The organism is Aquabacterium sp. T101 (assembly GCF_057219775.1).
On record NZ_JBXVVZ010000009.1, the window covers coordinates 1 to 55,071 of the forward strand.

Consider the following 55,071-nt stretch of genomic DNA (forward strand, 5'->3'; position numbering starts at 1 on the left):
CTCACCGTGGCCGCCGGCGGCCTGTACCCGACCACCCTCGTCATCGTCGGCGGCATCAGCTTCGAGCCCTGAGCACGGCCCGCGCGGGCCGGGCGCGGGTGGGGGCGGACAATGCCGCACCCCACCCGCCGCGAGGACCCGCATGAAGACCTACGACATCGAGGTGCAGCGCCTGAAGTCGCTGCGCCACGACCGGGGCGCGATCGACATCGGCATCGACGCCCTGGTGCTGGCCCGGCCGGCACGCGACGACGGCGCGTCCGCCAGCAGCCTGCGCCTGTCGGTGGACCAGGCCCGCGCGCTGATGCTGCTGCTCAAGCAGCAGTTCGCCGAGCTGGACAAGCTCCAGCCCCGCAGCCGCCGCTCCGGCCGCGCCTGACCGGCCAGGGCGCGACGCCCACCGGTATCCCCAGCACTCCTGGGGTCTTGACCGGGCCGCTAAAGTCCCGCATCCCTCAAGGGGAGTAGCGAGCCCGGCAGCGCATCCCGATGCGCCGCAAGGCAGCCAGGATCGTCAGTACACGGCATGCCGCAGCGTGCCGTCGGTCCCGGCCCGGTGTGCAGTGCCTGCCCGCCGCTCGCCAGACCTTGCAGGTGTTCGCAACACCTTTCTTGCAAGGCTGGTCATGGAAACCATTGCGCCCCTGTGGCTGTGGATCGTCTTTGTCGCGTTCGTGCTCGCGGCGCTCTTCGTCGACTTCGTCGTGCTCAAGAAGCAGGGCGCGCATGAGGTCACCGTCAAGGAAGCGCTGAACTGGTCGCTGGTCTGGATCGCCCTGAGCTTCGTGTTCAACGGCCTGTTCTGGTGGGCCGTGCGGGACACCACCGGCTCGGTGGAAGTGGCCAACGAGAAGTCGCTCGAATTCCTCACCGGCTACCTGATCGAGAAGAGCCTCGCGGTCGACAACATCTTCGTCTTCCTGATGATCTTCACCTACTTCGCGGTGCCGGCGGCGTACCAGAAGCGGGTGCTGATGATCGGCATCATCGGCGCGATCGTGCTGCGCACGGTGATGATCCTGATCGGCGGCTGGCTGCTGGCGCAGTTCCACTGGGTGCTGTACGTGTTCGGCGCCTTCCTGGTGCTCACCGGCATCAAGATGTGGTGGGCCGCGGGCAAGGAGCCCAAGCTCGATGAGAACCCGGCGCTGCGCCTGCTGCGGAAGGTGATGCCCGTGAGCAACTCGTTCGACGGTGAGAAGTTCTTCACCATGGAGAACGGCAAGCGCATCGCCACGCCGCTGCTGATGGTGATCTGCATGGTGGGCCTGACCGACGTGATCTTCGCGGTGGACTCGATCCCGGCCATCTTCGCGATCACGAGCGACCCGTTCATCGTGCTCACCAGCAACGTGTTCGCCATCCTCGGCCTGCGCGCGATGTTCTTCCTGCTGCAGGCGGTGGCCACCAAGTTCCACCTGCTGAACTACGGTCTGGCGGTGATCCTGGTCTTCATCGGCACCAAGATGGTCCTGATCGACGTCTACAAGATTCCGGTGGCGGTGTCGCTGGGCGTGGTGGTGGCGATCCTCGCGATCACGATGGTGATCAGCGTGCGCACGGCGCCCAAGATCCGGAACCAGACGCCGGCCTGAGGCCGGCCCCGGGGCCGCTCCGTTCCCGCAGCCCGCGACCCGGTGGCCCAGGCCGCCGGGCGCGGGCATGTGCGTAAGATGCGGCCGGCATGAACATCCTGATCCTCGGTGCCGGCCGCGTGGGCGAGAGCGTGGCCGAGAGCCTGGCCTCGGAGCAGAACGACATCACCGTCGTCGACACCGACCCCGCCCGCCTGGCCGTGCTGCAGGACCGGCTCGACATCAAGGGCGTGGCGGGCAACGGCATCCAGCCCTCGGTGCTGCGCGACGCCGGTATCGAGGACGCCGACCTGTTCATCGCCTGCGCGCCCCTGGACGAGACCAACCTCGTTGCCTGCAAGGTGGCGCGGCAGCTGTTCAACGTGCCCACCACCATCGCACGGATCCGCAGTCCCGAGTTCCAGGGCGACTCCGAGCTCACCCTCGACCGCAACGGTTTCGCGGTCGACGAGGTGATCTGCCCGGAGGAGTCGGTCACGCGCACGATCCGCAAGCTGATCGAGTACCCCGAGGCGCTGCAGGTGCTGGAGTTCGCCGACGGCCTGCTCAGCCTGGTGGCCGTGCGGGCCGTGGCCGGCGGGCCGCTGGTGCAGCACAGCCTGGCCGAGATCCCCCAGCTGGTGCCGGGCGCGCAGATGCGTATCGTGGCCATCTACCGCCAGGAGGCGGTGCTGCAGGACCTGACCGGCACCACCCGTATCGAGCCCGGCGACGAGGTCTTCGTGCTGGCGGCCACCGACCAGCTGCGCCAGGTGCTGGGCGCGCTGCGCAGGATGGACCGCCCGGTGCGCCGCATCATGATCGCCGGCGGCGGCAAGGTGGGCCTGCGCCTGGCGCGCCAGCTGCAGGGCGAGGTGCAGATCAAGATCCTGGAGACCAACCGCGCCCGCTGCGACTACCTGGCCACGCAGCTGCCGTCGGACATGCTCATCCTGCACGGCGACAGCACCGACGAGGAGCTGATGGGCGACGAGAACGTGCAGGACATGGACCTGTTCCTCGCGCTCACCAGCGACGACGAGGACAACATCATGGCCTGCCTGCTGGCCAAGCGCATGGGTGCGCGGCGCGTGCTGGCGCTGATCAACCGCAAGGCCTATGCGGACCTGGTGCAGGGCACCACGATCGACATCGCGATGTCGCCCGCGCACGCGGTGATCGGCGAGCTGCTGGCCTACGTGCGGCGCGGCGATGTGGAGGCGGTGCACTCACTGCGGCGCGGCGCCGCCGAGGCGCTGGAGGCGGTGGTGCGCGGCGACCGCGGCTCCTGCCGCATGGCCGGCCGCCGCATCGAGGAGGTGGGGCTGCCGCGCGGTGCGCAGATCGGCGCCATCGTGCGCGGCCTGGCCCCGCGCGACGACGACGGCCTGGCCTTGGGCGACAAGCGCGGCGATGCCGCGCCCGAGGTGATCATCGCCCACCACGACACCGTGATCCAGCCCGGCGACCGCGTGATCGTCTTCATGCCCAACCGCAAGCAGGTGCGCGAGGTCGAGAAGCTGTTCCAGGTGGCGGCCACGTTCTTCTGACGCCGCGCGCATGACCAGCCTGCTGCCGCTGCTGCCCATCCTGGGCTTCGTGATCGCCCTGTTCGGGCTGACGATGCTGGTGCCACTGGGCTTCGCGCTGGTCGGCCGCGACGCGGCCCTGGCCGCGCATGGCGTTTCCATCCTCACCACCCTGGCCTTCGGCCTGGCGCTGTGGTGGCTGACCCGGCGCCACAAGCGGGAGCTGCAGCCCCGCGACGGCTTCCTGCTGGTGGCCCTGATCTGGACCGTGCTGCCGGCGTTCGCGATGCTGCCGCTGCTGCTGGCGCTGCCCGACGTGTCCGTGACCGACGCCTACTTCGAGGCCATGTCCGGGCTCACCGCGTCCGGCGGCACGGCCTTCGAGGGTCTGGACCGGCTGCCGCTGTCGATCAACGTCTGGCGCTGCTTCCTGCAGCTCATCGGCGGGCTCGGCGTCGTCGTGATGGCGGTGGCGGTGCTGCCGCTGCTGGGCGTGGGCGGCGCGCAGCTCTACAAGGCCGAGATCCCCGGCCCGATGAAGGACGCCAAGCTCACGCCGCGCATCGCCGAGACGGCGCGCGGCCTGTGGACGGTGTATGGCGTGCTGTCGCTGGCCTGCATGCTGGCCTATCGCGCGGCCGGCATGGGCTGGGCCGACGCCTTCATGCACATGTGCACCACCATGGGCCTGGGCGGGTTCTCGGCCTACGACGCCAGCATCGGCCACTGGAACTCGCCGGCCATCGAGGCCGTGGCCGTGGTGTTCATGCTGATCGCCGGCGTGAACTTCGCGCGCTACTTCGTGGTCTGGCGCGAGCGCTCGCCGCGGGCCCTGCTGCGCTGCCGCGAGACCCGCGCCTACCTGCTGGTGCTGGTGGGTACCACGGTGCTGATCACGCTGTACCTGGTGGCCCACGAGACCTACACCGACGTCGGTCAGGCGCTGCGCCACACGGCCTTCCACGTGGTGTCGCTGGCCACCACCACCGGCTATGCCTCCACCGACTACGCGCAGTGGCCGGTGTTCGCGCCGATGCTGATGATCCTGCTGGGCTGCTTTGCCGGCTGTGCCGGCTCGGCCAGCGGCGGCGTCAAGATGATCCGCATGCTGCTGCTGATCAAGCAGGCCCGCCACGAACTGGTGCGCATCGTGCACCCGCGCGCCGTGCTGCCCGTCACCTTCGGCGGGTCGAGAGTGCCGCAGGAGGTGCTGGCGTCGGTGATCGCCTTCATGGTCATCTACGGCATGACCCTGGCCGGCCTGACGCTGGCGATGCTGTTCACGGGGCTCGAGCCCATCACCGCCGCCACCGCCGTGATCGCCAGCGTCAACAACATCGGGCCCGGTCTCGGCGACGTCGGGCCGTCGGTCAACTTCAAGGGCCTCACCGACCTGCAGACCTGGATCTGCACGCTGGGCATGCTGCTGGGCCGGCTCGAGCTGCTGTCGGTGCTGGTGCTGCTGACGCCGCAGTTCTGGCGCAAGTGAGGCGGTCGCAGTATCGTGCGCCCATGAGACCTCCGATCGACTTCTGGTTCGACTTCTCGTCGCCCTATTCGTACATCGCCAGCGAGTGGGTGGAGGCCGTGGCGGCGCGCCATGGCCGCGCCGTTCGCTGGCACGCCATCCTGCTGGGCGCCACGTTCCAGGCCGCCGAGCTGAAGAGCCCGGTGGCGCACCCGCTCAAGCGCGAATACTCCATCCGCGACTTCGGCCGCTCGGCGCGCTTCGCCGGCCTGCCCTACGTGATGCCGGCGCGCTTCCCGATCCCGACGCAGAACGCGGCGCGCGTGTTCTGGTGGCTGCACGACACCGTGTCGCCCGAGCGCGCCGTGGCCTGGGCGCATGCCGGGCTGCGCGCCTACTTCACCCAGGGCCTGGACTTGTCCGACGCGCTCGTGCTGCGCGACGTGCTGCTTGGCGCCGGCCTCGTCGCCAGCGACGCCGAGGCGGCCTACACCGACCCGGTCTGGAAGGACCGGCTGCGGCGCGAGAACGACGCCGCCATCGCCGCCGGCGTGTTCGGCGCGCCCTTCTTCATGGTCGACGGCGAGCCCTACTGGGGCAACGACCGCCGGGCCCAGATCGAGGCCTGGCTCGGCGGCCAGGCCGACTTCGAGCACACCGTGCTCTAGCCCCGGGAGGCGCCACGCATGAGAAAGACGGTCAAGTCGATGGTCGACGACGCGATGTCGGTCATCCGCACCTACAGCGTCGAGGAAGCGCAGGAACTGCACGGCCGCGACGACGTGCAGTTCGTCGACATCCGCGACGTGCGCGAGCTCGAACGCGACGGCATCGTGCCCGGCGCCTTCCATGCGCCGCGCGGCATGCTGGAGTTCTGGGTCGACCCGGAGAGCCCGTACCACAAGCCGGTGTTCGGCCAGGACAAGCAGTTCGTGCTGTTCTGCGCCGCCGGCTGGCGCAGTGCGCTGGCCACCAAGACGCTGCAGGACATGGGCCTGCCGAAGGTGGCGCACATCGACGGCGGCTACACCGCCTGGAAGGCCAAGGGCGCGCCGACGGCGGCAAAGCCCGCCAAGGGCTGAGCGGGCCGGTGGCAGCGGCCGGGCCGGGTCAGTAGGTCGCGCGGCCGCCCGACAGGTCGAACACCGCGCCGGTGTTGAAGCTGCAGTCGTCGCTGGCCAGCCAGCACACCAGGGCGGCGGCCTCCTCGAGGCGGCCCAGCCGGTTCATCGGGATCTTGGCGCGCACGAAGTCCAGCTGCGACGCCGGCATCTGCTTGATCAACTCGCCCTCGATGGCCGCCGGTGCCACGGCGTTGACCAGGATCTTCTGCTCGACGAGGTCCTTGCCCATCGACTTGGTCAGGCCGATCACGCCCGCCTTGGACGCCGAGTAGGCGGCCTGGTGCCGGTTGCCTTCCTTGCCGGCGATCGAGGCGAGGTTGACGATGTGCCCGCCGCCGCTGGCCACGAGGCGCGGCACCGCGGCGCGCGACACGAAGAACACCGCGTCGAGGTTGAGGTCGAGCACGCGGCGCCAGGAGGCTGTGGTGTGCTGCCAGAAGGGCTCTGTCGGCCCGGTGATGCCCGCGCTGTTGACGACGATGTCGAGCCGCCCGAGCCGGGCGAACGCGTCGGCCAGGGCCGACTCGACCTCGTCCTCCCGCGTCACGTCGACGCGCTGGCACAGCGCAGCGTCGCCGAATTCCGCCCTCGCGCGTTCGAGCGCGGCAGCGTCGATGTCCCACAGCACCACGCGGGCGCCTTCGGCCACCATGCGGCGGGCGGACGCCAGCCCGATGCCCGAGGCGCCACCGGTCAGCAGGGCCACGCGGCCCCCGAAGCGCCCGGCGTCAGCCACCGCGGGGTCCGCCCAGGCGCGCGGCCATCCAGTCCAGCGCCAGCCCGGGCGACCGCGCCCGGGCCTCGCAGCGCGAGCGCAGGTCCGCCAGCGTCTCGGCGCCGTACAGGTGCGGTTCGCGCGTGCCCAGCCGGTTCAGGTTGGGGCCGTTGAGGACGAAGATCCTGGGTGTCACGTCAGGCGGTTGGCGAAGTCGGCGGGCCCGTCGTTTGTAGCCGAAATCGGACGGACGGGCGCCTGCCCGCCGCGCCGCCGCCCGGCCGGGGCCTGCCCGTATGATCGCGATTGACGTTTACGTCAACGTCAATCGACGCCGGCCGGCGAGCCGGCGCGACGCAAAGGAGATGGCATGCCGGCCCTGGCCACGAAGATCAATCCGCGCTCCGAGGACTTCAAGGCGCACGCGGCGGCGATGCGGGCCCTGGTCGACGATCTGAACGCGAGGCTGGCGCGCATCGCCCAGGGCGGCGGCGACGGTCCGCGCGCCAAGCACCTGGCGCGCGGCAAGCTGCTGCCGCGCGACCGCGTCGAGATGCTGCTCGACCCGGACACGCCCTTCCTGGAAGTGGCGCCGCTGGCCGCCCTGGACATGTACGCCAACGACGCCCCCGGCGCCGGCCTGATCGCCGGCATCGGCCGCGTCTGCGGCGTCGAGTGCATGGTGGTGTGCAACGACGCCACCGTGAAGGGCGGCACCTACTACCCGATGACGGTCAAGAAGCACCTGCGCGCGCAGGAGATCGCGCAGCAGAACCGCCTGCCCTGCATCTACCTCGTGGACTCGGGCGGCGCCAACCTGCCGAACCAGGACGAGGTGTTCCCCGACCGCGACCACTTCGGCCGCATCTTCTTCAACCAGGCGCAGATGAGCGCGCAGGGCATCCCGCAGATCGCGGTGGTGATGGGCTCGTGCACCGCCGGCGGCGCCTACATGCCCGCGATGAGCGACGAGTCGATCATCGTCAAGGAGCAGGGCACGATCTTCCTCGGCGGCCCGCCGCTGGTGAAGGCCGCCACTGGCGAGGTGGTCAGCGCCGAGGACCTCGGCGGCGGCGACGTGCACACCCGCCTGTCCGGCGTGGCCGACCACCTGGCGCAGGACGACACCCATGCACTGGCGCTCGCGCGGGCCGCGGTCGCGCGCCTGAACTGGACCAAGCAGCACGGCCAGCGCCTCGTGCCGCCGCGCGCGCCGCTGTACGCCGCCGACGAGCTGCACGGCATCATCCCCACCGACACGCGCAAGCCCTTCGACGTGCGCGAGATCATCGCCCGCATCGTCGACGCCAGCGAGTTCGACGAGTTCAAGGCCCGCTACGGCACCACGCTCGTCACCGGCTTCGCCCACATCGAGGGCATGCCGGTGGGCATCGTGGCCAACAACGGCATCCTGTTCGGCGAGAGCGCCCTCAAGGGCGCGCACTTCATCGAGCTGTGCGGCCAGCGCAAGGTGCCGCTGGTGTTCCTGCAGAACATCACCGGCTTCATGGTCGGCCGCAAGTACGAGAACGAGGGCATCGCCAAGCACGGAGCCAAGATGGTCACCGCGGTGTCCACCGTGGCCGTGCCCAAGTTCACCGTGATCATCGGCGGCAGCTTCGGTGCCGGCAACTACGGCATGTGCGGCCGCGCCTATTCGCCGCGCCTGCTGTGGATGTGGCCCAACGCGCGCATCAGCGTCATGGGCGGCGAGCAGGCCGCCAGCGTGCTGGCCACCGTGCGCCGCGACGGCATCGAGGCCAAGGGCGGCACGTGGAGCGCCGACGAGGAGGCCGCCTTCAAGCGCCCGATCCTGGAGCAGTTCGAGCACCAGGCGCACCCGTACTACGCCAGCGCGCGCCTGTGGGACGACGGCGTGATCGACCCGGCCGACACCCGCCGCGTGCTCGCGCTGGCACTGTCGGCCAGCCTCAACGCGCCGATCCCGGACACGAGGTTCGGCGTGTTCCGCATGTGATGGCGCCGCGTCTGCGTCCCCTGGCGCCGGACGACTCGCTCGAGGCGCTCACGGCCCTGCTGCACCGCGCCTACGCGCGGCTGGGTGCCATGGGCCTGAACTTCACCGCGGTGGACCAGTCCGTGGACACCACGCGCCAGCGCTTCGCCAGCGGGCAGGGCTTCGTGCTCGACGATGGCGGTGCACTGGTGGGCTGCGTCGTCGTGGCCGGGCCGTTCGACCCGCAGCGCACGCCCGGGGCGCTGATGAGCCCGTGGTACCGGCGGCGCGACCTGGCGCACCTGCACCAGCTCGCGGTGGACCCGGCCTGCCAGGGCCGCGGCCTGGGTGACCGGCTCGTCGCCGCCTGCGAGGACTGGGCCCGCGTGCGGGGCTACCGGGCCATCGCGCTGGACACCGCCGAGCCGGCCCACCACCTGCGCGCGCGCTACGCCCGCCTCGGCTACACCGAGGTCGACACCGCGCAGTGGGCGGGCAAGCGCTACCGCAGCCTGATCCTCGTCAAGCCGCTGTCCGGCGCCATGCCGCGCGCGGACGACGCCGCGCACCTCGAAGTCCTGGCCGACGGTCTGGCGGCCGCGGCACCGGAGACCTTGCCGTGAGCGCGTCGCGCCGCATCGTCGCAGCGGTGGTGTTGAGCCTGTGGGTCGCCGGCACGGCGTGGGCGCGCCTGGTCGAGCAGCAGTTCGACCTGCCGGTGCGGGTGACGGATGCGTACGGCAAGGTGTTCGACCAACCCATCAAGGTGACCGTGTTTCTCGATGACGCGAGGCCGGCGCCGCGCCCGTTGCTGCTGCTCAATCACGGTCGGGCCGCCGAAGCGGCCGATCGGGCCCGGATGGGCCGCGCGCGCTATGGCGAGGCGTCGCGGTGGCTGGCATCGCAGGGCTTCGTCGTTGCCGTGCCCACCCGCATCGGCTATGGCGTCACCGGTGGCGAGGACCTGGAGTTCACCGGTGCCTGCCAGGCCAAGCGTTACGAGCCGGGCTATGCGGTGGCCGTCGAGCAGTCGCTGGCCGTGCTGCAGGCCATGCGGGCGCGCCCGGACGTGCTGCCCGATCGCACCGTGGTGATGGGGCAGTCCTTCGGCGGTGTGGTGGCCGTCGCGCTGGCGGCCCAGTCGCCGCCCGGCGTGGTGGCCGCGATCAACTTCGCCGGCGGCGGCGGGGGCAACCCCAAGACCCAGCCGCAGCAGCCCTGTGGCACGCCCCAGCTGGAGCGGCTGTTCGCCGGGTACGGCCAGACGGCGCGCATGCCGATGCTGTGGGTCTACACCGAGAACGACATGTTCTTCGGGCCCGAGCTGCCGCGCCAATGGTTCGCGGCCTACAAGGCGGCGGGCGGCGTGGGCGAGTTCCGCCAGCTGCCGCCGCATGGCGACGACGGCCATGCGTTGTTCACGCGCTTTCCCGAGGCCTGGCAGCCGGTGGTGGCCGAGTTCCTGCGCCGCCAGGGCTTCGGCGTGAAGGAGTGAGGCCATGACCACGCTCGACATCCGACGTCCCTCGCCGCACGTGGCGCAGGTGTGGCTGAACCGCCCCGAGGTGCGCAACGCCTTCAACGACGGCGTGATCGCCGAGCTGACGCAGGCCTTCCGCACGCTCGGCGCCGACCCCACGCTGCGCGTCATCGTGCTCGGCGGCCACGGCAAGGCCTTCTGCGCCGGCGCCGACCTGGGCTGGATGCGTGCGATGGCCGACTACACCTGGGAGCAGAACCGCGCCGACGCGCAGGCGCTGGCCGACATGCTGTGGACCGTGTATTCGTGCCCGCTGCCGGTGGTGGGCCGTGTGCAGGGCGACTGCTATGCCGGCGGCGTGGGCCTGGCCGCCGTGTGCGACGTGCTGCTGGCCGCCGACGGCGTGCAGTTCTGCCTGTCCGAGGCGCGCCTCGGGCTGCTGCCCGCCACCATCGGCCCCTACGTGGTGCGTGCGATGGGCGAGCAGGCGGCGCGGCGCTACTTCGTCACCGCCGAGCGCTTCAGCGCGGCGCAGGCGCAGGCGATGGGCTTCGTGCACGAGGTGGTGGCTGCCGACGCACTCGACGCCCGCGTGGCCGAGGTGGTGACCGCGCTGGTGGCCAACGGCCCGGCGGCGGTCAAGGCCTGCAAGCAGCTCGTCAAGGACGTGGCGGGCCGGCCGATCGACGCGGCCCTGCGCGCCGACACCGCGCGCCGCATCGCCGACATCCGCGCCAGCGACGAGGGCCGCGAGGGCGTGCAGAGCTTCCTCGGCAAGCGCACGCCGGCCTGGCTGCCGCGCGCGGACTGAACCATGCCGCCGCTGCCCGCCGCCATCGACACCACGCACCTGATCGCGCTGGCCGCCGCGCTCGGCTGGGCCAGCGGGCTGCGCCTGTACGCGGTGGTGTTCCTCACCGGCCTGGCCGGTCACCTGGGCTGGGTGCCACTGCCCCAGGGACTGCAGGTGCTGCAGCAGCCCGCCATGCTGTGGGCCAGTGGCGCGCTGCTGCTGGTGGAGTTCGCCGCCGACAAGGTGCCCTGGGTCGACTCCCTGTGGGACACGGTGCACACCTTCATCCGCATCCCGGCCGGCGCCGCGCTGGCGTGGGGCGTGTTCGGCGGCGACCAGGCCACCTGGGCCGCCGTGGCCGCGCTGCTGGGTGGCACGCTGGCGGCCACTGCGCACACCGCCAAGACCACCACGCGCGCGGCGGTGAACACCTCGCCCGAGCCGTTCTCGAACTGGCTGCTGTCGCTGGCCGGCGACGCGCTGGTGCCGGGCATGCTGTGGCTGGCCTGGGAGCACCCGGCGTGGTTCTTCGTCGCCCTGGCGCTGATGCTGGTGGTGATGGTGGCGGCCATCGCGCTGCTGTTCCGTTTCCTGCGCGGGCTCGGACGCCGCCTGCGCGGTCACTTCGCGCCTGCGCAGCCCGACAACGCCCCGATGGGGAGGACCTGACGTGTTCAAGAAGATCCTGATCGCCAACCGTGGCGAGATCGCCTGCCGCGTCGCGGCCACCGCGCGCCGCCTGGGCGTGCGCACCGTGGCCGTGTACTCCGACGCCGACGCCGACGCGCGCCATGTGCAGGCCTGCGACGAGGCGGTGCACATCGGCGGCAGTGCGCCGGCCGACAGCTACCTGCGCTGGGAGCGCATCCTCGAGGCCGCGCGCGCCACGGGCGCGCAGGCGGTGCATCCGGGCTACGGCTTCCTGTCCGAGAACGAGGCCTTCGCCGAGGCCTGCGCGAAGGCGGGCGTGGTGTTCATCGGCCCGCCGCCGGCGGCCATCGCGGCCATGGGCAGCAAGGCCGCGGCCAAGTCGCTGATGGAAAAGGCCGGCGTGCCGCTGGTGCCCGGCTACCACGGCCAGGACAACGACCCGGCGCTGCTGGCGCGGGAGGCGCAACGCATCGGCTACCCGGTGCTGATCAAGGCCAGCGCCGGCGGCGGCGGCAAGGGCATGCGCCGCGTCGACCGCGCCGAGGACTTTGCCGCCGCGCTGGCGTCGTGCCAGCGCGAGGCGCGCGCCAGCTTCGGCGACGACCACGTGCTGGTCGAGCGCTACGTCACCCGGCCGCGGCACATCGAGATCCAGGTCTTCGCCGACACCCACGGCCAGTGCGTCTACCTGTTCGAGCGCGACTGCTCGGTGCAGCGGCGCCACCAGAAGGTGCTGGAGGAGGCGCCCGCGCCCGGCATGAGCGACGCGCGGCGGCGCCAGATGGGCGAGGCCGCGGTGGCGGCGGCGCGCGCCGTGGGCTATGTGGGTGCCGGCACGGTGGAGTTCGTCGCCGAGGAGCTGGACGACGGCGACATCCGCGCCTACTTCATGGAGATGAACACGCGGCTGCAGGTGGAGCATCCCGTCACCGAGGCGATCACCGGGCACGACCTCGTGGAGTGGCAGCTGCGCGTGGCCGCCGGCCAGCCGCTGCCGGTGAGTCAGGCCCAGCTGGCGATGCGCGGCCACGCGATCGAGGCGCGCCTGTGCGCCGAGAACCCCGACGCCGGCTTCCTGCCGGCCACCGGCACGCTGCACGTGGCGCGCTGGCCGCAGCACGTGAGCTTCGAGCGTCACGACTCGCTGCCGCGCATCGACCGCGGCTTCGACGAGGGCGACGCGATCAGCCCGCACTACGACTCGATGATCGCCAAGCTGATCGTCTGGGGCGAGACCCGGGCCCAGGCCCTGGCCCGGCTCGACGCCGCGCTGGCGCGCACGCACATCGTCGGGCTGGCCACCAACGTGGCGTTCCTGCGCCGCGTGCTGGGCACGGCCTCGTTTGCCACCGCCGACCTCGACACCGCGCTGATCGAGCGCGAGCGCGCCGCGCTGTTCGAGGCCGCGGCGCTGCCGCTGGAATGCGCGGCCGCCGGCGTGGTGGCGCGCGAGCTGGCGCTCGAGGCGGCGCAGCAGGACGCCGACCCCTGGTCGCGGCGCGACGGCTGGCGCCTGCATGGTGCCGCCACGCGGCGCTTCGACCTCGACGTGGCCGGCACGCGCCACGCCGTGTCCTTGCAGCGGCTGCACGACGGCGCGCTGACGCTGATCGCGGGCGACGCGCGCTGGCCGCTGTCGGTGCGCGCGCTCGGCGCCGACCGCCACGACGTGCAGCTGGGCGACCGGCGCTGGACGCTGGCCGTCTATGCCGAGGGCGAGCGCATCACGGTGTTCGCGCCCGAGGGCACGCTGTCGCTGCAGGAGGTGGACGCCCTGGCCCATGCCGGCGAGGGCGCCGCGGAAGGGCGCCTGACCGCGCCGATGCCGGGCAAGGTGGTCTCGTTCCTGGCCCGGCCGGGCGACACGGTCAAGGCTGGCCAGGCGCTGGCCGTGATGGAGGCGATGAAGATGGAACACACCATCGCCGCGCCGCGCGACGGCACGGTGGCCGAGCTGCTCTACGGCGTGGGCGACCAGGTGGCCGAGGGCGCCGAGCTGCTGCGCCTGGCCGCGCGCGACTGAACCCGCGCGGTGCTCAGTGGCCGAGCCAGCGGCTGGGCGAGAACCACGACGGCTTCGCGTCGCGTTCGTCGTCGGCGCGGCGCGCTGCCGCGCCCGTCGCCGGCAGCGGCCGGCTGACGCCGAAGCCCGACGTGTCGCCGGCCCAGTCCTGCGCCGGGCCGGGGTGCTGCCCGGTGGCCTGCAGGCGCGCGGCCTGCTGTTCCTTCGCATACAGCTTGCCGGCGGCGCGGAACTGGCGCGCCAGCAGCGGCAGGTCGGTGTCGACCATCGCGTCGCACACCAGCAGCACGTCGCGAGCGTATCGTTCGTCGTCGAGCGTGCGCCGGGCGTCCACGCCCGTGCCGAGCATGTGCCTGAGTTTCAGGTCGATGCGCTGGGCGATGACGGTGCGTGGGTCCATGGGAACTCCCTGAGTGAGACGGAGTGTTGGGGCCCGCGTCCGCGCCCGCCATCCCCCGCTTGCGGGCACCGGAGCTCCGTTACATTGGCCTTCTGAAACAAGCGAGGATTCCGTCACGATGAGCACGCTGCCTTCCCGCGTCACGATCGTCGACGTCGGCCCGCGCGACGGCCTGCAGAACGAGAAGGGCACCGTGGCCACCGCCGACAAGGTGGCCCTGGTGCACCGCCTGCAGGCCGCCGGGCTGCGCGAGATCGAGGTCACCAGCTTCGTGTCGCCCAAGTGGGTGCCGCAGATGGCCGACAACGCTGCGGTGATGGCGGCCGTGCAGCGCGCGCCGGGCGTGCGCTACAGCGTGCTGGTGCCCAACCTCAAGGGCCTGGAGGCGGCGCTGCCGACGCGGCCCGACGAGGTGGTGGTGTTCGGCGCCGCCAGCGAGGCGTTCAGCCGCCGCAACATCAACTGCGGCATCGACGAGAGCATCGAGCGCTTCCGCCCCGTGGTCGAGGGGGCGCTCGCGGCCGGCCTCAGGGTGCGTGGCGCGGTCAGCTGCGCCCTCGGCTGCCCCTACCAGGGCGAGGTGGCACTGGACGACGTCGAGCGCGTGGTGCGCCTGATGAAGGGCATCGGGGTGCAGCACGTGGGCATTGCCGACACCATCGGCGTGGGCACGCCGGGCCGCGTGCAGGCCGCGCTGGAGCGGGCGCTGAAGCACTACCCGCTGCACGAGGTCAGCGGCCACTTCCACGACACCTACGGCCAGGCGCTGGCCAACATCTACGCCAGCCTCGAACTGGGCATCCACGTCTTCGACACCAGCATCGCCGGGCTCGGCGGCTGCCCGTATGCCAAGGGCGCCACCGGCAACGTGGCCACCGAGGACGTGGTGTTCATGCTGCAGGGCCTGGGCATCGACACCGGGCTCGACCTGGAAGCGCTGGTCGACGCCGGGGCGTTCATCTCCGGCGTGCTCGGCCGCCCGCCGGTGTCGCGCGCCGGCAAGGCGCTGCTGGCGCGGCGCGAGAAGGCCGCGACCGCCGCCGCATGACGGCGCCGCTGCCCGGGGACGAGCGCCCGGAAGGCTTTCGCCGCGTGCAGGCGGCCCTGGCCGCGCGCGGCCATCCGCACGCGCCGCGCTGGCTCGACGTCAGCGCGCGCACCTCGCAGGAGGCGGCCGACGCGCTCGGCGTGGCGCTGGGCCAGATCGCCAAGAGCGTGATCTTCCGGCGCAAGGCCGACGACCGCGCGGTACTGGTCGTCACGTCCGGCGACCGCCGCGTCGACGAGAAGAAGGTGGTGGCGCTGGCCTGCCGCGACAGCGGCGGCACGCTCGGCCGCGCCGACGCCGACTTCGTCAAGGCGCGCACCGGCTTTTCCATCGGCGGCGTGGCGCCGCTGGCGCATGCCGAGCCGCCGGTCACGCTGATCGACCGCGAACTGTTCCGCTTCGACACCGTGTGGGCGGCGGCCGGGCACCCCAACGGCGTGTTCGCGCTGGCGCCGGCCGACCTCGAGGCCCTGACCGGCGGCGCCCCGGTGGCCGACGTGACGCAGCCGCCGGGCTGAGGCGATGCCCGCTGGGGCCCCAGGGCGGGCGGACTGTGGGACCATCCGGCATCCCGTCCCCGAGCCCCGTGCGTGACCGTCGCCAGCCCCTGCCGCAACATCTGCCGGATGCACGAGCCCAGCGGCCTGTGCGTCGGCTGCGGCCGCACGCTCGACGAGATCGCACTGTGGTCGGTGCTCGACGACGACGACAAGCGCACCGTCTGGGCCCTGCTGCCCGAACGCCTGGCTGGGTTGGGTTCCCTAGCCGAGGGGCCGCCCGACCCGCGTCCGCCGGCCTGATCATCGCGGCATGACCGACACCGCCGACGCTTCCCGCGCGATGCTGCAGGCCGCCCTGGCGGCGCAGCGCCAGGCCTACCGGGCCGACCCCGTGCCCGCGCTGGCCGAGCGCCGGCGCCACCTGCGCGCGCTGCAGGCCTTCGTGCGCGACCACCGCGAGGCGCTGTGCGACGCGATCAGCGCCGACTACGGCCACCGCTCGCGCCACGAGACGCTGCTGGCCGAGGTGTTCCCGGTGCTCGACGGCATCGACCATGCGCTGCGTCACCTCGACGCGTGGTCGCGGCCGCAGCGCCGGCCGGTGGACTGGCGCAACTTCTTCGGCGCCCGCAACCGCGTGGTGCCGCAGCCGCTGGGCGTGGTGGGCGTCATCGTGCCGTGGAACTTCCCGCTCAACCTGAGCCTGCTGCCGCTGGCCTACGTGCTGGCCGCGGGCAACCGGGCGATGGTGAAGATGAGCGAAAACTCGCGCCGCCTGGCCGCGCTGATGATCGAGAAGCTGCCGGCGTACCTGCCGGCCGACCGGCTGGCGGTGTTCGACGAGACCGGCGGCGTGGGCGTCGAGTTCTCGAAGCTGCCGTTCGACCACCTGCTGTTCACCGGCTCGGGCGCCACCGGGCGCGCGGTGATGGCCGCCGCGGCGCAGAACCTGTGCCCGGTGACGCTGGAACTCGGCGGCAAGGCGCCGGCCCTGGTCTGCGAGGACTTCGCCCCGCTGCGCACGGCCGCCGAGCGCATCCTGTTCGTCAAGTGCCTCAACGCCGGCCAGATCTGCACCACGGTGGACCATGTCTTCCTGCCGCGGGCGCAGGTGCCGGCCTTCGTGCAGCTGGCGCAGCAGATCGTGCCGGCGAGCCTGCAGCGGCTGGACTCGCCCGACTACACCTCGATCATCGACGCGCGCGCGTTCGACCGCCTCGTGCGCGCGATGGACGAGGCGCGCGCGCGCGGCGCCACGCTGGTGAACCTGCTGCCGGACGGCCCGCCGCACGACGCGGCCACGCGCAAGATCGCGCCGCACCTGCTGCTCGACGCGCCGGACGACTGCGAGCTGATGCAGCGCGAGATCTTCGGCCCGGTGCTGCCGGTGCTGCCCTACGACCGGCTCGACGCGGTGGTCGACCGCATCAACGACGGGCCGCGGCCGCTCGCCTTCTACCCCTTCACGCACGACCGCGCCACGCTGTCGAGCCTGCTCGACCGGGTGATGAGCGGTGGCGTGTCGGTCAACGACGCGCTGTTCCATGTCGGCCAGCACGACCTGCCCTTCGGCGGCGTCGGGCCGTCGGGCATGGGCCACTACCACGGCCGCGAGGGCTTCGAGACCTTCTCCAAGATGCGGCCGGTGTTCCACCAGGCGCGCTGGTCGAGCCTGTCGCTGATGCGCCCGCCCTACGGCAAGCTGGCCGACCGCGTGCTGGCGTTCCTGACGCGCTGAGCGCGGCCCGGCCTCACGGCCGCAACCGCACTGCGGCCTCTACCATCCGCGTCTGACGGCACCGGCTGCGGCCGGATCGCGAGGCGACCGATGGACGACCTGCAGATCACCACGCACGACACGCTGCCACCCGAGGCGGGCGCGGTGGACGACGGCATCGGCCGCTACAACGACGGCGCCGCGCCGCTGCACGAGGTCAGGCCGCTGGCGTGCATCGCGCGCCGGCCCGACGGCGGCGTGGCCGGCGGCGCCGTCGGCCGGCGCTGGGGCACCTGCTGCGAGCTGCAGCAGCTGTGGGTCGACGACGGCGCGCGCCGGCTCGGCCTGGGTACGCGGCTGCTGCAGGCTTTCGAGGCCCTGGCCGCCGAGCGCGGCTGCACGGCCGTGTATCTGGAGACCTTCGACTTCCAGGCGCCGGGCTTCTACGAGCGCCTGGGCTACCGCACCGAGCACCTGCGTGACGGCTATCCGCACGGCATCGTGCGGCACCACATGGTGCGCCACCTGGGGCCGGCCGTGCTGCCGCCCATCGTCGAAGGCCCGGTGCCGGGCGGCATCGGCGGCATCACGCAGCTGCACGCCCACTACTACGCGCGCCAGGCCGGCTTCGGCACCGCGTTCGAGGCCACCGTGGCCCGCGAGCTGGCCGCGTTCTGCGACGCCTACGTGCCCGGCCGCGACGGCCTGTGGACGGTGGGCACGCCGCAGGTCGAGGCCGCGGTGGCGATCGACGGGTCGCAGGCGGCGGACCACGGCGCGCACCTGCGCTGGTTCATCGTGTCGGACGCGCTGCGCGGCCGCGGCGTGGGACGCGCGCTGCTGGCACGCGCCCTGGCGTTCGCCGACGCGTGCGGCTACGCCAGCACCTTCCTGTGGACCTTCGCCGGCCTGGCGGCCGCGCGTCACCTGTACGAGGACGCCGGCTTCCGGCTCGACCGCGAGGGCCCGGGCGACCGCTGGGGCCGCACGGTGACGGAGCAGCGCTTCGTGCGCCCGGCCGGCGCGGCCTTGGGGGGCGGCCGATGACGAGCACGCTGGTCACGATCGCGCTGCTGCACTGGGCCGTGCTGCTGGTGCCGGGCTTCAACTTCCTGCTGATCGGCCAGCTTGCCGCGGGCGACCGGCGCGCTGCCGCGCTGGCCGCGGTGGCCGGCATGACGACGGCCACGCTGGTCTGGGCCGGCCTTGCGGTGGCCGGGGTGGGGCTGGTGTTCCAGGCCCATCCGGTGCTGCGCCTGGCGATGCAGATCGCCGGCGGCCTGTACCTGGCCTGGATCGCGCTCGGGCTGTGGCGCAGCGGGCGGCCCGCGGCGGCACCGTCGGCCGGCGGGATGTCCGGCGCGTCGGCGTTTCGCGTCGGCTTCCTGACCAGCGCGCTCAATCCGAAGATCGCCCTGTTCTATGGCAGTGTGTTCGCCACCGCGCTGCCCGCGTCGCCGCCGGCCGGGCTGGTGGTGGCCGCGGTGGCCCTGGTGTATGCCAACTCGGTGCTGTGGCACGGCTTCCTGGCCTGGGCCCTGTCGCGGCCCGGCGTTCAGCAGGCCTGGCTGCGCCACCATGCGCGCTGGACGCGCGTGGCCGCGGCGCTGGTGGGCGTGTTCGCGGCGCGACTGCTGGCGGCGGGCTGGCAGGAACTGCGCGGCCGCGCCGGCTGAGCCAGCGGCGTCAGCCGATCGCGCGCCCGATCAGGATCTTCTGCACCTCGCTCGTGCCCTCGTAGATCTGGCACACGCGCACGTCGCGGTAGATGCGCTCGACCGGGAAGTCGCTCACGTAGCCGTAGCCGCCGAAGACCTGGATCGCGGCCGAGCACACGCGCTCGGCCATCTCGCTGGCATTGAGCTTGGCCATCGCGGCCTCCTTCAGGCAGGGCCGCCCGGCGTCCTTCAGGCTGGCCGCGTGGTGGATCAACTGGCGCGCGGCCTCGATCTGCGTGGCCATGTCGGCCAGCTTGAACTGCACCGCCTGGTGCTCGAAGATCGGCGCGCCGAAGGCCTGCCGCTCCTTGCTGTAGGCCAGCGCCGCCTCGAACGCGGCGCGCGCCATGCCCACCGCCTGGCTGGCGATGCCGATGCGCCCGCCCTCCAGGCCCGACAGCGCGATCTTCAGCCCCATGCCTTCGTCGCCGAGCCGGTTGGCGGCCGGCACGCGGCAGTTCTCGAACACGATCTGCGCCGTGTCGCTGGCGCGCTGACCCATCTTGTCCTCCAGCCGCGCCACCACGTAGCCGGGCGTGGACGTCGGCACCAGGAAGGCGCTGATGCCCTTCTTGCCGGCCGCCTTGTCGGTGACGGCCATCACGATGGCCACGTCGCCATGCTTGCCGCTGGTGATGAACTGCTTGACGCCGTTGAGCACGTAGTGGTCGCCGTCGCGCACCGCGGTGGTCCGCAGGCCGCCGGCCTCGCTGCCCACGTGCGGCTCGGTCAGGCAGAAGGCGCCCAGCATGTCGCCGCGCGCCAACGGGCGCAGGAAGCGCTGCTTCTGGTCCTCGTTGCCGAAGGCCATCAGGATCGAGCACACCGGGCAGTTGTTGACGCTGACCACCGTGCTGGTGGCGCCGTCGCCGGCCGCGATCTCCTCCAGGATGATCGCCAGCGACAGGTAGTCCAGGCCGGCGCCGTCGTAGTCGGCGGGCACGGCCACGCCATAGCAGCCGAGCTCGGCCAGGCCGCGCAGTTCCTCGCGCGGGAAATGGTGCTCCTTGTCCCAGCGCGCGGCCTGCGGCGCGATGCGGTCGCGCACGTAGGCGCGCACCGTGTCCTGCACGGCGATGTGGTCGTCGGAAAGCAGCATGTCGGAAGGCTCCGTGCGTCAGGTCGATCGATCGGTGGCGGCGCGCAGCATGTCACCGCCGCGCCCGGTTGGCCAGCACCACGCCGGCCAGCGCGAGTGTGCCGCCGGTCAGCAGCGACACATCCAGCGGCTCGCCCAGCATCAGCACCGACGAGGCCACGCCGAGCACCGGCACCAGGCTGATGTAGCTCGACGCGACGCCGGCGCCGAGCACCGCGATGCCGCGGTTGAACCAGGCGTAGGCCAGCACCGTGGCGCCCAGGGCCATGAACAGCAGCGCGACCCAGCCGCGCGGCGACAGGGCCACGAGGGCCTGCGTGGCCACGGCGGGGCCCTCGATGGCCAGCGCGGCCACCCACATCAGCAGGCATCCGATGGTGGCCGTGATGGCCGTGGCGGCGAGCGCGTCGATGCCCACCATCAGCCGCTTGCCCATCAGCGAATACGTGGTCCAGCTGGCGATGCAGCCCAGCAGCAGCCATTCGCCGGTGCCGACGTCGGCGGCCAGCAGCTTCCAGGGCGCGCCATGCGTCATGACCGTGGCGGCGCCGACGACGGCCAGCGCCAACCCCAGGGCGACCCATGCGTTGAAGCGCTCCTTGAACCACCAGGCCGCCAGCAGCGTGGTGAACACCGGGTTGGTCGTCACCACCACGGCGGCGCGGCTGGCCTCGACGCGCTGCAGCGACAGCATGAAGAACGCCGAATAGGCGAACACGCCCACCGCGCCCGCGGCCGCCAGGCCGGCCCATTGCCGCGTCGACAGGCGCGGCCAGGCACCGGCGGACAGGCGCAGCCACGCCAGCATCACGACGCAGGCGATCGAGAAGCGCCAGGCCGACCCGCTGAAGGCCGGCATCGACTGCGCCAGCACGCGCCCGGCCGGCCAGGACACGCCCCACAGCACCACCATGCCCACGAGCTGCAGGTGCACCGCGGCGCGGCTCATCGCGCGCCCCCTCGGGGCCGGGTCGGCGCCCGCCGCGTCAGCGCGCGACTTCGCGGGCCTTGACCAGCAGCGTGCCGCGACCGACCACGCAGACCCGGCCGTGCGACACCGCACGTCCGTCGGCATGGGCCAGCCAGCCTTCCAGGCGCGGCTGCCACTCGACGGCCGAGACGGTCCACGACAGGGCCACCGGGTCGTCGGCGAACACCGGCGCCTTGAAGGCGAAGTTGAAGTTCAGGCACAGCACCTCGCGCACGTAGTGGTCGCACTGGCGCGCGAAGTGCGTGGCGGCCAGGCCGATCAGGTTCGACGTGGTGTGCTGGCCGCTGGCGATGATGCGGCCGTGGTGCGCCCGGGCTGCCGCCTCCGGGTCGTAGTGCAGCGGGTTGGCGTCGCCCGTGAGGTGCGCGAACTCGGCGATGGCCGCGCGCGAGAACGACACGATGCGCTGGCAGGACTCCGCCACCGCCACCGGGGCGGGCGCTTCGGCCTTCAACAAGGTGGTGCTGGACATCCAACGAGCATACGGCGCGCAGCCGACAAGACACACCCGCGTGCTCAGGGGGGGAAACGTTGGGCGACGACAACGGTCTAGGGACGCGCGGTCCAGGCCAGACGCACGGCGAGCGTGGCGAACAGGCCCGCACCGGCCAGGTGCAGCGCGCGCACGACGATCGGGCGTGCCGGCGCCCGCCGCAGCGGCGCGACCAGCAGGACGAACAGCGCGAGGAACAGCAGGCCCTGCAGCACCGACCACAGGCCCAGGAACAGGAAGGCCAGCGTCTTGTCAGGCGCGTCGGCGTCGATGAACTGCGGCAGCAGCGCCAGCGAGAACAGCGCCACCTTCGGGTTGAGCACGTTGGTCAGGAAGCCCTGGCGGAACAGCGCCCAGGGGGCCGGCGTCGTCGCGCCCGGCATGCCTGCGGCGGCGGGCGCGTCGCCCCGGGCGAGCGCCGAGCGCAGCATGCCCGCGGCCAGCCACAGCAGGTAGGCCGCGCCCGCCCACTTGACGACGCCGAACGCCGCCGCCGACGCGGCCATCAGCGCGGCCAGGCCGAAGGTGGCCGCCAGGGCGTGCACCACGCAGCCCGCGCCGATGCCGGCCGCGGCCGCCAGCCCGGCGCGCACGCCGCCGCGCAGCGTGGACACGAGCGTGAACGCCATGTCCACGCCCGGCGTGGCGTTGAGCACGAGCACCGTCAGCGCGAACAGCCCGAGGTCGTGGGTGCCGAACAACGTTGCCTGCCCGTCAGAGCATCTCGACGGCCAGCGCCGTGGCCTCGCCGCCGCCGATGCACAGCGACGCCATGCCGCGCCGGGCCCCGCGCTGGCGCAGCGCCCCCAGCAGCGTGACGACGATGCGCGCGCCCGATGCGCCGATCGGGTGGCCCAGCGCGACCGCGCCGCCATGCACGTTGACGATGTCGTGCGGCAGCTTGAACTCCGCCATCGCGGCCATCGTCACCGCGGCGAAGGCCTCGTTCACCTCCCACAGGTCCACGCTCTTCGCGTCCCAGCCGGCGCGCGCCAGGGCCTTGGCGATGGCGCCGGCCGGCGCGGTGGAGAACCATTCCGGCGCCTGCGCGTGCACCGCGTGCGAGACGATCCGCGCGATCGGCGTGGCGCCGCGCTGCCGCGCGGTGGACTCGCGCATCAGCACCAGCGCCGCGGCGCCGTCGGAGATGCTCGACGACGACGCGGCGGTGATCGTGCCGTCCTTCCTGAACGCCGGCTTGAGCGAGGGGATCTTGTCCAGCCGCGCCTTGAACGGCTGCTCGTCCTTGTCGACCACGGTGTCGCCCTTGGCCGAGGCCAGGGTCACCGGGGCGATCTCCCAGGCGAAGCGGCCGTCCTGGTTGGCCGCCTGCGCGCGCTGGGTGGACGCGATCGAGTACTGGTCCATCGCCTCGCGGGTGAAGCCGTACTTGGCGGCGCACGACTCCGCGAACACGCCCATCGCCTTGCCGCGCTCGTAGGCGTCCTCCAGCCCGTCCATCGCCATGTGGTCGTACATCGACGCCATGCCGTACTTGACGCCCTTGCGCGCGAACATCAGGTGCGGCGCGTTGGTCATGCTTTCCATGCCGCCGGCCACCATCACGTCGGCCGAGCCGGCGGCGAGCATGTCGTGCGCGAACATCATCGCGCGCATGCCGCTGCCGCACATCTTGGACAGCGTCACGGCGCCGGCGCCGTCGGGCAGGCCGGCCTTGCGCAGCGCCTGGCGCGCGGGGGCCTGGCCCTGGCCGGCCATCAGGCAGTTGCCCATCAGCACCTCGTCGACCGCGTCGCCCGGCACGCCCGCGCGCTCGACCGCCGCGCGGATCGCCACCGCGCCCAGCTCCCAGGCGGCGAGGCCGGCGAAGTCGCCGAGCAGTCCGCCGATGGGCGTGCGCGCGGCGGAGACGATGACGACGGGATCGGTGCTGGCCATGGCAGGCTCCTTTCGGTTCGGGATGTCAGGGGACGAGCAGGGGCGTGCCGCGCTCTTCCTGCGCGACCCGCTTCATGTAGGCCTGGAAGCCGGGGTCCTCGCCGCGCAGCAGCAGCGGCAGGGCGTTGAAGAAGTCGTCGCGCCGGCACCACTCGCGCATGTAGTCGTCCCACGAGTTCCAGCGCCGCCGCTCCGCGGCGTCCATGTCGTCGCGGTAGGCCACGAGGTAGGCGCGCTCGAACAGCGAGATCAGCATGTCGAAGATGACCAGCATGCGCTCGCGCTGCTCGGCCGTCGGGTTGGCCAGCGGCTCGTGGGTGCGCAGCTGCAGGTCGGCGTTGTCGAGCACGATCTTCAGGAACGCGTTGTACGCGTCGGACAGGTGCTGGTAGCCCTCCTCCTCCTCGTTCTCGCGCTCCTTGCGCTGCTCGTAGAGGAAGATGCCGATGGCCACCGGCAGGCCCACCACGGTGACCACGTAGCTGGCGAACTCGAAGGCCTCGAGCCAGTTCATGGCGCGGCCGGCGGGCCCGGAGGCACGCGCAGGTAGATGGCCCAGTACACCAGCGCGACCAGCACGCTGCCGCCCACCAGGTTGCCCGCGATCACCGCGGCCAGGTTGACCAGCACGTCGCCGGCGGCCAGCGGCGCACCCAGCAGCAGCGCCAGCGGGAAGAAGTAGAAGTTGGCGATCGAGTGCTCGAAGCCGGCCGCCACGAAGGCCGTCACCGGGAACACCACCGCGACGGCCTTGTCGACGACGCTGCGCCCGGCGAACGCCATCCACACCGCCATGCACACCAGCACGTTGCACAGCACGCCACGCACGAAGGCCTCGCCCCAGGGCAGCTGCGCCTTGGCGGTGGCGATGGCCACCGCGGCGCGGCCGACGGCACCGCCGTTCATCGACGCCTGCCCGGACAGCCACACCAGCAGCGCCAGGCCGACGGCGCCGGCAAGGTTGGCCAGGCACACCAGGGCCCAGTGGCGCAGCAGCTCGCCGCTGCGCACGTGGCCGCCGGCCCAGGCCATCGCGATCAGGTTGTTGCCGGTGAACAGCTCCGCGCCCGCCACCGCCACCAGCAGCAGCCCGAGCGAGAACGCCAGCCCGCCGAGCAGGCGCTGCGCGGCGAAGCCCAGCGAGGCGTCGCTGACCACCAGCGTGAACATCATCGCGCCCAGGCCGATGAAGGCGCCGGCCAGCACGCCCAGCAGCGCCAGCGTCAGCGGCGGCAGGCGTGCCTTGCGCACGCCCACGTCGCTGACGCGCTGGGCGATCTGCGCCGGGGCGTAGGCGTCGGAGCCGAACACGGTCTCGGCCATCAGGCGGCCTCCGGCGCGGTCCGCGCGTGGGCGAAGCGCTTGCGCTCGTCGTAGGGGAACACGTCGTGCACGTGGCCGGCCAGGATGCGCTCCTTGTGGCCCTGCCAGAAGGCCGGGTCGAGCAGGTCGGCGTGGTGCTTCATGAACATCTCGCGCACCACGTCGTTGCCGAGCAGGAAGGGGCCGAAGGTCTCAGGAAACACGTCGCGCGGGCCCACCGGGTACCAGACCTCGCCGCTCATCTCGTCCTCCTCGTTGCGCGCCTCGGGCACGCGGCGGAAGTTGCAGTCGGTCAGGTACTCGATCTCGTCGTAGTCGTAGAACACCACCTTGCCGTGGCGCGTGACGCCGAAGTTCTTCCACAGCATGTCGCCGGGGAAGATGTTGGCGGCCACGAGGTCCTTGATGGCATGGCCGTACTCCACCACCGCGTGCTCCATCTGCTCGCGCGTCGCGTCGCCCAGGAAAATGTTGAGCGGGATCATGCGCCGCTCGATGTAGAGGTGCTTGATGACGATCACGTCGCCGTCCTCCTCCACCACGCTCGGGCAGAAGCGGCGCAGCTCCTCCACCAGCGCCGGCTCGAAGCGGGAGCGGGGGAAGGCCACGTTGGTGTACTCCAGCGTGTCGGCCATGCGCCCGACCCGGTCGTGCGTCTTGACCAGCAGGTACTTGCCCATGATCTGCTCGCGCGACGTGTCCTTGGGCGGCGGATACCAGTCCTTGATGACCTTGAACACGTAGGGGAAGGACGGCAGGTCGAACACCAGCATCACCATGCCCTTGATGCCCGGCGCGATGCGGAAGGCGTCGCTGCTGTGGCGCAGGTGATAGAGGAAGTCGCGGTAGAAGATGTTCTTGCCCTGCTTCTGCAGGCCCAGCGCGTTGTAGATCTCCGAGCGCGGCTTGCGCGGCATCAGCGAGCGCAGGAAGGTGACGTAGGCGCTGGGCACCTCCATGTCCACCATGAAGTAGGCGCGCGCGAACGAGAAGATCAGCAGCAGGTCGTCCTCGCCGAACAGCGCGGCGTCGATCAGCAGCCGGCCGTCGTCGCCATGGACGATGGGCAGCGCGAAGGGCACCTCGGCATAGCCGTTGATGATCTTGCCCACCACGTAGGCGCCCTTGTTGCGGAAGAACAGCGACGACAGGACCTGGATCTGGAAGTTGGTGCGCAGCTTGTGCTCGCCCAGCAGCGACTCCACCGCCGCATGCACGTCGCCGATGTCGCGCTGCAGGTCCTCGAACTCGCAGTCGAGCCGGAAGTTGGTGACGATGCGTGTGAGCGTGTCGCGCAGCGTGTCGCGCGTGGGGTAGTAGGCGCGGTAGGTCGGCGTGGCGGCGGGCTCGTCGTTCTCGATGTACTCGGTGCTGACGGCCGGGCGCACGAACAGGAAGTCGTTGCGGAAGTAGCTGCGGTGCAGCAGCCGCGTGGACACCGAGTTGAAGAAGGTCTCGGCCAGCTCGGGCTGGTGATGGTCCACCAGCAGGCCGATGTAGTGCAGCTTGATCTGCTGCCACACGTCCATCGGCAGTCGCGTGGCGTCGAACTCGCGCGTCAGGCGCTCGGCGGCCTCGACCACGCGGCGGTCGTAGAACTCGATGCGCTCGCGCTGGGCGCGCTGCTGGCCGTGCCAGTCGGCCGCCTCGAAGCGCGCCTTGGCGGCGCGGCTGGTCTCGCGGAACAGCCGGTAGTGGGTATTGAAGCCGTCGAGCATGGCCTGGGCGATCTCGACGGCGCGCGGGTCGGTGAGGCGGGGGAACATGGCGTGCGGGCCCTAGACGGTGTCGCGGTAGCGGGCGAATACGTGGCGGTCGACCGGGCGGCCGGCCTTCATCGCCGACAGGCGCTGCACGCCCTCGAGCGCCAGCCCGGCCTTCTGCGCCACCCGCATCGACCGCGCATTGCCGGCATGCACCGGCGCGAACACGCGCGTGATCGCCGGGTTGTCGAAGGCGCGCTGCACCAGCAATGCGGCCACTCGCGACACCACGCCGCGGCCCCACCACGGCTCGGCCAGCCACCACCCGACCTCGGCGTTGCAGCGCAGCTGCCCCTCGCCCCAGTGGATGCCGCAGCCGCCGAGCGCCGCGTCGTCGTGGGCGATCGCCCAGTTGTCGCCGCCGAAGTCGATGTGCCCGCGCGTGACCCAGTGGCGCGCGATGTCCTCGGTGTACGGGTGCGGGAACGAGTCGCTCATCCAGCGCCAGACGTTGGGGTTGTCGGCATGCTGCGCCAGCGCGGCGGCGTCGTCGGCACGCCAGGCGCGCAGCGTCCAGCCGGGCAGGCCGATGTCCAGCGTGGGCAGCGGGGTGGCGTCAGTCGAGGCCAAGCTCGCGCCTCCATCCGGCCAGCCGCGCCGTCGTCACGCCCATCCCGCCGCACACCACCACCAGCGGCGCGGCAAAGCGGGCCAGCGGGTCGGGCCGGGCGTGCAGCGCCGCCACCGACGCGCCGCAGGCGGGCTCCACCAGCACGCGCACGGCATCGGCGAGGCGGCTGCAGGCCTGCACCGCGTCCGCGTCGCTGACCACCAGGCTGCGGATCGGGTGCGTGCGCGCCAGGTCCAGCAGGTGCGGCGTGACGCGGCGCGCGCCGAGCGAGGTGGCCACCGAGGTAATGGCCGGCAGCGTGACGGGTTCGCCCGCCGCCAGGGCCGCCGCGAAACTGGCCGCGCCCTCGGTTTCCACTGCCAGCACCGGCACGTCGGCCAGGCCGTTGCGGCGCAGGCCCTCGACCACGCCCGCCAGCAGCCCGCCGCCGCCGACGCTCGCGACCACCGCGTCGAAGGTGATGCCGTCGCGCACGGCCTCGTCGATCAGCGAGGCGTGGCCGTCCCACAGCAGCGGGTCGTCGAAGGGGTGCACGTAGACCGCGTCCTGCGCCTGCGCCAGCGCCACGGCGTGGGCATGGGCCTCGTCCCAGACCGTGCCGTGCACCACCACCGCGGCGTCGCGTGCGGCGATGGCTTCGCGCACGGCCACCGAGGTGCTTTCGGGCAGCACGATCGTGGCCGGCACGCCGCAGGCGGCCGCGGCCAGCGCGGCGGCCATGCCGGCATTGCCGCCCGAGGCGCAGACCACGGCGCGCGCGCCTTCGGCCACGCGGCGCTGCACCAGGTGGCCCACGCCGCGCATCTTGAAGCTGCCGCCGGGCTGCAGCGCGTCCATCTTGAGCCACACGGTGCGGCCCGGGCCCGCCAGCTCGGGCGGGGCCTTCAGCACCGGCGTGTGCACGTGCAGCGGCATGGCCGGCCCTACTCGTCGCCCAGTTCGCCCGCCACCGTGTTCGGTGCGCCGGAGGGCGCGCGCGGGTAGCGCTTGAGCGCGGCGGCGAACACCGGCACCACCTCTTCGGGCCGGCTCATCGTGACCTGCAGGTCCTTCAGCAGGCCGTCGGCCAGGCCGTAGACCCAGCCGTGCACCGACACCTCCTGCCCGCGGGCCCAGGCATCCTGCATCACGGTGGACAGCGCCACGTTGCCCACCTGCTCGATGACGTTCATCTCGCACAGGATGTCCTCCTGCTGCGCCGGGCTCAGGTGTTCCAGGCGCTTGCGGTGGCGCAGGCGCACGTCCTGCACATGGCGCAGCCAGTTGTCGGCCAGGCCGACGCGCAGCCCGCGCATGGCCGCGCGCACGCCGGCGCAGCCGTAGTGGCCGACGACGAAGATGTGACCGACCTTCAGGTGCTCCACCGCGAACTGGATGGTCGACAGCGCGTTGAGGTCGCTGTGCACCACGACGTTGGCCACGTTGCGGTGCACGAAGACCTCGCCGGGGTCGAGGCCGGTGATCTCGTTGGCGGGCACGCGGCTGTCGGCGCAGCCGATCCACATGTAGCGCGGGTTCTGCTGCTGCGCCAGCCGGGTGAAGAAGCCGGGGTCGGCGGCCTTCTTGGCAGCCGCCCAGCCGGCGTTGTTGGCAAGGAGTCGGTGCGGCATCGCGCGGGTCTCACATCGTCTCGGCGAACAGCTCGCGGCCGATCAGCATGCGGCGGATCTCGCTGGTGCCCGCGCCGATCTCGTAGAGCTTGGCGTCGCGCCACAGCCGGCCGAGCGGGTACTCGTTGATGTAGCCGTTGCCGCCGAAGATCTGGATGCCCTCGCCGGCCATCCAGGTGGCCTTCTCGGCGCACCACAGGATCACGCTGGCGCAGTCCTTGCGCACCTGGCGCACGTGCTCGGTGCCGAGCTGGTCGAGGTTCTTGCCCACCGTGTAGCAGAAGCTGCGCGCGGCCTGCAGCACGGTGTACATGTCGGCCACCTTGCCCTGGATCAGCTGGAACTCGCCGATGCTCTGGCCGAACTGCTTGCGGTCGTGGGTGTAGGGGATCACGTTGTCCATCACGCTCTGCATGATGCCGATCGGGCCGGCGGCGAGCACCGCGCGCTCGTAGTCCAGCCCGCTCATCAGCACGCGCGCGCCACCGTTGAGCGTGCCCAGGATGTTCTCGGCCGGCACCTCCACGTCGGCGAACACCATCTCGCCGGTGTGGCTGCCGCGCATGCCGAGCTTGTCGAGCTTCTGTGCGGTGGAGAAGCCCTTCATGCCCTTCTCGACGATGAAGGCGGTGACGCCGCGCGCGCCCAGCTCGGGCTCGGTCTTGGCGTAGACCACCATCGTGTCGGCGTCCGGGCCGTTGGTGATCCACATCTTGGTGCCGTTGAGCAGGTAGTAGCCGCCCTTGTCCTCGGCCTTGAGCTTCATGCTGATCACGTCGCTGCCGGCGCCGGGCTCGCTCATCGCCAGCGCGCCCACGTGCTCGCCGCTGATCAGCTTCGGCAGGTACTTTCGCTTCTGCGCGTCGGTGCCGTTGCGCTTGATCTGGTTGACGCACAGGTTGCTGTGCGCGCCGTAGCTCAGGCCGACGCTGGCGCTGCCGCGGCTGATCTCCTCCATCGCCACCATGTGGGCGAGGTAGCCCATGTCGGCGCCGCCGTAGGCCTCGGGCACGGTGATGCCCAGCACGCCCAGCTCGCCCATCTTGCGCCACAGGTCCATCGGGAAGCGGTCGCTGCGGTCGATCTCGGCCGCCCGCGGCGCGATTTCGGCGTCGGCGAAGGCGCGCACCGCGTCGCGCAGGGCGTCGATGTCCTCGCCGAGCTGGAAGTCGAGGCCGGGCAGGGTGCTCATGAGTGGGTCTCCTTCTTCTGGATGCGCCGGGAGGCCGCGCGCAGCAGCTCGCGGCAGCGCGCCTCGTGCTGGCCGATCTCCGCCAGCGTGATCTGGATGTCTTCCATCTGCTGCTCGAGCTGGCGCCGATGGTCGCCCAGCACCTGCAGGAAGGCGTTGAGCTGCGGCGCCGTGTCGGCCTCGGAGTCGTACATGTCCACCAGCTGCTTGATCTCCTGCAGCGACAGGCCCAGGCGCTTGCCGCGCAGCGTGAGCTTCAGGCGCGTGCGGTCGCGCTGGGTGTAGACGCGGTTGCGGCCGGCGCGCGCCGGTTCGAGCAGGCCCACGTCCTCGTAGAAGCGGATCGCGCGCGGCGTGACGTCGAACTCCTCGGCGAGCTCGGCGATGCTGAACGTGGTGGCGGCGGACCGGGCGGGACTCACGGTGCGGGCAGCGGGCCTGCCGGCGGGCAGGCACAATTGACGTTAACGTTAACGTCAATGTAGCAGCCCGCGCCGCCGGCCTGCGCCAACCCGCCATGGCCAACCCCCACGAGAGCGAGCTGCACTATCCCTTCGGCGACACCGTGCCCGGCCCCGGGCAGGTGCTCGACATCGCGCCGGGCGTGCGCTGGTTGCGCATGGGGCTGCCGTTCGCGCTGGACCACATCAACCTGTGGCTGCTGGCCGACCGCATCGACGGCGTGGACGGCTGGACCATCGTCGACTGCGGCGTCACCAACGACGCCACGCGCAGCGCCTGGGAGCAGGTGTTCGAGCGCGAGCTGCAGTGCCGCCCGGTGCTGCGCGTGATCGCCACCCACATGCACCCGGACCACATCGGCCTGGCGCACTGGCTGACCGAGCGCTGGCAGTGCCGGCTGTGGGTCAGCGCCACCGACTACAACGGCGCCCGCGTGGCCAGCCAGAGCACCACCGGCTTCGGCGGCGACCGCGCCGCGGCCTTCTTCGCCAGCCACGGCCTGACCGACCCCGAGTCGGTGGCCAAGGTGCGCGCGCGCGCCAACTACTACGCCGGCATGGTGCCGGCGGTGCCGCCGAGCTACCGCCGCCTGATGGACGGCCAGGTGCTGCACATCGGCGGGCGGCCGTGGCGCTGCATCGCCGGCTACGGCCACGCGCCCGAGCACATCGCGCTGGCCTGCGACGAGCCGGCGCTGCTGATCTCGGGCGACATGGTGCTGCCGCGCATCTCCACCAATGTCAGCGTGTACGACCTGGAACCCGAGTCCGACCCGCTGGCGCTGTACCTCGCGTCGCTCGGGCGCTACGAGCCGCTGGCCGAAGGCACGCTGGTGCTGCCGTCGCACGGCAAGCCCTTCCAGGGGCTGCACGCGCGGCTGCGCCAGCTGGTGCGGCACCACGACGAGCGCCTGGCCGACGTGCTGGCGGCCTGCGCCCAGCGGCCGCACCATGCCGCGGAGCTGCTGCCGGTGCTGTTCCGGCGCCCGCTCGACCTGCACCAGACCACCTTCGCGATGGGCGAGGCGGTGGCCCACCTGCACCTTCTTTGGTATCGGGGGCGCCTCGTGCGCGAGCGCGGCGCCGACGGCGTCTGGCGCTTCGGCGCGGCGGCCTGAGGCGCCGCGCTAGGTCGGCAGCAGTTCGTCGCGCAGGCCGTCGCGCAGGCGGTCCACGTCGGGGATCACCGAGCGCACCACGTCCCAGAAGCGCGGGCTGTGGTCCATCACGCGCAGGTGCGCCAGCTCGTGCGCGACCACGTAGTCGATGGTCGGCAGCGCGAAGTGGATCAGGCGCCAGTGCAGGCGGATCGCGCCGTCGGCGCTGGCGCTGCCCCAGCGCGTGGTGGCCGAGCTGAGCGACAGCCGGGTCCAACGCACGCCGAGCTGCGCCGCGAAGTGGTGGCAGCGCTCCTCGAACACGCGGCGCGCCTGGCGCTGCAGCCAGCTCTGCACCGCGTCGCGGATCTGCTCGCCGCCGGCGTGCTGTGTCAGGCCCACGTGCAGCGTCAGCCGCGGTACGCCGGGCAGGGTGTCGGTGGCGGTGACGAGCTGGGTGCCTGCCACGCGCGGGTCGAGCACCACGATGACCGGCTCGCCCAGGAAGGGCACGGTGGTGCCGTCGCGCCACTCGATGCGCTGCGCCGCGGCCTTGCGCGTGCGCTCGGCCTGCTCCTGCAGCTTGGCCAGCACCCAGCGCGACTTCTCCTGCAGCGCGGCCTCCACCTCGCCCAGCGCCACCCAGCGCGGCGCGCTGACCACCAGGCCGTCGGCGCCGACCGAGAAGCCGATGGTCTTGCGCCGCATGCGGCGAAACAGGAAGGCGACGTGATGCCCGTCCAGGCGCGACTCCCGGTTGGCCTGCGGGTGGCGGAAGGTGGCGGGCACCAGCATCGACGACACCGGGGCGGCGGTGTCGTCGGCCCGGGCGGGCCGCGACGGCGCCGCGGCGGCCGGCGCGGGCGGGGAGGGTTCCAGCGCCAGGGGCGCGGCGGGCCCCGCCGCCTCGGCCGGCGGGGCCTCGTCCCACAGGCTCAGCTGCGGGGACGGTTCGGCGGGGGCGCGCGGCATGGACCGCGATTGTATTTACGCGGCCGGGCCGCTGCCGGCGTAGGCCTCGGGGTCGAGCCGGCGCATCTCGGCCTCGATCCAGGCTTCCACCTCGCGCATCAGCTCGTCGGCGGCGCGGCCTTCGACCGGGATCGGCGCGCCGATGGACACGTCCACCACGCCGGGGCGCACGATGAAGCTCTTGCGCGGCCAGCAGCGCGCCGAAGTCACGGCGATCGGCACCACCGGCGCACCGGTGGCCAGCGCGAGGCGCGTGCCGCCGGTCTTGTAGGTGCCCTGGCTGCCGCGCGGGGTGCGCGTGCCCTCGGGAAACATGATGATCCAGCTGCCGTGGGCGAGGATGCGCTGGCCCTGCTCGACGACGCGGTTGAACGCCTCGGCGCGCTTGCTGCGGTCGATGTGGATCATGTCCAGCCGGCCCATGGCCCAGCCGAAGAAGGGGATGTAGAGCAGCTCCCGCTTGAACACGTAGGCCAGCGGGTGGCTCATGATCGTCGGGTAGGTGAAGGTCTCCCAGGTGCTCTGGTGCTTGGACAGCAGGATCACCGGCGACTGGCGGTCGGCCGGCGGCAGGTTGTCCATGCCCTGGATGCGCATTCGCACGCCGCAGATCGTGCGGCAGCCCCACATCGCCACCGACAGCCAGTTGGCACACATCCAGTACAGCGTGTCGCCGCGCACGAAGATCGACGCCAGCAGCACGGCGATGGCCCACGGCACCACCGTGACCGCGAGCCACAGCACGAACAGGGCGGAGCGCAGGGCGGCCAGCAGCGTCATCGGCGGGCCTCAGCGCGGCAGCGGCGCCGGCGCGGATTCCTCGCCGGTGACGCCGTGCGCCTGGTGGTCGCGGTGCAGCACGAAGTGGGCGAAATCCGCCAGGCTGTCGTGCACGCGCACGCCGGGGATGCCGGCCTGCCACGTGGCGAGGTCGGCCGCGGAGAGACCGGCGGCGCGGCCGGTGCGCACGAGGTGCGGCTCGCAGCCCGCGGCATGGGCGGCCTGCAGGTCGCGCGCGGTGTCGCACACCATCGGCACGCCCGCCAGGCCGGTCAGTCCGTAGCGCTCGGCCACCTGCTGCATCAGGCCCGGCAGCGGCTTGCGGCAGGTGCAGCCGTCCTCCGGCACGTGGGGGCAGATGAACACCGCGTCCAGGCGCCCGCCCTTGGCCAGCAGCAGCTGCATCATGTGCTGGTGGATCGCGTTGAGCGAGGACATGTCCACCAGCCCCCGGCCGATGCCGGACTGGTTGGTCGCCACCACCACGTGCCAGCCGTCCTGGTTGAGCCGGGCCACGGCCTCGAGCGCGCCCTCGATGGGGATCCACTCGTAGGGTGCCTTCACGTGGTCGGTGCGGAACACGTTGAGGATGCCGTCGCGCCCGAGGATCACCAGCTTGAGGCCGTGGTGGGACTGCATGCGAAGTCTCCTAGGCCGCCAGCCGCGACAGGTCGGCCACGCGGTTCATCGCCGCGTGCAGCGTGGCCAGCAGCGCGAGCCGGTTGGCGCGCAGGGCCGGGTCGTCGGCATTGACCATCACGCCGTCGAAGAACGCGTCCACCGGCGCGCGCAGCACCGCCAGTTCGCGCAGCGACGCCGTGTACTCGCCGTTGTCGTAGAGCGAATCGGCCAGCGACTTGACGTTGGTCAGCGCGCCGGCCAGGGCGCGCTCGGCCGGCTCCACCAGGCGTGCCGCGTCGACGGCGGCGCCGGGCGCGGCGTCGGACTTCTTCAGGATGTTGCCGATGCGCTTGTTGGCGGCAGCCAGCGCGGCGCTCTCGGGCAGCGCGGCGAAGGCGCGCACGGCGGCCAGGCGCCGCGGCAGCTCGGCCCAGCGCGGCGGGCGCACGCTGACCACGGCGTCGACCTCCTGCGCGCTGTAGCCCAGGTCGCGCAGGTAGCCCACGAGGCGGTCGTACATGAAGCCCAGCGCGTCGTCGGTGGCCGGGACCGGCGTGAACGCCGACGCGGCGCTGGCCAGCAGCTCGGGGATCGACAGCGGCAGGTCGCGCTCGACCAGCATGCGGATTACGCCCAGCGCATGGCGGCGCAGGGCGAACGGGTCCTTGTCGCCGGTGGGCTTCTCGCCGGCGCCGAACAGGCCGACCAGGGTCTCCAGCTTGTCGGCCAGGGCCGCGGCGACACCGGCGTCGTTGCGCGGCAGCGCATCGCCGGCAAAGCGCGGCCGGTAGTGGTCCTCCACCGCGAAGGCCACCGCCTCGGTCTCGCCGTCGTGGCGCGCGTAGTAGCCGCCCATCACGCCCTGCAGCTCGGGGAACTCGCCCACCATGTCGGTCACCAGGTCGGCCTTGGCCAGGCGCGACGCGCGCTCGGCCTGTGCCGCTAGTGCCTCGCCGCCAAGCTGCCGGCCCACGGCGCGGGCGATGGCGCACACGCGCCGCACGCGTTGCCCCTGCGAGCCGAGCTTGCCGTGGTAGACCACCTTGTCCAGCAGCGGCAGGCGCGACTCGAGCGTGCGCTTGCGGTCCTGGTCGAAGAAGAACTTGGCATCGGCCAGGCGCGGCCGCACCACGCGCTCGTTGCCCTGCACGATGGCCGAGGCGTCGTCGGGCCGGATGTTGCTGACCACGAGGAAGCGGTGCGTCAGCCGGCCCTGCGCGTCCAGCAGCGGGAAATACTTCTGGTTCGCCTTCATCGTGAGGATGAGGCATTCCGGCGGCACGGCCAGGAACTCGGGCTCGAACTGGCACAGCAGCACGTTGGGCCGCTCGACCAGCGCGGTCACCTCGTCGAGCAGCGCGTCGTCGTCCACCGGCACCAGGCCGAGCGGCGCCGCGGCGTGCTGCAGCTGGCGCACGATCTCGGCGCGGCGGTGGCCGAACGCGGCGATCACCGCGCCCTGCGTCTCGAGCTGCTGCGCGTAGTGGTCGGCGTGCTGCAGCTCGATCGGGTCGAACTGCGCCTCGAAGCGGTGGCCGCGCGTCGCGCGCCCGGCCTGCAGGCCGAGCGCGGCCACCGGCACCACGTCGGGCCCGTGCAGGGCCACCAGCCCGTGCGCCGGCCGCACGAAGTCGACGCTGCTCCAGCCGTCGGCGAGCTGGTAGCTCATCACCTTGGGGATCGGCAGCGCCTTGAGCGTGTCGTCGAGCGCGGCCTGCAGGCCGGCCTGCAGCGAGGAGCCTTTGGCGAGGCTGCGCAGGAAGAGCGCTTCGGCCTTGCCGTCCTGCTGGACGAACAACGCATCCGGCCCATCCTTGGCATCGGGCCAGAGGTCGGCCAGCGCCTCTCGCCCGAACTTGGCCAGGTTCTTTTTCAGTGCAGCCGTCGGCTTGCCGTCGGCGCCGATGCCAACGGACACCGGCATGAGCTTGCGGGTCACTTCCTGGTCCGGCGCCTGCGCGAGCACCGCGCTCACGTGCGCGGCCAGCCGGCGTGGCGTGGCATAGGCGGTGACGGCGGAATGGTCGGTGGCCAGGCCCTGGGCCCTGAGCCCGGTCACGAGGCCCTGGGCGAAGGCCTCGCCCAGCTTCTTCAGGGCCTTGGGCGGCAGTTCCTCGACGAACAGCTCCACCAGCAGACTGCGTGTGCTGCTCATGTCAGGCCGCCTTCTTCGCCAGCGCGGCGAGCACTTCGTCGGCGCGGTCGCGCTGCGCCATCGGGAAGCCGAGCCGCGCCCGGCTCTGCAGGTAGCTCTGCGCCACCGTGCGCGCCAGCACGCGGATGCGGCCGATGTAGGCGGCCCGCTCGGTGACGCTGATCGCGCCGCGCGCGTCCAGCAGGTTGAAGCAGTGGCCGCACTTGAGCAGCTGCTCGTAGGCCGGCAGCGCGAGCTGCTGCTCCATCAGGTGCTTGCTCTGGCGTTCGTGCGCCCCGAACGCCTGCAGCAGGAACTCGACGTCGCTGTGCTCGAAGTTGTAGGTGCTCTGCTCGACCTCGTTCTGGTGGTACACGTCGCGGTAGGTCAGGCCGTCGGTCCAGGTCAGGTCGTAGACGTTGTCCACGCCCTGCAGGTACATCGCCAGCCGCTCCAGGCCGTAGGTGATCTCGCCGGTGATCGGCTTGCAGTCGATGCCGCCGACCTGTTGGAAGTAGGTGAACTGGGTGACTTCCATGCCGTTGAGCCACACCTCCCAGCCCAGGCCCCAGCAGCCCAGCGTCGGGTTCTCCCAGTCGTCCTCGACGAAGCGCACGTCGTTGCGGCGCAGGTCGAAGCCCAGCGCCTCCAGGCTGCCGAGGTAGAGCTCGAGGATGTTCTCCGGCGCCGGCTTGAGCACCACCTGGTACTGGTAGTAGTGCTGCAGGCGGTTCGGGTTCTCGCCGTAGCGCCCGTCCTTCGGGCGGCGGCTGGGCTGGACGTAGGCGGCCTTCCACGGCTCGGGGCCGAGCGCGCGCAGGAAGGTGGCGGTGTGGCTGGTGCCCGCGCCCACCTCCATGTCGTAGGGCTGCAGCAGCGCGCAGCCCTGGCGGCCCCAGTAGTCCTGGAGTTTCTGGATGATGTTCTGGAAGGTCAGCATGGAAGACGGGTCTGCGGCACGCCCGGGGCACGCCACGTCGAAGGAGCGCCGATTCTAAGGAGCGGGCCTGCGCCGCAGCGCCGCGGCGGCGCCGATCACGCCCAGCGCCGCCAGCGCCAGCGGCCACAGCCCGGCCTGCGAGGCCCAGCGCGCATAGGGCGTCAGGCCGATGCGGCCTTCCACCTGCGCCTGCAGGCTGCCCCGGGTGAAGGGGGCCAGCCAGGCCGTGACCTCGCCGCGGTGGTCGATGGCGGCGGTGGCGCCGGTGTTGGTGGCGCGCACCATCGGCCGCTGCAGCTCCAGCGTGCGCATGCGCGAGATGTGCAGGTGCTGGTCGACGGCGATGGTGTCGCCGAACCAGCCGATGTTGCTCAGGTTGGCCAGCAGCGTGGGCGCGCGCGCGGCATCGGCGAAGCGCAGCGCCAGTTCCTCGCCGAACAGGTCCTCGTAGCAGATGTTCGGGCCGATGCGCTGGCCGCCGTACTCGAACGGCGGCGGCACCCTCGGGCCGCGCGCGAAGTCGCCCAGCGGGATGTTCATCATGTCGGTGAACCAGCGGAATCCCGGCGGGATGAACTCGCCGAAGGGCACCAGATGCTGCTTGTCGTAGCGGTAGAACGGCGCCGGGCCGCCGGGCGCCAGGCCGGCCGCCGAGTTGGTGTAGCCGGCCTCGAAGCTGCCCAGCGGCAGCCCGACGAGCGCGGCGCGCGGGCCGTCGCGAAACGGCGCAGTCAGGCGCTGCCAGGCCTCGTCGCCGAGCTGGTCGGGCAGCAGCGGGATGGCGGTCTCGGGGGCCAGCACCAGCGGCCCGGGCGCGGCGGCCAGCGCGCGCTCGAGCCAGGCCAGCGCCTCGGGTAGCCGCTCGGGCGCGAACTTCTCGTCCTGCGCCACATTGGTCTGGATCAGCGTCACGTCGATGCGGCCGGCGGCGCTGCTGAAGTCACGCCCGGCCAGCGGCATGGCCAGCAGCACGCCGGCCACCAGCGCCACCTGCCAGCCGCGTCCCGCCCCCTGGGCCAGGGCCGGCAGGGCGGCCAGCCCGGCGCCCACCGCACCGATGCCGTAGACGCCCAACCACGGCGCCAGGGCGGCCAGCGGCCCGTCCACATGGGCATAGCCGCTGGCCACCCACGGAAAGCCGGTCAGCAGCAGGCCTCGCGCCAGCTCGGCCAGCAGCCAGCAGGCCGCGAACAGGGCCGCGTCGAGACCGAGACGGCCGCTGCGCAGGCGGGCGAACAGCGCCATCGCGGCGGCGAGATACAGCGACAGCGCGGCCGACAGCGCCAGCACCGCCAGCGCGGCCAGCGGCGCGGGCAGGCCGCCGTAGCGGTGCATGCTGACGAAGAGCCACCAGGTGCCGGCCACCAGCCACGCGGTGCCGAAGCTCCAGCCGAGCAGGGCCGCCCGCCCCGGGCCGGCCCCGGCGACGCGCCAGGCCAGCACCGCGACGCAGGCCAGCGACAGCGGCCACCACGCCGTGTGCACGCAGGCGAGCGTGGACAGCGCGCCGGCCAGCGCCGCGAGGCCGAACTCGCGCGCGGCCCGCGCGCGCTCAGTCCGCATCGGCCGACAGGTCGCCGAGCTGCGATTCGCCGGGCAGGCGGGCGACGCGGAACCAGCGCACGGCGCCGCCGCGGGTGAGCATGACCGAGAAGCGCAGGCCGCCCAGGTCGACCGACTCGCCGCGCCGTGGCACGCGGCCGAACTCGTGCGCCACGAGCCCGCCGATGGTGTCGAAGTCGGACTCGGGGAAGCGCGCGCCGAAGGCCTCGTTGACCGACGCGATGGGCGCGTCGCCGGCCACCCGGTGCGTGCCGTCGGCCAGCGTGTAGACGCTGGAGTCGCGGTCGGCCTCGTCGAACTCGTCCTCGATCTCGCCGACGATCTCCTCGAGCACGTCCTCGATGGTGATCAGGCCGGCGGTGTTGCCGAACTCGTCGATCACGATCGCGAGGTGGTTGCGGTTGCTTCGGAAGTCGCGCAGCAGCTCGTTCAGGCGCTTGCTCTCGGGCACGAAGACGGCCGGGCGCAGCAGCGTGCGCAGGTTCAGCTCGGGCGCGCGCTGCAGCTTGAGCAGGTCTTTCGCGAGCAGGATGCCGATGACGTTCTCGCGCTTGTCCTCGTAGACCGGGAAGCGCGAGTGGCCGGTGTCGATCACGATCGCCAGCAGCTCGTCGTACGGGGCGTCGATGTCGAGCAGGTCCATCCGCGGCGCAGCCACCATGGCATCGCCGGCGGTCATGTCCGCCATCCGGATCACGCCTTCGAGCATGGCCCGGCTTTCGGGCTCGATCAGCTCGCGCTGCTCCGCGTCGGCCAGGGTCTCGATCAGCTCGTCGCGGCTGTCGGGGCCGGGCACGACGAACTCCACGAGGCGCTCGAAGAAGCCGCGCTTGTCGGCCGGGGGTCGGGTAGGGTGCGGGTCGGACACTGCAAGCGTGTCGGTTATCGCGGGAAGGAGAGAATACCCGACCCTTGCCCCCCGGCCGCCCGACCCCATCTGCGGTGGCCCCGGCCCACATCGAAACGGATCGCCCGCCCATGTCCCAAGGTCTCATCCCCGCCACCATCCTCACCGGCTTCCTCGGCTCGGGCAAGACGACCCTGCTCAAGCGCGTGCTGTCGGAGCAGCACGGCCACAAGATCGCCGTGATCGAGAACGAGTTCGGCGAGGAGAACATTGACAACGACATCCTGGTCGACGACACCGGCAACGAGCAGATCCTGCAGCTGTCCAACGGCTGCGTGTGCTGCACCATCCGCGAGGACCTGCGCAGCACGCTGACCACCCTGGCCGAGAAGAAGCGCAAGGGCGAGCTCGACTTCGAGCGCGTGGTGATCGAGACCACCGGCCTGGCCGACCCCGGCCCGGTGGCGCAGACCTTCTTCATGGACGACGCGATCGCCGAGACCTACCTGCTCGATTCGATCCTGACCCTGGTGGACGCCAAGCACGCCGACGGCCAGCTCGACACGCGCCAGGAGGCGCGGCGCCAGGTGGGCTTCGCCGACCAGATCTTCATCAGCAAGACCGACCTCGTCGATGCCGCCGCGGTGGACGCGCTGACGCACCGCATCAAGCACATGAACCCGCGCGCGCCGCAGCGTCGCGTGCACTTCGGCGAGGTGCCCATTGCCGAGGTGTTCGACCTGCGCGGCTTCAACCTGAACGCCAAGCTCGAGATCGACCCCGAGTTCCTGACCGACGGCGGGCACGACCATGCCCACGCGCATGACCACGGTCATGACCATGACCACGAGCACGGCGAGCACTGCGACCACCCGCACCACCACCATCACGACGACGACGTCAAGTCCTTCGTGTTCCGCTCCGACAAGGCCTTCAACCCGGCCAAGCTGGAGGACTTCCTGGGCGCCATCGTGCAGGTCTACGGCCCCAAGCTGCTGCGCTACAAGGGCGTGCTGCACATGAAGGGCAGCGACCGCAAGGTGATCTTCCAGGGCGTGCACCAGCTCATGGGCAGCGACCTCGGCCCCAAGTGGGCGGCCGGCGAGGCGCGCCAAAGCCGCATGGTTTTCATCGGCATCGACCTGCCGCGTGACATTCTTCTGCAGGGCCTCGAGCAGTGCCTGGTCTGAGCCGGCTCGAGTCGGCCGGCGTCGTGGCTACAATCCGCGCGCCCTAAATCCTGCCGTCACGCGCCGCAGCCGCGGCGCGAGCGGGTATAAAGCCGCATCGAGGAGAGCCCCCGTGAGCAAGTCCCCGGCCAAGAGCGCAACCCCGTCCAGGAAGGCGGCGGGCTCGGCTGCCGCGGCTGCCAAGAAGGCGCCTGCGAAGAAGTCCCCCGCACCCAAGAAGGCGCCGGCCAAGACCGGCGCCGCCAAGCCGGTGGCCAATCAGGCGCCGGCGAAGAAGGCCCCCGCCAAGACCCCGGCCAAGCCGGCCGCCAAGAAGGCGCCGGCCAAGCCCTCCCCGAAGCCCGTTGCCAAGCCGGCCGCGAAAGCGCCCGCCAAGGCAGCCGCCAAGCCCGCAGCCAAGGCCGCACCCCCGAAGACCGCTCCCGCCCCAGTGACCAAGACTGCCGCCAAGACCAAGACTCCCGCCGCCCCCGCTGCCGCCGTTGTCCAGACCGCCCCCGTCGCCGCCGCACCCGTGTCGGCCCCGCCCAAGGAGCCCCGGGCGGCCTCGCGCAATTCGCGCCACATGGCCGCGTCGATGCCGATGCCCGACCCCGCGCCCGCGAGCCGCTTCGCCGACCGTTTCGCGCCGATGCGGCAGTCCCGCCCCATCGCCGTCGACGCCCCGGTGCGGCCGGCCTACAAGGCCGACCCCAAGCTGGTCAACTCCTGGAAGACCAAGGCCGGGCGCGACCTGACCGAGCCCGAGCTGCTGGCCATGCCCGAAGGCGAGTACATGAACGAGAAGCAGCTCGACTTCTTCCGCGCCCGCCTGACCGCGCTGAAGGACGACCTGCTGTCCAATGCCGGCGAGACCACCGAGCACCTGCGCGAGGACACCTCCATCGTGCCGGACCCGGCCGACCGCGCCACCATCGAGGAAGAGCACGCCCTGGAGCTGCGCACGCGCGACCGCGAGCGCAAGCTGCTCAAGAAGATCTCGCAGTCGCTGGCGCGCATCGAGGCCGGCGACTACGGTTTCTGCGACGAGACCGGCGAGCCCATCGGCCTGGCGCGCCTGCTCGCGCGGCCGACCGCGACGCTGTCTCTCGAGGCGCAGCAGCGCCGCGAGATGAAGCAGAAGATGTTCGGCGACTGACCCGCGGCGGCTGCAGATGTCGGACAACGCACCCAAGGACAGCGAGAGCTTCTTCCGCAAGGTGGTGCGCTTCGTGGCCAATCCGGCCACGGACTGGGCCGACCTGAACTCGCGCCAGCCCGACGGCGCCGAGCTCGACCTGGAGAAGTCCGAGCTCAAGGCGATGATCGAGCGCAAGAAGCGCAACGACTTCGTCCGCAAGCGCGAGTTCGACATGCTGCGCAAGGTGCGCCGCGAGGGCCTGTCGCCCGAGCAGCTGGCCGCCCTGGGCGGCTCCTCGCGCATCGACTCCGAATCGCGCGGCGAACCCAATGCGCAGCGCCCGCCCGACAGCGGCGTCAAGGCCAAGATCGACGAGATCGAGCAGCAGATGGTGGGCGACGGCTTCACGCAGTCGGGCGCCCGGCGCGGCGGCGACATGGCGCCCACGCAGCGCCAGCCCTTCCGCGACACGTCCACCCGCCCCGCCGTGCTGGGCCGCACCAGCGAGCCGCCGCCGACGGTCCATTCGCCCGCCGCGCCTCCGGTGGCCGGCATGCCGCTGACGAACAGCGGCCGCGTGCCTTTCCAGGCTTCGCCCCAGTCGCCGGGGCTGGGATCGACGCCCGCGCCGGCCCCTGCCGCGGCAGCCAGCGCGGCCACTGCGCGCGCCGCCGAGGCGCTGTCGGTGTCCCTGGGCGGCCTGCACGGTCAGGCCGGGACGGACTTCGCCAGCCCGTTCACCGTCGAGGTCAGCGAGGTCGTCCACGACCCGGAGCTCGACGAGGCCGTGATCGCCTTCGCCAACGCCGACTTCGAGCAGTGTGAGCAGTCGCTCACCGCGCTGACCCACGGCGGGGCCCGGGCCCAGCATGCCGAGACCTGGCTGGTGCTGTTCGACCTGTACCGGGCCACCGGCCAGCAGCACAAGTTCGAGGGGCTTGCGCTGGAGTACGCGCAGCAGTTCGGCTGGTCGGCGCCGCAGTGGTTCTCCCTGCCCAAGCTGGTGGCCGAGGCCGCGCAGGCCGACCGTCCGCACCAGCAACGGGTGGCAGCCGGCGAGATCGGCTGGATCTGCCCTGACACGCTCGACACCGAGGCCGTGGCGCGGCTGCGCTCGGTGACGCTGCAACTGCCGCTGCCCTGGGTGTTCGACTGGAGCGGCCTGAAGTCGATCGATCCCGAGGCGGCGACGCACCTGTCCGAGCTGTTCCGCCAGTGGTCCGGCGAGTCGCTGGACATGCGCTGGCTGTCCGGCGAGCGATTCCTGGCGGTGCTGGCCGACGCCTCGCCCACCGGCGTCAAGGACGCCGACCCGGCCTACTGGGTGCTGCGCCTGGACGCGCTGCGCCTGGCCAACCGGCCCGACCAGTTCGACGAGGCCGCCATCGACTACTGCGTCACCTACGAGGTGTCGCCGCCGTCGTGGGAGCGCGCGCGCTGCCAGGTGCGCATCGGCGGCTCGGGTCTGTCCACGCAGTCGCCGCCGCTGTCCCAGGTGAGCGACGTGGCCACCACCTTCCTGGAATCGTCGATCGAGGACCTGCCGGGCGGCAACCATGTGCAGGTGGCCACGGTGGACCTGTCGGGCCAACTCGTCGGCGACATCGGCGCCACGCTGCAGCAGCTCGACGGTCAGCTCGGCTCGGCGTCGATGGTCACGGTGTCGTGCCAGCGCCTGATCCGGGTGGACTTCGTCGCCGCGGGCGACCTGCTGAACTGGGTGCTGTCCAAGCGCAGCGAGAACCGCAGCATCACCTTCGCCGACTCGCACCGGCTGGTGGCGCTGTTCTTCGGCGCCATGGGCATCAACGAGAACGCCAGCGTCCGCGTCCGCAACCTCTGACCGCCGCGGGCCGCCTTGAAGGCGGCGCGGCCGGTCCCACCTTTGCGCTCATGGAACCCACCTTCCACGGCACCACCATCGTTTCCGTGCGCCGCGACGGCGTCGTCGCGCTCGGCGGCGACGGCCAGGTGACGCTCGGCCACATCGTCGTCAAGGCCAGCGCGCGCAAGGTGCGCAAGCTGCACCACGACCGCGTGCTGGCGGGCTTCGCCGGCGCCACGGCCGACGCCTTCACGCTGTTCGAGCGCTTCGAGGCCAAGCTCGACAAGCACCAGGGGCATCTGCTGCGCGCCGCCGTCGAACTGACGAAGGACTGGCGCACCGACCGTGTGCTGCGCCGCCTGGAGGCCATGCTGGCCGTGGCCGACCGCGAGCATTCGCTGATCGTCACCGGCAACGGCGACGTGCTGGAGCCCGAGCACGGCATCGTGGCCATCGGCTCGGGCGGGGCCTACGCCCAGGCGGCGGCGCGCGCGCTGCTGGCGCACAGCCCGCTGGCCGCACCCGACATCGTCAAGCGCTCGCTCGAGATCGCGGGCGACATCTGCATCTACACCAACCAGTCGCACACGATCGAGGTGCTCGACGCGGAGCCGGCGCGATGAGCTCGATGACGCCCAAGGAGATCGTCTCCGAGCTGGACCGCCACATCGTCGGCCAGGCCGACGCCAAGCGCGCCGTGGCCATCGCGCTGCGCAACCGCTGGCGCCGGCAGCAGGTGGATGACCGGCTGCGCGCCGAGATCACGCCGAAGAACATCCTGATGATCGGCCCCACCGGCGTGGGCAAGACCGAGATCGCGCGCCGTCTCGCGCGCCTGGCCGACGCCCCCTTCATCAAGGTCGAGGCCACCAAGTTCACCGAGGTCGGCTACGTCGGCAAGGACGTCGACTCGATCGTGCGCGACCTGGTGGACGTGGCGGTGAAGCAGGAGCGCGAGCGCCAGATGCGCACCAAGCGCGCGCAGGCGGAGGACGCCGCCGAGGAGCGCATCCTCGACGCGCTGGTGCCGCCGCCGCGCACGCCGGCCTTCGGCGAGCCCGCCCCGGCGGCGGACAGCACCGCGCGCCAGGTGATGCGCAAGCGCCTGCGCGAGGGCACGCTCGACGACAAGGTGATCGACATCGAGCTCGACGCGCCGCGGCCCTCGCTCGAGGTGATGGGCCCGCAGGGCATGGAGGAGATGGCCGAGCAGCTCAAGGGCCTGTTCGCGCAGATGGGCGGCGCGCGGCGCAAGTCGCGCCGGCTGCCCATCGCCGAGGCGATGCGGCTGCTGGTCGACGAGGAAGCCTCCCGACTCGTCAACGAGGAGGAGATCCGCGCCGCGGCCCTGGCCCAGGCCGAGGGCAACGGCATCGTCTTCATCGACGAGATCGACAAGGTGGCCTCGCGCTCCGACGTCGGCGGCGCCGACGTCAGCCGCCAGGGCGTGCAGCGCGACCTGCTGCCGCTGGTGGAAGGCACCACGGTGAGCACCAAGTACGGGCCGGTCAAGACCGACCACATCCTGTTCATCGCCTCGGGCGCGTTCCACCTGTCCAAGCCGAGCGACCTGATTCCCGAGCTGCAGGGGCGCCTGCCGATCCGCGTCGAGCTGGCATCGCTGACGGTCGACGACTTCGAGGCCATCCTCACCAGCACCCAGGCCAGCCTCGTCAAGCAGTACCAGGCCCTGCTGGCCACCGAAGGCGTCACGCTGGAGATCACGCCCGACGCGGTGCGCCGCCTGGCGCAGATCGCCTGCGAGGTGAACGAGCGCACCGAGAACATCGGCGCGCGCCGCCTCGCCACGGTGATGGAGCGCCTGCTCGAGGAGCTGAGCTTCGAGGCGCCCGACCGCGGCGGCAGCACGGTGCGGCTGGACGCCGCGGCGGTGGACGCGAAGCTCGGCGCGCTGGCCCGCAACGAGGACCTGTCGCGCTACGTCCTCTGAGGCGCCGCCAGGAGCGCCCGGCGACGATCAGCGCGGCAGCTTGTCCTGCCGGTCCTGCTGCAGGGCGAGGAGCCCGTCGAAGATCAGCGAGTCGACCGTCTCGAAGGGCAGGTCGGTGATGGGGGCCATCTTGACCGCGGCGCCGCCGGTCATCAGGCGCAGCGGCTCGACGCCGCCGCTGCGGGCGACGAGGCGGTGGTGGATGCGCTCGATGGCACCGGCCAGCGCATGCGCGCCGCCACTCATCAAGGCGTCGCTGGTGTTGGTGGGGAAGTCCACCACTTCGCCGGTGGGCACGCGCAGACCGGCGGTGCCCTGCTCCAGCGCGCGCAGCATCAGGCCGAAGCCGGGCAGGATCAGCCCGCCCAGGAAGCGGCCGGCCGCGTCGAGCGAGTCGACGGTCACCGCCGTGCCCACCATCACCACCAGCGCGGGCTGCGGCGGCGTGCCCAGCCGCCGCGAGCGGTCCAGCACGTGCCAGCGCGCACCGGCCAGCGCCGCCCAGCGGTCGGCACCGAGCCGCGTGGGGTGGTCGTAGCCGTTGATGACGCCGGCCGCCTGGGCTGACGGCACGATCCAGCGCGGTTCCATGTCCCACAGCTCGAGCTGCTCTTCCACGCGGCGGCGCACGGCGTCGCCGGCCACGTTGCTGCCGAGCATGGCGGTGGGCGCGGGCAGCGTGCGCCAGTCGGTTTCCGCCAGCACGTCGATGGTCTCCAGGAACACCGCGCCGGACGCGCGCGGCGCCAGGCCCGGCGTGGGGGCGTCGAACAGCGCCCACTTCAGCCGCGTGTTGCCGATGTCGATGGCCAGGAAGGTCATGGCGAAAGGGCCCGCCCCGGCCGGGTCGGGGTCACGTGGCGGGCGGGCGCGATGCCGCGGGCAGCGTGAGCAGGTGCCGCACGTGGCGCAGCATCTGCGCCGCGATGATGCGGCGGTGCGGCTTGCGCAGGCGGTGCTCCACCTCGTCGAGCAGCGCTTCCAGGGCCTCGCGCGTGGCGGCCCGCTTGAGCTTGAGCACGGTCAGCGCACCGGCCACCGGGGCTTCGCTGCGCACGGCCTTCACGAGCAGCGAGCGCGCCTCGTCCAGCGGGCGGTCGCCGCGGACGGAGAGGTCCTCGTCCAGCGCCGACCAGCTCGAGTCGCCGAGCAGGCTCTGCGACGACGGCAGCAGCGACGTGTCGGCGCCCTGGGCGTCGGTGATGCCGGGCGCGGCCACTAGACCCATGGCCACCAGCTCCGCGAACGCCGTGGGGCCGGCGCCGGCCTGCTCGGCCAGGCGATGGATCTCGTCGACGCTGCGCTGCCCGTCGACGAGGAACAGCACCGTGCGCTGCCGCTGCGACAGGTGGCGCGAGCGCCCGGCCAGCTCGATCTGCCCGGCGTTGGTGCGCTGCGGCGCCGAGCGGGCGCGCTGGCGGGAGTCCGGGGGCGTCAGGCTGGACGGCATGGGTCGGAATTGTGCAGAAAACACGGCATCGGCTGTGGTGCGGCGGCTGCACCGAGGGCAAACCACGAGGCGTGCCGCGTGTCAGTCGTCAGCACGGGGATTGGTGGCATCATCGGCTGGTTGACGTTTACGTAAACGTCAACCAGCTTCCGGACGCCCCGCCATGACCGAGCTTTCCGCCGACTACCAGGCCCTGGCCGCCTACCGCCCGCGCCACAAGGTGCGCTTCGTCACCGCCGCCAGCCTGTTCGACGGGCACGACGCGGCGATCAACATCATGCGCCGCATCCTGCAGGGCATGGGCGCGGAGGTGATCCACCTCGGCCACAACCGCTCGGTCGACGAGGTGGTGACCGCGGCGCTGCAGGAGGACGCGCAGGGCATCGCCGTCAGCAGCTACCAGGGCGGCCATGTCGAGTACTTCGGCTACATGGTCGATCTGCTGCGCTCGCGCGGCGGCGACGGCATCCAGGTGTTCGGCGGCGGCGGCGGCGTGATCGTGCCGGCCGAGATACGCGACCTGGCGGCCCGGGGCGTGCGCATCTACAGCCCCGAGGACGGCCAGCGCATGGGCCTGCAGGGGATGATCGGCGAGATGCTGATGCGCTGCGACGTGGCCGCGGGCGCGGCGCCGGCCTCGCTGGACGCGATCCGGGGCCACGACGAGGCCGCGTGGCGGGCCCTGGCGCGGCTGATCAGCGCGCTGGAGAACGGCAGCGTCGACGCCGCCACGCGCGCCGCGCTGCGCGAGCGCGCCGCGGCCACCAAGGTGCCCGTGCTCGGCGTCACCGGCACCGGCGGCGCCGGCAAGTCGAGCCTGACCGACGAGCTGGTGCGGCGCTTGCGCCTGGACCGCGACGACCGGCTGCGCATCGCGGTGGTGTCGATCGACCCGTCGCGGCGCAAGAGCGGCGGCGCGCTGCTGGGCGACCGCATCCGCATGAACGCGATCGGCCCCTGGGCCCAGGGGCCGCGCGTGTACATGCGCTCGCTGGCCACGCGCGAAGCCGGCAGCGAGATCAGCGCCGCACTGCCCGACGTGCTGGCGGCCTGCAAGGCGGCTGGCTTCGACCTCGTGATCGTCGAGACCTCCGGCATCGGCCAGGGTGACGCGGCGATCGTGCCCCACGTGGACGTGCCGCTGTACGTGATGACGCCGGAGTACGGCGCCGCGAGCCAGCTCGAGAAGATCGACATGCTCGACTTCGCCGAGTTCGTGGCGATCAACAAGTTCGACCGCAAGGGCGCGGCCGACGCGCTGCGCGACGTGAGCAAGCAGGTGCAGCGCAACCGCGAGGCCTTCGGCCGCTCGCCTGACGAGATGCCGGTGTTCGGCACCATGGCCAGCCGCTTCAATGACGACGGCGTCACGGCGCTGTACCAGGCCCTGGCCCGGCGCCTCGCCGAGCTCGGGCTGGCCCCGGGCGGCGGGCGCCTGCCGGCCGTGGCCACGCGCCACAGCACGCAGCGCATGCCGATCCTGCCGCCGGCGCGCGTGCGCTACCTGGCCGACATCGCCGACACCGTGCGCGCCTACAAGCGGCGCGCGCGCGAGCAGGCCGCGCTGGCGCGCGAGATCCAGCAGCTGCGCGAGGCGGCGCGCATGCTCACCGTGGGCAAGCCCGACAAGCCGCGCGCGGCGGAAGCGGCGATCTCGCTGGCCGAAGAGCGCGAGGCGCGGCTCGACCCGCAGGCGCGCAAGCTGCTGGCCCAGTGGCCCGACATGCAGCGCGCCTATGCCGGCGACGAGTACGTGGTGAAGATCCGCGACCGCGAGATCCGCACCGCGCTGACCCACACCACCCTTTCGGGCAACAAGGTGCGCAAGGTGGTGCTGCCCGGCTTCGAGTGCCACGGCGAGCTGCTGAAGTGGCTGATGCTGGAGAACGTGCCCGGCAGCTTCCCCTACACCGCCGGCGTGTTCGCCTTCAAGCGCGAGGGCGAGGACCCCACGCGCATGTTCGCCGGCGAGGGCGACGCGTTCCGCACCAACCGCCGCTTCAAGGTGGTGAGCGAAGGCATGCCGGCCAAGCGGCTGTCCACCGCGTTCGACTCGGTCACGCTGTACGGCCACGACCCGGACCGCCGGCCCGACATCTACGGCAAGGTCGGCAACTCGGGCGTGTCCATCGCCACGCTCGACGACATGAAGGTGCTGTACGGCGGCTTCGATCTCACCCACCCGGCCACGTCGGTGTCGATGACGATCAACGGCCCGGCGCCGACGATCCTGGCGATGTTCATGAACACCGCCATCGACCAGAACCTGGACCGGTTCCGCACCGACAACGGCCGCGAGCCCACCGACACCGAGGCCGCCAAGATCCGCGAGTGGACGCTGGCCAACGTGCGCGGCACAGTGCAGGCCGACATCCTGAAGGAAGACCAGGGCCAGAACACCTGCATCTTCAGCACCGAGTTCAGCCTCAAGGTGATGGGCGACATCGCCGAGTACTTCGTGCACCACGACGTGCGCAACTTCTACTCGGTGAGCATCTCCGGCTACCACATCGCCGAGGCCGGCGCCAACCCGATCAGCCAGCTGGCGTTCACGTTGTCCAACGGCTTCACCTTCGTGGAGGCGTACCTGGCGCGGGGCATGCACATCGACGACTTCGCGCCCAACCTGAGCTTCTTCTTCAGCAACGGGATGGACCCCGAGTACACGGTGCTGGGCCGCGTCGCGCGGCGCATCTGGGCCACGGCGATGCGCGACCGCTACGGCGCCAACGAGCGCAGCCAGAAGCTCAAGTACCACATCCAGACCAGCGGACGCAGCCTGCACGCGCAGGAGATCGCGTTCAACGACATCCGCACCACGCTGCAGGCGCTGATCGCCGTCTACGACAACTGCAACAGCCTGCACACCAATGCCTATGACGAGGCCATCACCACGCCGACCGAGGAAAGCGTGCGGCGCGCGATGGCGATCCAGCTCGTCATCAACCGCGAGTGGGGCCTGGCGAAGAACGAGAACCCGAACCAGGGCGCGTTCGTCATCGACGAGCTGACCGAACTGGTGGAAGAGGCCGTGCTGGCCGAGTTCGAGCGCATCGCCGAGCGCGGCGGCGTGCTGGGCGCGATGGAGACCGGCTACCAGCGCGGCAAGATCCAGGAGGAGTCGATGCACTACGAGATGCTCAAGCACACCGGCGAGCATCCGATCATCGGCGTGAACACCTTCCGCAATCCGCACGGCGACGCGGTGCCCGAGCACATCGAGCTGGCGCGCAGCACCGAGGACGAGAAGCAGTCGCAGCTGGCGCGGCTGGCCGACTTCCAGGCGCGCCATGCCCAGGCGGCGCCGGCGATGCTGGCCCGGCTGCAGCAGGCGGTGATCGACGACCGCAACGTGTTCGAGGTGCTGATGGACGCGGTGCGGGTGTGCTCGCTGGGCCAGATCACCCACGCCCTGTTCGAAGTCGGCGGCCAGTACCGGCGCAGCATGTAGGGCGCGGCCCCGGGCCGCCGTGGCCCGCCGTCCACACCCTCATGGGTGATGGGCGCGGCCGGCCCCCCCTTCGATAATCCGGTCGATGGGCACCTCCTCCCGCGCCTTGCCGCGCCCCAGCGACGCGCAGCGTCTGGCGCAGCGTGCCTGGAAGCTGCTGCACATCGATTCCGCCCGCGCCAACACGCTGGCCGAGCAGGCGCTGTCGCGGGCGCTGGCCCGCCGCGACGAGGCCGGCGAGGCCTGGGCCCGTCTGGCGCGCGGCTTCCACCTGCTGTACTTTGCCCGGCCGCGCGTGGCCGCGCCGGAGCTGCGCGCGGCCCAGCGCCTGTTCGACGCGCAGGGCCATCGCGTGGGCCACATCCTGGCGCGCACCGGCATGGCGCGCGGCCTGTGGCGCGAGGGTCGTTATGACGACGCGCTGGAGCTGGCGCTGTCGCTGCGCGACGAGGGCCTGGCCGTGCTGCGCCACGAGCAGCGGGGCCTGCTCCTGAATACCATTGCGGGCTGCTACTCGGCGCGCAATCACTCCGAGCAGGCCTTCGCGTACATGTACCAGGCGCTGCGCGACGCGCCGCCGGCGCGCGGCCATGGCTACGACGCGGTGCTGCATTGCAATCTGGCCCACGAGCTGCTGCAGTTCGGCGACTACCACCAGGCGCTGCGCCACGTCGAGGCCGGGCTGGCGCGCTTCGACCCGCAGCGCAACCCGCGCCTGGCCAGCGTGCTGTGGATCAACCGCGTCATCGCGCTGACCGACCTCGACCGTCCCGCCGAGGCCTTGCCCGACATCCGGCGCATCGTCGCGATCCCCGCCGACGGCAGTGGGCGCGGCGCGCTGACACCGCACTTCGAGACCCTGGCCATCGCGGCGCTGCGAGCCGGCGACGTGGATCTGGGGCGTGGGCTTGTCGCGCAGGCGCTGGCCGTGGAGCGCGAGCCGATCGTCGAGGAGCAGATGGAGGTGGCCCTGGCCAGCGCCCTGCTGTCGGGCATCGATGGCGACCTGGTGAAGGCCCGCGACCTGCTGGCCGCGGTGCGCGGGCCGGCGGAGCAGGGCGCGCCTGGCGTCAGCCTGCGCGTGCGCTGCGCGATCCAGCAGGCGCGGTCCGAACTGGCCGAGGCGATGGGCGACCCGGTCGCCGCGCTCGATGCGCTGCGCAGCTGGCAGGCCCTGACCCGCGAGCGGTCGCAGCTGGCGTCGCGCGCGCACTACCAGGCGGCCGCGTTGCAGACCGAACTGCTGCTGCTGCAGCACAAGCTCGACGAGAAGGACGCGCAGCGCCGTGCCACCGAGCGCGCGCGTTCCGAGCTGGAGTCGGCCAACCGGGCGCTGTCGCAGAAGATCGACGAGGTGCAGTCGCTGCAGCAGGCCCTGCGCCAGCAGGCCACGCGCGACGAGCTGACCGGGCTGTTCAACCGTCGCCACCTCAACGAGACGCTGCCGTCGATCTGGGCCCTGGCGCGGCGCGATGGCCGGCCCCTGGCCGCGGTGATCATCGACCTGGACCATTTCAAGCGCGTCAACGACGAGCACGGGCATGACGCTGGCGACCGCCTGCTGGCGGGATTCGGGCGCCTGCTCGGCGCCAGTCTGCGCAAGAGCGACGTCGCCTGCCGCTATGGCGGCGAGGAGTTCTGCGTGCTGATGCCCGACACCGACGCCGCCGGGGCGCGGCGCAAGGTGGCGGCGCTGCTGAAGCGCTGGCGCGTCGAGTCGCTGCTGCAGGGCGCGGCCGGCGGCGCCGGCACGAGCTTCTCGGCCGGGGTGGCCGACTCGCGCCAGGCACCGGCGTCCTGGCAGGCCCTGCTCAAGGCCGCCGACGAGCAGCTACTGGCCGCCAAGCGCGAGGGCCGCAACCGCGTGCGGGTGGCGGCCGAGGACGCTCAGGCCTAGCTGCCGCTCTTGCCCAGCAGCGTGAAGTGCTCCACCACCGGGGGCTGGGCGAAGAACGGGCCGACGATCGCGCGCCACTGCGGGAACAGCGGCCCGCCGCGAAAGCCCACGGTGTGGTCCTCCAGCGTGTCCCAGAAGATGGTCAGCAGGTAGCGCTCGGGGCTTTCCACGCCCTTGTTGACCTTCCAGCCACGGAAGCCCCTGGCCTGGCTGATGACCGTGGTCAGGCCGCGCTGGATGGCCTCGTCGAACGCGGCCTGCTCGCCCGGGCGGATGCGGATGTCGGCGACCTCGAGGATCATGGCGTCACATCCGGCAGCCGCGGCCCGGGTCGGCCAGGGCCTTGACCGCGACGCCGGTCACCACGTTGTAGTTGCCGCGGACCTCGCGCACGTAGAAGTCCTGCGTCGGGTTGTGCTGCGGGCTGAGCGTGAACTTGCCGCGCGGGCTGTCGATCTGGGCCTTCTTCATGGCGGCGTAGAGCGCGTCCTTCTTGCTCATGTCGCCCTTGACCGCGTTCAGGCCCGTGGCCAGCATCTGCGCCGCGTCGTAGCCCTGCATCGCGTAGACGTCGGGGTTGACCTTGTAGGTCACCGCGAACTTGTTGCGGAAGGCGTTGTTGCGCGGCGTCTCGATGTTGTCGCCGTAGTGCAGCGCGGTGATCAGGCCCTGCGCCGACGCGCCCTGCGCTTCCAGCGTGCCGTCGGTCAGGAAGCCCGAGCCCATCAGCGGGATGCTGCGCTTGAGGCCCGCGGCGTCGTAGTCCTTGACGAACTTGACCGCGCCGCCGCCGGCGAAGAAGGCGAACACCACGTCCGGCTTCTGCGAGGCGATCTCGGTGAGCAGGGGCTGGAACTCCACGTTGGGGAAGGGCAGCGTGAGGTCCTTGATGACCTTGCCGCCGCCCTTCTCGAACGCCTCGGTGAAGCCCTTGACCGTCTCGTTGCCCGCGGCATAGCCCCAGGTGATGGTCATGGCGCGCTTGTAGCCCTTGCCCGCGGCGACGACGCCGGTGGCATAGCCCGGCTGCCAGTTCGAGAACGAGCTGCGGAAGATGTTGGGCGCGCACTGCGGGCCGGTGATCGCGTCGGCGCCGGCGTTGGGCACGATCAGCAGCGTGCCGCTGTCCTTGGCGGCGCGGGCCATGGCCAGCGCGACGCCGGAGTGGACGGTGCCGATGATCACGTCGACGTTGTCGCGCTTGATCAGCTTGTTGACGTTGTCGGTGGCCTTGGACGGCTCGCTCTCGTCGTCGACCTTGAAGTACTGGATGGTGCGGCCGCCGAGCTTGCCGCCCTGCTCCTCGACGTGCATCTTGAAGCCGCGCTCGATCATGTCGCCCAGCGCGGCGAAGGTGCCGGTGGACGGCAGCATCAGGCCCACCTTGAGCGGCGGCTGGGTCTGCGCCTGGGCGGAGGTGAGGGTGGCAAGGGCGGCGGCGGCTGCGAGGCAGGCCAGGGCGGGGCGGCGCATGGTGGTCGGGCTCCAGGAAAGGTTGCAGGAAACGCTGGCGCGAGGATGCCCGGCCCGACGCCTTGGGGGCAAGGGGGTTATCGCGGGGAGGCGGCGGCGCGGCGGCCGCCGCGCCCGTCTCAGTGCACCTGGGCGGCCGGCGCGTAGACCGACCCGAAACGGTTGCCGAGGAAGGCCGCCAGCGGCACCTGCTCCTGGCGCACGAACCCGGCCTGCGGCAGCGCGCCCTGGGCCAGCAGGTCGAGCATCGCGCACAGCGACGAGGCGGTGGTGATCTGGATCGCGCTGCGCACCTCGCCTCCGGCCTCGTGGCGCAGCGGCGCGCTGTAGACCTTGCGCGCATAGGTCTCCTGCACCAGGCGGCCCTCGCGCCAGCCGGCCACCGTCACGAAGATGATCACCACGTCCTGCGTCGTGGCCGGCACCGCGTTCTCGAGGATGTCCTTGAGCACGTCGCGCCGGTCGGCCAGCCGCAGGTCGTGCAGCAGCGCCTTCATGATGGCGGCGTGGCCGGGGTAGCGGATGGTGCGGTAGTTCAGCGTGCGCACGCGGCCTGCCAGCGTCTCGCACAGCGTGCCCAGCCCGCCGGACGTGTTGAAGGCCTCGTAGAGCACGCCGTCGAGCGCGAACTCCTCGCGCTCCTCCAGTGCCGGCACCGACACCGCGCGGCCGTCGACGATGGCCTCGCAGGGCTCGATGTACTCGTTGATGACGCCCTCGGTGCTCCAGGTCAGGTTGTAGTTGAGGGCGTTGCTGGGATAGGCGGGCAGCGCGCCGACGCGCATGCGCACGCTGTCGAGCCGGTCGAATCGCGCCGCGAGGTCGGCCGCGACGATCGAGATGAAGCCCGGCGCGAGGCCGCACTGCGGGATCAGGGCGCTGCGGGCGCCGTCGGCCAGTTCGCGGATGCGCTTCGTGCTGGCCACGTCCTCGGTCAGGTCCAGGTAGTGCACGCCCGCGTCGCGGGCCGCCTCGGCGATGCGGGTGGTGAGGTGGAAGGGCGCCGCCGACAGCACGGCCCACTGCCCGGCCAGCGCCTTGCGCAGCGACGCGTCGTCGGCCACGTCGAGCACCTGCGTCTGCACGCGGGGCATCGGCGGCAGCGCCGCCGGGTCCCGGTCGGCCAGGGTCACGTCGTAGTCGCCGCTGCCGGCCAGCAGTTCGGCCACCACCTGGCCGATCTTGCCGGCCCCCACGAGAAGTACAGGTCGCTTGTTCATGGCCCACAGCATGCCTGGGGTGCATGCAGAACGCAGCCTCGAAACAGATGAATCGACGAGATAATTTCGTCATTTGGACGAATACAATCGTCGAAATGACGGCAACGATCGACGACACCGACCGCGCCCTGCTGGCCCTGCTGCGCGACGACGCCCGTGCCTCGGCGGCCGAGCTGGGGCGCCGGCTGTCGCTGTCGCGCACCACGGTGCAGAGTCGCCTGGTGCGCCTCGAGCGCGAGCGCGTGGTGGTGGGCTACACGGTGGTGGTGGCCGACGCGGCCGAGGCGGCGCTGGTGCGGGCGCATGTGCTGATCACCGCGCACCCGAAGCAGAGCGCCGGCATCGAGGCGGCGCTGCGGCGCATCCCCGAGGTGCGCACGCTGCACTCGGTGAGCGGGCCGTTCGACCTGATCGCGGTGCTGGCGGCCGAATCGATCGGAG

54 protein-coding genes and 1 pseudogene (1 of these 55 only partly in view) are annotated in these 55,071 nt (G+C 71.9%); 27 read left to right on the forward strand and 28 right to left on the reverse strand.

Annotation, left to right across the window (positions count from 1 at the left end; translation table 11 throughout):
* Positions 1-142 precede the first annotated feature (142 nt).
* The 6 genes from AC2EAQ_RS17345 to AC2EAQ_RS17370 all read left to right on the forward strand — a co-directional run bounded on the left by AC2EAQ_RS17345 (position 143) and on the right by AC2EAQ_RS17370 (position 5,653).
* Positions 143-379, forward strand: coding sequence for a hypothetical protein (locus tag AC2EAQ_RS17345; RefSeq protein WP_484645691.1), 237 nt, complete (start codon positions 143-145; stop codon positions 377-379).
* Positions 380-626: 247 nt separating this feature from the next.
* Positions 627-1,595, forward strand: a complete 969-nt coding sequence (locus tag AC2EAQ_RS17350) for a TerC family protein (RefSeq protein ID WP_484645692.1) — start codon at positions 627-629, stop codon at positions 1,593-1,595.
* A gap of 89 nt (positions 1,596-1,684) precedes the next feature.
* On the forward strand, positions 1,685-3,124 hold the full coding sequence (gene trkA, locus AC2EAQ_RS17355; protein ID WP_484645693.1) for a Trk system potassium transporter TrkA: 1,440 nt from the start codon (positions 1,685-1,687) through the stop codon (positions 3,122-3,124).
* Positions 3,125-3,134: 10 nt separating this feature from the next.
* The gene (locus tag AC2EAQ_RS17360; protein WP_484645694.1) at positions 3,135-4,592 is read left to right on the forward strand and encodes a TrkH family potassium uptake protein; all 1,458 of its coding nucleotides are present in this window, start codon (positions 3,135-3,137) and stop codon (positions 4,590-4,592) included.
* Positions 4,593-4,615: 23 nt separating this feature from the next.
* On the forward strand, positions 4,616-5,239 hold the full coding sequence (locus AC2EAQ_RS17365; RefSeq protein WP_484645695.1) for a 2-hydroxychromene-2-carboxylate isomerase: 624 nt from the start codon (positions 4,616-4,618) through the stop codon (positions 5,237-5,239).
* 18 nt (positions 5,240-5,257) lie between these two features.
* Positions 5,258-5,653: a rhodanese-like domain-containing protein gene (locus AC2EAQ_RS17370; protein WP_484645696.1), complete on the forward strand. Its 396-nt coding sequence runs from the start codon at positions 5,258-5,260 to the stop codon at positions 5,651-5,653.
* Between the two features lie 28 nt (positions 5,654-5,681).
* Here AC2EAQ_RS17370 and AC2EAQ_RS17375 read toward each other — a convergent pair whose 3' ends face one another.
* The gene (locus tag AC2EAQ_RS17375) at positions 5,682-6,431 is read right to left on the reverse strand and encodes an SDR family NAD(P)-dependent oxidoreductase (RefSeq protein ID WP_484645697.1); all 750 of its coding nucleotides are present in this window, start codon (positions 6,429-6,431) and stop codon (positions 5,682-5,684) included.
* Positions 6,432-6,459: 28 nt separating this feature from the next.
* Positions 6,460-6,606: pseudogene (locus AC2EAQ_RS17380) on the reverse strand (type II 3-dehydroquinate dehydratase); the annotation flags it as partial.
* Between the two features lie 174 nt (positions 6,607-6,780).
* Here AC2EAQ_RS17380 and AC2EAQ_RS17385 point away from each other — a divergent pair.
* The 6 genes from AC2EAQ_RS17385 to AC2EAQ_RS17410 are packed head-to-tail and all read left to right on the forward strand — an operon-like array spanning position 6,781 to position 13,314.
* Positions 6,781-8,388: a carboxyl transferase domain-containing protein gene (locus AC2EAQ_RS17385; protein ID WP_484645698.1), complete on the forward strand. Its 1,608-nt coding sequence runs from the start codon at positions 6,781-6,783 to the stop codon at positions 8,386-8,388.
* Positions 8,388-8,990, forward strand: a complete 603-nt coding sequence (locus AC2EAQ_RS17390) for a GNAT family N-acetyltransferase (RefSeq protein WP_484645699.1) — start codon at positions 8,388-8,390, stop codon at positions 8,988-8,990. Before AC2EAQ_RS17385 ends, AC2EAQ_RS17390 begins: the two co-directional genes overlap by 1 nt.
* Entirely contained in the window at positions 8,987-9,862 is an 876-nt protein-coding gene (locus AC2EAQ_RS17395) for a dienelactone hydrolase family protein (RefSeq protein ID WP_484645700.1), read from the forward strand. The genes AC2EAQ_RS17390 and AC2EAQ_RS17395 overlap by 4 nt, the downstream gene beginning before the upstream one ends.
* Before the next feature lie 4 nt (positions 9,863-9,866).
* On the forward strand, positions 9,867-10,658 hold the full coding sequence (locus tag AC2EAQ_RS17400; protein WP_484645701.1) for an enoyl-CoA hydratase/isomerase family protein: 792 nt from the start codon (positions 9,867-9,869) through the stop codon (positions 10,656-10,658).
* Positions 10,659-10,661: 3 nt separating this feature from the next.
* Positions 10,662-11,309, forward strand: a complete 648-nt coding sequence (locus AC2EAQ_RS17405; RefSeq protein WP_484645702.1) for a DUF4126 domain-containing protein — start codon at positions 10,662-10,664, stop codon at positions 11,307-11,309.
* 1 nt (position 11,310) lies between these two features.
* Positions 11,311-13,314, forward strand: coding sequence for an acetyl/propionyl/methylcrotonyl-CoA carboxylase subunit alpha (locus AC2EAQ_RS17410; RefSeq protein ID WP_484645703.1), 2,004 nt, complete (start codon positions 11,311-11,313; stop codon positions 13,312-13,314).
* 13 nt (positions 13,315-13,327) lie between these two features.
* On the opposite strand, the gene AC2EAQ_RS17415 is transcribed toward AC2EAQ_RS17410, so the two are convergent.
* A complete protein-coding gene (locus AC2EAQ_RS17415; protein ID WP_484645704.1) occupies positions 13,328-13,714 on the reverse strand; it encodes a hypothetical protein in 387 nt (128 codons plus the stop codon).
* A gap of 118 nt (positions 13,715-13,832) precedes the next feature.
* Between AC2EAQ_RS17415 and AC2EAQ_RS17420 the strand changes: the two genes are divergently transcribed.
* From AC2EAQ_RS17420 to AC2EAQ_RS17445, 6 genes are all read left to right on the forward strand, one after another.
* Positions 13,833-14,762, forward strand: a complete 930-nt coding sequence (locus tag AC2EAQ_RS17420) for a hydroxymethylglutaryl-CoA lyase (RefSeq protein ID WP_484645705.1) — start codon at positions 13,833-13,835, stop codon at positions 14,760-14,762.
* The gene (locus AC2EAQ_RS17425) at positions 14,759-15,280 is read left to right on the forward strand and encodes a YbaK/EbsC family protein (protein ID WP_484645706.1); all 522 of its coding nucleotides are present in this window, start codon (positions 14,759-14,761) and stop codon (positions 15,278-15,280) included. Before AC2EAQ_RS17420 ends, AC2EAQ_RS17425 begins: the two co-directional genes overlap by 4 nt.
* Before the next feature lie 72 nt (positions 15,281-15,352).
* A complete protein-coding gene (locus tag AC2EAQ_RS17430; protein ID WP_484645707.1) occupies positions 15,353-15,562 on the forward strand; it encodes a DUF1289 domain-containing protein in 210 nt (69 codons plus the stop codon).
* 10 nt (positions 15,563-15,572) lie between these two features.
* The gene (locus AC2EAQ_RS17435) at positions 15,573-17,000 is read left to right on the forward strand and encodes a coniferyl aldehyde dehydrogenase (protein WP_484645708.1); all 1,428 of its coding nucleotides are present in this window, start codon (positions 15,573-15,575) and stop codon (positions 16,998-17,000) included.
* Positions 17,001-17,090: 90 nt separating this feature from the next.
* Positions 17,091-18,026: a GNAT family N-acetyltransferase gene (locus AC2EAQ_RS17440; protein WP_484645709.1), complete on the forward strand. Its 936-nt coding sequence runs from the start codon at positions 17,091-17,093 to the stop codon at positions 18,024-18,026.
* Positions 18,023-18,655, forward strand: a complete 633-nt coding sequence (locus AC2EAQ_RS17445; protein WP_484645710.1) for a LysE family translocator — start codon at positions 18,023-18,025, stop codon at positions 18,653-18,655. The genes AC2EAQ_RS17440 and AC2EAQ_RS17445 overlap by 4 nt, the downstream gene beginning before the upstream one ends.
* 10 nt (positions 18,656-18,665) lie before the next feature.
* On the opposite strand, the gene AC2EAQ_RS17450 is transcribed toward AC2EAQ_RS17445, so the two are convergent.
* The 13 genes from AC2EAQ_RS17450 to AC2EAQ_RS17510 all read right to left on the reverse strand — a co-directional run bounded on the left by AC2EAQ_RS17450 (position 18,666) and on the right by AC2EAQ_RS17510 (position 30,060).
* Positions 18,666-19,796, reverse strand: a complete 1,131-nt coding sequence (locus AC2EAQ_RS17450; protein WP_484645711.1) for an acyl-CoA dehydrogenase family protein — start codon at positions 19,794-19,796, stop codon at positions 18,666-18,668.
* Between the two features lie 52 nt (positions 19,797-19,848).
* A complete protein-coding gene (locus AC2EAQ_RS17455) occupies positions 19,849-20,745 on the reverse strand; it encodes a DMT family transporter (protein WP_484645712.1) in 897 nt (298 codons plus the stop codon).
* Between the two features lie 37 nt (positions 20,746-20,782).
* Complete coding sequence (locus AC2EAQ_RS17460) at positions 20,783-21,259, reverse strand: MaoC family dehydratase (protein WP_484645713.1); 477 nt, start codon at positions 21,257-21,259, stop codon at positions 20,783-20,785.
* Between the two features lie 77 nt (positions 21,260-21,336).
* Entirely contained in the window at positions 21,337-21,981 is a 645-nt protein-coding gene (locus tag AC2EAQ_RS17465) for a LysE family translocator (protein ID WP_484645714.1), read from the reverse strand.
* A 13-nt stretch (positions 21,982-21,994) separates the two neighbouring features.
* The gene (locus AC2EAQ_RS17470) at positions 21,995-23,179 is read right to left on the reverse strand and encodes an acetyl-CoA C-acyltransferase (protein WP_484645715.1); all 1,185 of its coding nucleotides are present in this window, start codon (positions 23,177-23,179) and stop codon (positions 21,995-21,997) included.
* Positions 23,180-23,204: 25 nt separating this feature from the next.
* Positions 23,205-23,693, reverse strand: coding sequence for a hypothetical protein (locus AC2EAQ_RS17475; protein WP_484645716.1), 489 nt, complete (start codon positions 23,691-23,693; stop codon positions 23,205-23,207).
* A complete protein-coding gene (locus tag AC2EAQ_RS17480) occupies positions 23,690-24,502 on the reverse strand; it encodes a formate/nitrite transporter family protein (protein ID WP_484645717.1) in 813 nt (270 codons plus the stop codon). Before AC2EAQ_RS17480 ends, AC2EAQ_RS17475 begins: the two co-directional genes overlap by 4 nt.
* Positions 24,502-26,268, reverse strand: a complete 1,767-nt coding sequence (aceK, locus tag AC2EAQ_RS17485; protein ID WP_484645718.1) for a bifunctional isocitrate dehydrogenase kinase/phosphatase — start codon at positions 26,266-26,268, stop codon at positions 24,502-24,504. Before aceK ends, AC2EAQ_RS17480 begins: the two co-directional genes overlap by 1 nt.
* 12 nt (positions 26,269-26,280) lie before the next feature.
* Positions 26,281-26,835 carry a GNAT family N-acetyltransferase gene (locus tag AC2EAQ_RS17490; RefSeq protein ID WP_484645719.1) on the reverse strand — a complete coding sequence of 185 codons (555 nt, stop codon included), beginning with the start codon at positions 26,833-26,835 and terminating at the stop codon, positions 26,281-26,283.
* On the reverse strand, positions 26,822-27,751 hold the full coding sequence (locus tag AC2EAQ_RS17495; protein ID WP_484645720.1) for a pyridoxal-phosphate dependent enzyme: 930 nt from the start codon (positions 27,749-27,751) through the stop codon (positions 26,822-26,824). The genes AC2EAQ_RS17490 and AC2EAQ_RS17495 overlap by 14 nt, the downstream gene beginning before the upstream one ends.
* An 8-nt stretch (positions 27,752-27,759) precedes the next feature.
* The gene (can, locus tag AC2EAQ_RS17500; RefSeq protein WP_484645721.1) at positions 27,760-28,446 is read right to left on the reverse strand and encodes a carbonate dehydratase; all 687 of its coding nucleotides are present in this window, start codon (positions 28,444-28,446) and stop codon (positions 27,760-27,762) included.
* A 10-nt stretch (positions 28,447-28,456) separates the two neighbouring features.
* Complete coding sequence (locus AC2EAQ_RS17505) at positions 28,457-29,638, reverse strand: isovaleryl-CoA dehydrogenase (RefSeq protein ID WP_484645722.1); 1,182 nt, start codon at positions 29,636-29,638, stop codon at positions 28,457-28,459.
* A complete protein-coding gene (locus tag AC2EAQ_RS17510; RefSeq protein WP_484645723.1) occupies positions 29,635-30,060 on the reverse strand; it encodes a MerR family transcriptional regulator in 426 nt (141 codons plus the stop codon). The genes AC2EAQ_RS17505 and AC2EAQ_RS17510 overlap by 4 nt, the downstream gene beginning before the upstream one ends.
* 95 nt (positions 30,061-30,155) lie before the next feature.
* Between AC2EAQ_RS17510 and AC2EAQ_RS17515 the strand changes: the two genes are divergently transcribed.
* Positions 30,156-31,217 carry an MBL fold metallo-hydrolase gene (locus tag AC2EAQ_RS17515; RefSeq protein ID WP_484645724.1) on the forward strand — a complete coding sequence of 354 codons (1,062 nt, stop codon included), beginning with the start codon at positions 30,156-30,158 and terminating at the stop codon, positions 31,215-31,217.
* Between the two features lie 9 nt (positions 31,218-31,226).
* Here AC2EAQ_RS17515 and AC2EAQ_RS17520 read toward each other — a convergent pair whose 3' ends face one another.
* From AC2EAQ_RS17520 to AC2EAQ_RS17550, 7 genes are read right to left on the reverse strand one after another with little or no spacing between them, the layout of a single operon-like run.
* Positions 31,227-32,168 (reverse strand): M48 family metallopeptidase, encoded by a 942-nt coding sequence (locus tag AC2EAQ_RS17520; RefSeq protein WP_484645725.1) that lies wholly within the window; start codon positions 32,166-32,168, stop codon positions 31,227-31,229.
* Positions 32,169-32,183: 15 nt separating this feature from the next.
* Positions 32,184-32,948, reverse strand: a complete 765-nt coding sequence (locus tag AC2EAQ_RS17525; RefSeq protein ID WP_484645726.1) for a lysophospholipid acyltransferase family protein — start codon at positions 32,946-32,948, stop codon at positions 32,184-32,186.
* Positions 32,949-32,957: 9 nt separating this feature from the next.
* The gene (gmhB, locus tag AC2EAQ_RS17530; protein WP_484645727.1) at positions 32,958-33,587 is read right to left on the reverse strand and encodes a D-glycero-beta-D-manno-heptose 1,7-bisphosphate 7-phosphatase; all 630 of its coding nucleotides are present in this window, start codon (positions 33,585-33,587) and stop codon (positions 32,958-32,960) included.
* 10 nt (positions 33,588-33,597) lie between these two features.
* Positions 33,598-35,724 (reverse strand): glycine--tRNA ligase subunit beta, encoded by a 2,127-nt coding sequence (gene glyS / locus AC2EAQ_RS17535; RefSeq protein WP_484645728.1) that lies wholly within the window; start codon positions 35,722-35,724, stop codon positions 33,598-33,600.
* Position 35,725: 1 nt separating this feature from the next.
* Positions 35,726-36,643: a glycine--tRNA ligase subunit alpha gene (glyQ, locus tag AC2EAQ_RS17540; protein WP_484645729.1), complete on the reverse strand. Its 918-nt coding sequence runs from the start codon at positions 36,641-36,643 to the stop codon at positions 35,726-35,728.
* Positions 36,644-36,697: 54 nt separating this feature from the next.
* The gene (lnt, locus tag AC2EAQ_RS17545) at positions 36,698-38,206 is read right to left on the reverse strand and encodes an apolipoprotein N-acyltransferase (RefSeq protein WP_484645730.1); all 1,509 of its coding nucleotides are present in this window, start codon (positions 38,204-38,206) and stop codon (positions 36,698-36,700) included.
* The gene (locus tag AC2EAQ_RS17550; RefSeq protein ID WP_484645731.1) at positions 38,196-39,074 is read right to left on the reverse strand and encodes a CorC family transporter; all 879 of its coding nucleotides are present in this window, start codon (positions 39,072-39,074) and stop codon (positions 38,196-38,198) included. The genes lnt and AC2EAQ_RS17550 overlap by 11 nt, the downstream gene beginning before the upstream one ends.
* Before the next feature lie 110 nt (positions 39,075-39,184).
* Here AC2EAQ_RS17550 and AC2EAQ_RS17555 point away from each other — a divergent pair, with 110 nt between their 5' ends.
* The 5 genes from AC2EAQ_RS17555 (at position 39,185) to hslU (ending at position 45,139) form a co-directional block, all read left to right on the forward strand.
* Positions 39,185-40,243, forward strand: a complete 1,059-nt coding sequence (locus AC2EAQ_RS17555; RefSeq protein ID WP_484645732.1) for a CobW family GTP-binding protein — start codon at positions 39,185-39,187, stop codon at positions 40,241-40,243.
* A 112-nt stretch (positions 40,244-40,355) separates the two neighbouring features.
* Positions 40,356-41,381 carry an RNA polymerase-binding protein DksA gene (gene dksA / locus AC2EAQ_RS17560; RefSeq protein ID WP_484645733.1) on the forward strand — a complete coding sequence of 342 codons (1,026 nt, stop codon included), beginning with the start codon at positions 40,356-40,358 and terminating at the stop codon, positions 41,379-41,381.
* Positions 41,382-41,397: 16 nt separating this feature from the next.
* Positions 41,398-43,206, forward strand: a complete 1,809-nt coding sequence (locus AC2EAQ_RS17565; protein ID WP_484645734.1) for an STAS domain-containing protein — start codon at positions 41,398-41,400, stop codon at positions 43,204-43,206.
* Between the two features lie 50 nt (positions 43,207-43,256).
* A complete protein-coding gene (hslV, locus tag AC2EAQ_RS17570) occupies positions 43,257-43,811 on the forward strand; it encodes an ATP-dependent protease subunit HslV (RefSeq protein WP_484645735.1) in 555 nt (184 codons plus the stop codon).
* Complete coding sequence (gene hslU, locus AC2EAQ_RS17575; RefSeq protein WP_484645736.1) at positions 43,808-45,139, forward strand: ATP-dependent protease ATPase subunit HslU; 1,332 nt, start codon at positions 43,808-43,810, stop codon at positions 45,137-45,139. The genes hslV and hslU overlap by 4 nt, the downstream gene beginning before the upstream one ends.
* Positions 45,140-45,166: 27 nt before the next feature.
* Here the strand turns inward: hslU and AC2EAQ_RS17580 are convergent, their stop codons facing one another.
* Together AC2EAQ_RS17580 and AC2EAQ_RS17585 are read right to left on the reverse strand one after the other, a co-directional pair.
* A complete protein-coding gene (locus tag AC2EAQ_RS17580; RefSeq protein WP_484645737.1) occupies positions 45,167-45,961 on the reverse strand; it encodes a type III pantothenate kinase in 795 nt (264 codons plus the stop codon).
* A gap of 31 nt (positions 45,962-45,992) precedes the next feature.
* On the reverse strand, positions 45,993-46,589 hold the full coding sequence (locus AC2EAQ_RS17585; protein ID WP_484645738.1) for a hypothetical protein: 597 nt from the start codon (positions 46,587-46,589) through the stop codon (positions 45,993-45,995).
* 163 nt (positions 46,590-46,752) lie between these two features.
* On the opposite strand from AC2EAQ_RS17585, the gene icmF reads away from it, so the two are divergent.
* Both icmF and AC2EAQ_RS17595 read left to right on the forward strand, forming a co-directional pair.
* Positions 46,753-50,040, forward strand: coding sequence for a fused isobutyryl-CoA mutase/GTPase IcmF (icmF, locus tag AC2EAQ_RS17590; RefSeq protein WP_484645739.1), 3,288 nt, complete (start codon positions 46,753-46,755; stop codon positions 50,038-50,040).
* Between the two features lie 85 nt (positions 50,041-50,125).
* Positions 50,126-51,937: a GGDEF domain-containing protein gene (locus AC2EAQ_RS17595; protein ID WP_484645740.1), complete on the forward strand. Its 1,812-nt coding sequence runs from the start codon at positions 50,126-50,128 to the stop codon at positions 51,935-51,937.
* Here the strand turns inward: AC2EAQ_RS17595 and AC2EAQ_RS17600 are convergent.
* From AC2EAQ_RS17600 to AC2EAQ_RS17610, 3 genes are all read right to left on the reverse strand, one after another.
* On the reverse strand, positions 51,934-52,239 hold the full coding sequence (locus tag AC2EAQ_RS17600) for an antibiotic biosynthesis monooxygenase family protein (RefSeq protein ID WP_484645741.1): 306 nt from the start codon (positions 52,237-52,239) through the stop codon (positions 51,934-51,936). The two genes, AC2EAQ_RS17595 and AC2EAQ_RS17600, sit on opposite strands and share 4 nt — an antisense overlap.
* A gap of 4 nt (positions 52,240-52,243) precedes the next feature.
* Positions 52,244-53,410: an ABC transporter substrate-binding protein gene (locus tag AC2EAQ_RS17605; protein ID WP_484645742.1), complete on the reverse strand. Its 1,167-nt coding sequence runs from the start codon at positions 53,408-53,410 to the stop codon at positions 52,244-52,246.
* Between the two features lie 119 nt (positions 53,411-53,529).
* Complete coding sequence (locus AC2EAQ_RS17610; RefSeq protein ID WP_484645743.1) at positions 53,530-54,630, reverse strand: saccharopine dehydrogenase family protein; 1,101 nt, start codon at positions 54,628-54,630, stop codon at positions 53,530-53,532.
* A 95-nt stretch (positions 54,631-54,725) separates the two neighbouring features.
* On the opposite strand from AC2EAQ_RS17610, the gene AC2EAQ_RS17615 reads away from it, so the two are divergent.
* A protein-coding gene (locus AC2EAQ_RS17615; protein ID WP_484645744.1) for an Lrp/AsnC family transcriptional regulator crosses the window boundary here: on the forward strand, positions 54,726-55,071 show its 5' portion. The gene runs 92 nt beyond the window's last position; the window shows 346 of its 438 coding nt (coding positions 1-346); its start codon is at positions 54,726-54,728; its stop codon lies beyond the right edge, outside the window.

Bases quoted from the DNA above. Each gene is read 5' to 3' on its own strand.
- gmhB (WP_484645727.1), bottom strand. From the start codon at position 33,587: ATGCAGTCCCACCACGGCCTCAAGCTGGTGATCCTCGGGCGCGACGGC.
- AC2EAQ_RS17350 (WP_484645692.1), top strand. From the start codon at position 627: ATGGAAACCATTGCGCCCCTGTGGCTGTGGATCGTCTTTGTCGCGTTC.
- AC2EAQ_RS17505 (WP_484645722.1), bottom strand. From the start codon at position 29,638: ATGAGCACCCTGCCCGGCCTCGACTTCCAGCTCGGCGAGGACATCGAC.
- hslU (WP_484645736.1), top strand. From the start codon at position 43,808: ATGAGCTCGATGACGCCCAAGGAGATCGTCTCCGAGCTGGACCGCCAC.
- AC2EAQ_RS17360 (WP_484645694.1), top strand. From the start codon at position 3,135: ATGACCAGCCTGCTGCCGCTGCTGCCCATCCTGGGCTTCGTGATCGCC.
- AC2EAQ_RS17440 (WP_484645709.1), top strand. From the start codon at position 17,091: ATGGACGACCTGCAGATCACCACGCACGACACGCTGCCACCCGAGGCG.
- AC2EAQ_RS17445 (WP_484645710.1), top strand. From the start codon at position 18,023: ATGACGAGCACGCTGGTCACGATCGCGCTGCTGCACTGGGCCGTGCTG.
- AC2EAQ_RS17425 (WP_484645706.1), top strand. From the start codon at position 14,759: ATGACGGCGCCGCTGCCCGGGGACGAGCGCCCGGAAGGCTTTCGCCGC.
- AC2EAQ_RS17565 (WP_484645734.1), top strand. From the start codon at position 41,398: ATGTCGGACAACGCACCCAAGGACAGCGAGAGCTTCTTCCGCAAGGTG.
- AC2EAQ_RS17365 (WP_484645695.1), top strand. From the start codon at position 4,616: ATGAGACCTCCGATCGACTTCTGGTTCGACTTCTCGTCGCCCTATTCG.
- AC2EAQ_RS17370 (WP_484645696.1), top strand. From the start codon at position 5,258: ATGAGAAAGACGGTCAAGTCGATGGTCGACGACGCGATGTCGGTCATC.
- AC2EAQ_RS17400 (WP_484645701.1), top strand. From the start codon at position 9,867: ATGACCACGCTCGACATCCGACGTCCCTCGCCGCACGTGGCGCAGGTG.
- can (WP_484645721.1), bottom strand. From the start codon at position 28,446: ATGCCGCACCGACTCCTTGCCAACAACGCCGGCTGGGCGGCTGCCAAG.
- AC2EAQ_RS17450 (WP_484645711.1), bottom strand. From the start codon at position 19,796: ATGCTGCTTTCCGACGACCACATCGCCGTGCAGGACACGGTGCGCGCC.
- AC2EAQ_RS17555 (WP_484645732.1), top strand. From the start codon at position 39,185: ATGTCCCAAGGTCTCATCCCCGCCACCATCCTCACCGGCTTCCTCGGC.
- AC2EAQ_RS17595 (WP_484645740.1), top strand. From the start codon at position 50,126: ATGGGCACCTCCTCCCGCGCCTTGCCGCGCCCCAGCGACGCGCAGCGT.
- AC2EAQ_RS17415 (WP_484645704.1), bottom strand. From the start codon at position 13,714: ATGGACCCACGCACCGTCATCGCCCAGCGCATCGACCTGAAACTCAGG.
- AC2EAQ_RS17475 (WP_484645716.1), bottom strand. From the start codon at position 23,693: ATGAACTGGCTCGAGGCCTTCGAGTTCGCCAGCTACGTGGTCACCGTG.
- icmF (WP_484645739.1), top strand. From the start codon at position 46,753: ATGACCGAGCTTTCCGCCGACTACCAGGCCCTGGCCGCCTACCGCCCG.
- glyQ (WP_484645729.1), bottom strand. From the start codon at position 36,643: ATGCTGACCTTCCAGAACATCATCCAGAAACTCCAGGACTACTGGGGC.
- AC2EAQ_RS17405 (WP_484645702.1), top strand. From the start codon at position 10,662: ATGCCGCCGCTGCCCGCCGCCATCGACACCACGCACCTGATCGCGCTG.
- AC2EAQ_RS17580 (WP_484645737.1), bottom strand. From the start codon at position 45,961: ATGACCTTCCTGGCCATCGACATCGGCAACACGCGGCTGAAGTGGGCG.
- hslV (WP_484645735.1), top strand. From the start codon at position 43,257: ATGGAACCCACCTTCCACGGCACCACCATCGTTTCCGTGCGCCGCGAC.
- AC2EAQ_RS17520 (WP_484645725.1), bottom strand. From the start codon at position 32,168: ATGCCGCGCGCCCCCGCCGAACCGTCCCCGCAGCTGAGCCTGTGGGAC.
- AC2EAQ_RS17495 (WP_484645720.1), bottom strand. From the start codon at position 27,751: ATGCCGCTGCACGTGCACACGCCGGTGCTGAAGGCCCCGCCCGAGCTG.
- AC2EAQ_RS17480 (WP_484645717.1), bottom strand. From the start codon at position 24,502: ATGGCCGAGACCGTGTTCGGCTCCGACGCCTACGCCCCGGCGCAGATC.
- AC2EAQ_RS17470 (WP_484645715.1), bottom strand. From the start codon at position 23,179: ATGGCCAGCACCGATCCCGTCGTCATCGTCTCCGCCGCGCGCACGCCC.
- AC2EAQ_RS17435 (WP_484645708.1), top strand. From the start codon at position 15,573: ATGACCGACACCGCCGACGCTTCCCGCGCGATGCTGCAGGCCGCCCTG.
- AC2EAQ_RS17605 (WP_484645742.1), bottom strand. From the start codon at position 53,410: ATGCGCCGCCCCGCCCTGGCCTGCCTCGCAGCCGCCGCCGCCCTTGCC.
- AC2EAQ_RS17385 (WP_484645698.1), top strand. From the start codon at position 6,781: ATGCCGGCCCTGGCCACGAAGATCAATCCGCGCTCCGAGGACTTCAAG.
- AC2EAQ_RS17515 (WP_484645724.1), top strand. From the start codon at position 30,156: ATGGCCAACCCCCACGAGAGCGAGCTGCACTATCCCTTCGGCGACACC.
- AC2EAQ_RS17455 (WP_484645712.1), bottom strand. From the start codon at position 20,745: ATGAGCCGCGCCGCGGTGCACCTGCAGCTCGTGGGCATGGTGGTGCTG.
- AC2EAQ_RS17600 (WP_484645741.1), bottom strand. From the start codon at position 52,239: ATGATCCTCGAGGTCGCCGACATCCGCATCCGCCCGGGCGAGCAGGCC.
- AC2EAQ_RS17525 (WP_484645726.1), bottom strand. From the start codon at position 32,948: ATGACGCTGCTGGCCGCCCTGCGCTCCGCCCTGTTCGTGCTGTGGCTC.
- AC2EAQ_RS17390 (WP_484645699.1), top strand. From the start codon at position 8,388: ATGGCGCCGCGTCTGCGTCCCCTGGCGCCGGACGACTCGCTCGAGGCG.
- AC2EAQ_RS17345 (WP_484645691.1), top strand. From the start codon at position 143: ATGAAGACCTACGACATCGAGGTGCAGCGCCTGAAGTCGCTGCGCCAC.
- AC2EAQ_RS17460 (WP_484645713.1), bottom strand. From the start codon at position 21,259: ATGTCCAGCACCACCTTGTTGAAGGCCGAAGCGCCCGCCCCGGTGGCG.
- glyS (WP_484645728.1), bottom strand. From the start codon at position 35,724: ATGAGCAGCACACGCAGTCTGCTGGTGGAGCTGTTCGTCGAGGAACTG.
- aceK (WP_484645718.1), bottom strand. From the start codon at position 26,268: ATGTTCCCCCGCCTCACCGACCCGCGCGCCGTCGAGATCGCCCAGGCC.
- AC2EAQ_RS17585 (WP_484645738.1), bottom strand. From the start codon at position 46,589: ATGCCGTCCAGCCTGACGCCCCCGGACTCCCGCCAGCGCGCCCGCTCG.
- lnt (WP_484645730.1), bottom strand. From the start codon at position 38,206: ATGCGGACTGAGCGCGCGCGGGCCGCGCGCGAGTTCGGCCTCGCGGCG.
- trkA (WP_484645693.1), top strand. From the start codon at position 1,685: ATGAACATCCTGATCCTCGGTGCCGGCCGCGTGGGCGAGAGCGTGGCC.
- AC2EAQ_RS17610 (WP_484645743.1), bottom strand. From the start codon at position 54,630: ATGAACAAGCGACCTGTACTTCTCGTGGGGGCCGGCAAGATCGGCCAG.
- AC2EAQ_RS17420 (WP_484645705.1), top strand. From the start codon at position 13,833: ATGAGCACGCTGCCTTCCCGCGTCACGATCGTCGACGTCGGCCCGCGC.